The organism is Mucilaginibacter sp. McL0603 (assembly GCF_049992945.1).
Classification (GTDB): Bacteria; Bacteroidota; Bacteroidia; order Sphingobacteriales; family Sphingobacteriaceae; genus Mucilaginibacter.
The window spans coordinates 2,533,356-2,591,026 of the sequence record NZ_CP188251.1; the positions used below are offsets into that span (position 1 = coordinate 2,533,356).

Annotated in this window: 53 protein-coding genes and 3 pseudogenes (1 of these 56 only partly in view); 18 read left to right on the forward strand and 38 right to left on the reverse strand. The window is 41.1% G+C overall.

Annotated elements, in window-relative coordinates; genetic code table 11:
- The 17 genes from ACPPVU_RS11945 to ACPPVU_RS12025 form a co-directional block, all read right to left on the reverse strand.
- A protein-coding gene (locus ACPPVU_RS11945; RefSeq protein ID WP_426671940.1) for an acyltransferase family protein crosses the window boundary here: on the reverse strand, positions 1 to 462 show its 5' portion. The gene continues 564 nt to the left of window position 1, outside the view; 462 of the gene's 1,026 nt are visible here — the first part of the coding sequence; it begins with the start codon at positions 460 to 462; its stop codon lies beyond the left edge, outside the window.
- A 59-nt stretch (positions 463 to 521) separates the two neighbouring features.
- Complete coding sequence (locus tag ACPPVU_RS11950) at positions 522 to 1,733, reverse strand: glycosyltransferase (RefSeq protein ID WP_426671941.1); 1,212 nt, start codon at positions 1,731 to 1,733, stop codon at positions 522 to 524.
- 24 nt (positions 1,734 to 1,757) lie between these two features.
- Complete coding sequence (locus ACPPVU_RS11955) at positions 1,758 to 2,918, reverse strand: glycosyltransferase family protein (protein ID WP_426671942.1); 1,161 nt, start codon at positions 2,916 to 2,918, stop codon at positions 1,758 to 1,760.
- Positions 2,915 to 3,688 carry an FkbM family methyltransferase gene (locus ACPPVU_RS11960; RefSeq protein WP_426671943.1) on the reverse strand — a complete coding sequence of 258 codons (774 nt, stop codon included), beginning with the start codon at positions 3,686 to 3,688 and terminating at the stop codon, positions 2,915 to 2,917. The genes ACPPVU_RS11955 and ACPPVU_RS11960 overlap by 4 nt, the downstream gene beginning before the upstream one ends.
- Before the next feature lie 181 nt (positions 3,689 to 3,869).
- Positions 3,870 to 4,850, reverse strand: a complete 981-nt coding sequence (locus ACPPVU_RS11965) for a glycosyltransferase family 2 protein (RefSeq protein WP_426671944.1) — start codon at positions 4,848 to 4,850, stop codon at positions 3,870 to 3,872.
- The gene (locus ACPPVU_RS11970; protein WP_426671945.1) at positions 4,847 to 5,770 is read right to left on the reverse strand and encodes a hypothetical protein; all 924 of its coding nucleotides are present in this window, start codon (positions 5,768 to 5,770) and stop codon (positions 4,847 to 4,849) included. Before ACPPVU_RS11970 ends, ACPPVU_RS11965 begins: the two co-directional genes overlap by 4 nt.
- A gap of 99 nt (positions 5,771 to 5,869) precedes the next feature.
- Positions 5,870 to 6,802, reverse strand: coding sequence for a glycosyltransferase (locus ACPPVU_RS11975; protein ID WP_426671946.1), 933 nt, complete (start codon positions 6,800 to 6,802; stop codon positions 5,870 to 5,872).
- 171 nt (positions 6,803 to 6,973) lie between these two features.
- Positions 6,974 to 8,164 (reverse strand): glycosyltransferase family 4 protein, encoded by a 1,191-nt coding sequence (locus tag ACPPVU_RS11980; RefSeq protein WP_426671947.1) that lies wholly within the window; start codon positions 8,162 to 8,164, stop codon positions 6,974 to 6,976.
- Positions 8,165 to 9,085 carry an FkbM family methyltransferase gene (locus tag ACPPVU_RS11985; RefSeq protein ID WP_426671948.1) on the reverse strand — a complete coding sequence of 307 codons (921 nt, stop codon included), beginning with the start codon at positions 9,083 to 9,085 and terminating at the stop codon, positions 8,165 to 8,167. It lies immediately after the preceding gene.
- Entirely contained in the window at positions 9,066 to 9,536 is a 471-nt protein-coding gene (locus ACPPVU_RS11990) for an acyltransferase (protein ID WP_426671949.1), read from the reverse strand. The genes ACPPVU_RS11985 and ACPPVU_RS11990 overlap by 20 nt, the downstream gene beginning before the upstream one ends.
- Complete coding sequence (locus tag ACPPVU_RS11995; RefSeq protein WP_426671950.1) at positions 9,526 to 10,782, reverse strand: polysaccharide ABC transporter ATP-binding protein; 1,257 nt, start codon at positions 10,780 to 10,782, stop codon at positions 9,526 to 9,528. Before ACPPVU_RS11995 ends, ACPPVU_RS11990 begins: the two co-directional genes overlap by 11 nt.
- Entirely contained in the window at positions 10,782 to 11,639 is an 858-nt protein-coding gene (locus ACPPVU_RS12000; RefSeq protein ID WP_426671951.1) for an ABC transporter permease, read from the reverse strand. The genes ACPPVU_RS11995 and ACPPVU_RS12000 overlap by 1 nt, the downstream gene beginning before the upstream one ends.
- The gene (locus ACPPVU_RS12005) at positions 11,620 to 12,753 is read right to left on the reverse strand and encodes a glycosyltransferase family 4 protein (RefSeq protein ID WP_426671952.1); all 1,134 of its coding nucleotides are present in this window, start codon (positions 12,751 to 12,753) and stop codon (positions 11,620 to 11,622) included. Before ACPPVU_RS12005 ends, ACPPVU_RS12000 begins: the two co-directional genes overlap by 20 nt.
- Positions 12,746 to 14,533 (reverse strand): asparagine synthase (glutamine-hydrolyzing), encoded by a 1,788-nt coding sequence (gene asnB / locus ACPPVU_RS12010; RefSeq protein WP_426671953.1) that lies wholly within the window; start codon positions 14,531 to 14,533, stop codon positions 12,746 to 12,748. Before asnB ends, ACPPVU_RS12005 begins: the two co-directional genes overlap by 8 nt.
- 175 nt (positions 14,534 to 14,708) lie before the next feature.
- Entirely contained in the window at positions 14,709 to 15,224 is a 516-nt protein-coding gene (locus tag ACPPVU_RS12015) for a UpxY family transcription antiterminator (RefSeq protein ID WP_426671954.1), read from the reverse strand.
- Between the two features lie 16 nt (positions 15,225 to 15,240).
- Positions 15,241 to 17,661, reverse strand: a complete 2,421-nt coding sequence (locus ACPPVU_RS12020; RefSeq protein WP_426671955.1) for a GumC family protein — start codon at positions 17,659 to 17,661, stop codon at positions 15,241 to 15,243.
- On the reverse strand, positions 17,661 to 18,464 hold the full coding sequence (locus ACPPVU_RS12025; protein WP_426671956.1) for a polysaccharide biosynthesis/export family protein: 804 nt from the start codon (positions 18,462 to 18,464) through the stop codon (positions 17,661 to 17,663). Before ACPPVU_RS12025 ends, ACPPVU_RS12020 begins: the two co-directional genes overlap by 1 nt.
- A 97-nt stretch (positions 18,465 to 18,561) precedes the next feature.
- On the opposite strand from ACPPVU_RS12025, the gene ACPPVU_RS12030 reads away from it, so the two are divergent.
- The 5 genes from ACPPVU_RS12030 (at position 18,562) to ACPPVU_RS12050 (ending at position 23,094) form a co-directional block, all read left to right on the forward strand.
- A complete protein-coding gene (locus ACPPVU_RS12030; RefSeq protein ID WP_426671957.1) occupies positions 18,562 to 19,299 on the forward strand; it encodes a glycosyltransferase family 2 protein in 738 nt (245 codons plus the stop codon).
- A gap of 75 nt (positions 19,300 to 19,374) precedes the next feature.
- Positions 19,375 to 20,481 carry an MraY family glycosyltransferase gene (locus ACPPVU_RS12035; RefSeq protein WP_426671958.1) on the forward strand — a complete coding sequence of 369 codons (1,107 nt, stop codon included), beginning with the start codon at positions 19,375 to 19,377 and terminating at the stop codon, positions 20,479 to 20,481.
- A 53-nt stretch (positions 20,482 to 20,534) separates the two neighbouring features.
- A complete protein-coding gene (locus ACPPVU_RS12040) occupies positions 20,535 to 21,626 on the forward strand; it encodes an acyltransferase family protein (protein WP_426671959.1) in 1,092 nt (363 codons plus the stop codon).
- Positions 21,627 to 21,817: 191 nt separating this feature from the next.
- Complete coding sequence (locus ACPPVU_RS12045) at positions 21,818 to 22,189, forward strand: hypothetical protein (RefSeq protein ID WP_426671960.1); 372 nt, start codon at positions 21,818 to 21,820, stop codon at positions 22,187 to 22,189.
- Positions 22,190 to 22,212: 23 nt separating this feature from the next.
- Positions 22,213 to 23,094, forward strand: coding sequence for an IS3 family transposase (locus ACPPVU_RS12050; protein ID WP_426671961.1), 882 nt, complete (start codon positions 22,213 to 22,215; stop codon positions 23,092 to 23,094).
- 564 nt (positions 23,095 to 23,658) lie between these two features.
- On the opposite strand, the gene ACPPVU_RS12055 is transcribed toward ACPPVU_RS12050, so the two are convergent.
- From ACPPVU_RS12055 to ACPPVU_RS12065, 3 genes and pseudogenes are all read right to left on the reverse strand, one after another.
- Positions 23,659 to 24,600 (reverse strand): acyltransferase family protein, encoded by a 942-nt coding sequence (locus tag ACPPVU_RS12055; RefSeq protein ID WP_426671962.1) that lies wholly within the window; start codon positions 24,598 to 24,600, stop codon positions 23,659 to 23,661.
- A gap of 275 nt (positions 24,601 to 24,875) precedes the next feature.
- Positions 24,876 to 25,334 (reverse strand): Lrp/AsnC family transcriptional regulator, encoded by a 459-nt coding sequence (locus tag ACPPVU_RS12060; protein ID WP_426671963.1) that lies wholly within the window; start codon positions 25,332 to 25,334, stop codon positions 24,876 to 24,878.
- A 26-nt stretch (positions 25,335 to 25,360) separates the two neighbouring features.
- Positions 25,361 to 25,498 (reverse strand): annotated as a pseudogene (locus ACPPVU_RS12065) (class 1 fructose-bisphosphatase); the annotation flags it as partial.
- Between the two features lie 341 nt (positions 25,499 to 25,839).
- Between ACPPVU_RS12065 and pckA the strand changes: the two are divergent.
- Positions 25,840 to 27,444 (forward strand): phosphoenolpyruvate carboxykinase (ATP), encoded by a 1,605-nt coding sequence (pckA, locus tag ACPPVU_RS12070; RefSeq protein WP_426671964.1) that lies wholly within the window; start codon positions 25,840 to 25,842, stop codon positions 27,442 to 27,444.
- A gap of 164 nt (positions 27,445 to 27,608) precedes the next feature.
- Here the strand turns inward: pckA and ACPPVU_RS12075 are convergent, their stop codons facing one another.
- The 3 genes and pseudogenes from ACPPVU_RS12075 to ACPPVU_RS12085 form a co-directional block, all read right to left on the reverse strand.
- Entirely contained in the window at positions 27,609 to 27,785 is a 177-nt protein-coding gene (locus ACPPVU_RS12075) for a histone H1 (RefSeq protein WP_426671965.1), read from the reverse strand.
- A 133-nt stretch (positions 27,786 to 27,918) separates the two neighbouring features.
- A pseudogene (locus ACPPVU_RS12080) lies at positions 27,919 to 28,143 on the reverse strand (hypothetical protein); the annotation flags it as partial.
- 400 nt (positions 28,144 to 28,543) lie between these two features.
- On the reverse strand, positions 28,544 to 28,840 hold the full coding sequence (locus tag ACPPVU_RS12085) for a CHC2 zinc finger domain-containing protein (RefSeq protein WP_426671966.1): 297 nt from the start codon (positions 28,838 to 28,840) through the stop codon (positions 28,544 to 28,546).
- A 374-nt stretch (positions 28,841 to 29,214) separates the two neighbouring features.
- Here ACPPVU_RS12085 and ACPPVU_RS12090 point away from each other — a divergent pair, with 374 nt between their 5' ends.
- Positions 29,215 to 31,239 (forward strand): zinc metalloprotease, encoded by a 2,025-nt coding sequence (locus tag ACPPVU_RS12090; protein WP_426671967.1) that lies wholly within the window; start codon positions 29,215 to 29,217, stop codon positions 31,237 to 31,239.
- Positions 31,240 to 31,547: 308 nt separating this feature from the next.
- Here ACPPVU_RS12090 and ACPPVU_RS12095 read toward each other — a convergent pair whose 3' ends face one another.
- The 7 genes from ACPPVU_RS12095 to ACPPVU_RS12125 all read right to left on the reverse strand — a co-directional run bounded on the left by ACPPVU_RS12095 (position 31,548) and on the right by ACPPVU_RS12125 (position 37,886).
- Positions 31,548 to 32,504 carry a HipA domain-containing protein gene (locus ACPPVU_RS12095; RefSeq protein WP_426671968.1) on the reverse strand — a complete coding sequence of 319 codons (957 nt, stop codon included), beginning with the start codon at positions 32,502 to 32,504 and terminating at the stop codon, positions 31,548 to 31,550.
- Positions 32,497 to 32,829 carry a HipA N-terminal domain-containing protein gene (locus tag ACPPVU_RS12100; RefSeq protein ID WP_426671969.1) on the reverse strand — a complete coding sequence of 111 codons (333 nt, stop codon included), beginning with the start codon at positions 32,827 to 32,829 and terminating at the stop codon, positions 32,497 to 32,499. Before ACPPVU_RS12100 ends, ACPPVU_RS12095 begins: the two co-directional genes overlap by 8 nt.
- A complete protein-coding gene (locus tag ACPPVU_RS12105) occupies positions 32,826 to 33,056 on the reverse strand; it encodes a helix-turn-helix domain-containing protein (RefSeq protein WP_426671970.1) in 231 nt (76 codons plus the stop codon). Before ACPPVU_RS12105 ends, ACPPVU_RS12100 begins: the two co-directional genes overlap by 4 nt.
- Before the next feature lie 1,052 nt (positions 33,057 to 34,108).
- Positions 34,109 to 35,389 carry an MBL fold metallo-hydrolase gene (locus ACPPVU_RS12110; RefSeq protein ID WP_426671971.1) on the reverse strand — a complete coding sequence of 427 codons (1,281 nt, stop codon included), beginning with the start codon at positions 35,387 to 35,389 and terminating at the stop codon, positions 34,109 to 34,111.
- Positions 35,390 to 35,855: 466 nt separating this feature from the next.
- Positions 35,856 to 36,080: a helix-turn-helix domain-containing protein gene (locus ACPPVU_RS12115; RefSeq protein WP_426671972.1), complete on the reverse strand. Its 225-nt coding sequence runs from the start codon at positions 36,078 to 36,080 to the stop codon at positions 35,856 to 35,858.
- 355 nt (positions 36,081 to 36,435) lie between these two features.
- Positions 36,436 to 37,674 (reverse strand): hypothetical protein, encoded by a 1,239-nt coding sequence (locus ACPPVU_RS12120; protein ID WP_426671973.1) that lies wholly within the window; start codon positions 37,672 to 37,674, stop codon positions 36,436 to 36,438.
- Positions 37,675 to 37,715: 41 nt separating this feature from the next.
- On the reverse strand, positions 37,716 to 37,886 hold the full coding sequence (locus ACPPVU_RS12125; RefSeq protein ID WP_426671974.1) for a hypothetical protein: 171 nt from the start codon (positions 37,884 to 37,886) through the stop codon (positions 37,716 to 37,718).
- 113 nt (positions 37,887 to 37,999) lie between these two features.
- Between ACPPVU_RS12125 and ACPPVU_RS12130 the strand changes: the two genes are divergently transcribed.
- A complete protein-coding gene (locus ACPPVU_RS12130; RefSeq protein WP_426671975.1) occupies positions 38,000 to 39,070 on the forward strand; it encodes a sensor histidine kinase in 1,071 nt (356 codons plus the stop codon).
- A complete protein-coding gene (locus tag ACPPVU_RS12135; protein ID WP_426671976.1) occupies positions 39,067 to 39,798 on the forward strand; it encodes a LytR/AlgR family response regulator transcription factor in 732 nt (243 codons plus the stop codon). The genes ACPPVU_RS12130 and ACPPVU_RS12135 overlap by 4 nt, the downstream gene beginning before the upstream one ends.
- On the opposite strand, the gene ACPPVU_RS12140 is transcribed toward ACPPVU_RS12135, so the two are convergent.
- A complete protein-coding gene (locus tag ACPPVU_RS12140) occupies positions 39,795 to 40,160 on the reverse strand; it encodes a lantibiotic dehydratase C-terminal domain-containing protein (protein ID WP_426672198.1) in 366 nt (121 codons plus the stop codon). The genes ACPPVU_RS12135 and ACPPVU_RS12140 overlap by 4 nt on opposite strands.
- Before the next feature lie 188 nt (positions 40,161 to 40,348).
- Between ACPPVU_RS12140 and ACPPVU_RS12145 the strand changes: the two are divergent.
- The 3 genes and pseudogenes from ACPPVU_RS12145 to ACPPVU_RS12155 form a co-directional block, all read left to right on the forward strand.
- Positions 40,349 to 40,678, forward strand: a pseudogene (locus ACPPVU_RS12145) (sensor histidine kinase); the annotation flags it as partial.
- 276 nt (positions 40,679 to 40,954) lie between these two features.
- Positions 40,955 to 41,260 carry a hypothetical protein gene (locus ACPPVU_RS12150; RefSeq protein WP_426671977.1) on the forward strand — a complete coding sequence of 102 codons (306 nt, stop codon included), beginning with the start codon at positions 40,955 to 40,957 and terminating at the stop codon, positions 41,258 to 41,260.
- Between the two features lie 15 nt (positions 41,261 to 41,275).
- Complete coding sequence (locus tag ACPPVU_RS12155; RefSeq protein WP_426671978.1) at positions 41,276 to 41,416, forward strand: hypothetical protein; 141 nt, start codon at positions 41,276 to 41,278, stop codon at positions 41,414 to 41,416.
- 14 nt (positions 41,417 to 41,430) lie between these two features.
- Here ACPPVU_RS12155 and ACPPVU_RS12160 read toward each other — a convergent pair whose 3' ends face one another.
- From ACPPVU_RS12160 to ACPPVU_RS12175, 4 genes are all read right to left on the reverse strand, one after another.
- Positions 41,431 to 42,822: a RagB/SusD family nutrient uptake outer membrane protein gene (locus ACPPVU_RS12160; protein ID WP_426671979.1), complete on the reverse strand. Its 1,392-nt coding sequence runs from the start codon at positions 42,820 to 42,822 to the stop codon at positions 41,431 to 41,433.
- A 10-nt stretch (positions 42,823 to 42,832) separates the two neighbouring features.
- The gene (locus ACPPVU_RS12165; protein ID WP_426671980.1) at positions 42,833 to 46,033 is read right to left on the reverse strand and encodes a SusC/RagA family TonB-linked outer membrane protein; all 3,201 of its coding nucleotides are present in this window, start codon (positions 46,031 to 46,033) and stop codon (positions 42,833 to 42,835) included.
- A 20-nt stretch (positions 46,034 to 46,053) separates the two neighbouring features.
- The gene (locus ACPPVU_RS12170) at positions 46,054 to 47,511 is read right to left on the reverse strand and encodes a TlpA family protein disulfide reductase (RefSeq protein ID WP_426671981.1); all 1,458 of its coding nucleotides are present in this window, start codon (positions 47,509 to 47,511) and stop codon (positions 46,054 to 46,056) included.
- Positions 47,512 to 47,640: 129 nt separating this feature from the next.
- Complete coding sequence (locus ACPPVU_RS12175; protein ID WP_426671982.1) at positions 47,641 to 47,922, reverse strand: hypothetical protein; 282 nt, start codon at positions 47,920 to 47,922, stop codon at positions 47,641 to 47,643.
- Positions 47,923 to 48,274: 352 nt separating this feature from the next.
- Here ACPPVU_RS12175 and ACPPVU_RS12180 point away from each other — a divergent pair, with 352 nt between their 5' ends.
- Positions 48,275 to 48,499, forward strand: coding sequence for a helix-turn-helix domain-containing protein (locus tag ACPPVU_RS12180; RefSeq protein ID WP_426671983.1), 225 nt, complete (start codon positions 48,275 to 48,277; stop codon positions 48,497 to 48,499).
- Positions 48,500 to 48,557: 58 nt separating this feature from the next.
- Here the strand turns inward: ACPPVU_RS12180 and ACPPVU_RS12185 are convergent, their stop codons facing one another.
- Both ACPPVU_RS12185 and ACPPVU_RS12190 read right to left on the reverse strand, forming a co-directional pair.
- The gene (locus tag ACPPVU_RS12185; RefSeq protein ID WP_426671984.1) at positions 48,558 to 50,054 is read right to left on the reverse strand and encodes a recombinase family protein; all 1,497 of its coding nucleotides are present in this window, start codon (positions 50,052 to 50,054) and stop codon (positions 48,558 to 48,560) included.
- A gap of 14 nt (positions 50,055 to 50,068) precedes the next feature.
- Complete coding sequence (locus tag ACPPVU_RS12190) at positions 50,069 to 50,224, reverse strand: hypothetical protein (protein ID WP_426671985.1); 156 nt, start codon at positions 50,222 to 50,224, stop codon at positions 50,069 to 50,071.
- A gap of 140 nt (positions 50,225 to 50,364) precedes the next feature.
- Between ACPPVU_RS12190 and ACPPVU_RS12195 the strand changes: the two genes are divergently transcribed.
- The 4 genes from ACPPVU_RS12195 (at position 50,365) to mobC (ending at position 55,479) form a co-directional block, all read left to right on the forward strand.
- A complete protein-coding gene (locus ACPPVU_RS12195; RefSeq protein ID WP_426671986.1) occupies positions 50,365 to 51,402 on the forward strand; it encodes a DUF3644 domain-containing protein in 1,038 nt (345 codons plus the stop codon).
- Positions 51,403 to 51,861: 459 nt separating this feature from the next.
- The gene (locus ACPPVU_RS12200) at positions 51,862 to 52,401 is read left to right on the forward strand and encodes a BfmA/BtgA family mobilization protein (protein WP_426671987.1); all 540 of its coding nucleotides are present in this window, start codon (positions 51,862 to 51,864) and stop codon (positions 52,399 to 52,401) included.
- Between the two features lie 38 nt (positions 52,402 to 52,439).
- A complete protein-coding gene (locus tag ACPPVU_RS12205) occupies positions 52,440 to 53,381 on the forward strand; it encodes a DUF5712 family protein (RefSeq protein WP_426671988.1) in 942 nt (313 codons plus the stop codon).
- 55 nt (positions 53,382 to 53,436) lie between these two features.
- On the forward strand, positions 53,437 to 55,479 hold the full coding sequence (gene mobC / locus ACPPVU_RS12210; RefSeq protein WP_426671989.1) for a conjugal transfer protein MobC: 2,043 nt from the start codon (positions 53,437 to 53,439) through the stop codon (positions 55,477 to 55,479).
- A 196-nt stretch (positions 55,480 to 55,675) separates the two neighbouring features.
- Here mobC and ACPPVU_RS12215 read toward each other — a convergent pair whose 3' ends face one another.
- Positions 55,676 to 56,419, reverse strand: a complete 744-nt coding sequence (locus ACPPVU_RS12215; protein WP_426671990.1) for a LytR/AlgR family response regulator transcription factor — start codon at positions 56,417 to 56,419, stop codon at positions 55,676 to 55,678.
- 421 nt (positions 56,420 to 56,840) lie between these two features.
- On the opposite strand from ACPPVU_RS12215, the gene ACPPVU_RS12220 reads away from it, so the two are divergent.
- Positions 56,841 to 57,584: a LytR/AlgR family response regulator transcription factor gene (locus tag ACPPVU_RS12220; RefSeq protein ID WP_426671991.1), complete on the forward strand. Its 744-nt coding sequence runs from the start codon at positions 56,841 to 56,843 to the stop codon at positions 57,582 to 57,584.
- Positions 57,585 to 57,671: the final 87 nt, after the last annotated feature.

Here is a 57,671-nt window from a genome sequence, read left to right on the forward strand (position 1 = left end):
TACTACTGTGGAAATAAGGTAGGCTATGATTACCTTATTTGTCCAGCTTAAATTTACTTTATAGATGAAAGGATAAATAGCGTAGTAGATCAGTTCACATATCAGGCTCCAAATTACGGCATTTTCGGGATGATTGTACCTGATACCGGCAACCCAGATAATGGATAGCGGGATGATGATCCGGACAAACCTTTTCATCCAGAAATCTTTTAAACTGATAATGCCATTTTTATTTGGATAATGAATAACAAAGCCGGAAATGATAAAGAACGCGATTACTGCGGCTGTACCATCAAACGCGTTTGCCAGGAAAAAGCCAAGGGCATGAAACAGTAAATGTGGTGACTGCTTCAGCATATCAGCATAAACATTATCAAAATGGGATAGTAATACTGTAATAGCTAAAATAATTCTTAGGCTGTCGAGCCCGTTGAACCACTTTTTATTTGAGATATAGCTCATTTATTTATAGCGCTTTGAAAAGGTTAATTCAATTGTAAAGGGTGGCTTTAATTTGAAGACTACAGTGTTTCATTGCTTTTTATTAATTGGATTAGCTTTAGTGACTCTTTTTCCCATGAATATTTTTGTGCAAATTTCATCGCATTACTTCGGGCAGTTTGTAAGGAATCTATATCATTCAACCAATTCTCGAGCGCTTTTGCTGTAGACACAGACTCAATATCTTCGATTAAAAAACCGAAAGAATTTTCCCTTAAAAGTTCCTTTTGGCCGGATGTATTAGTAGCAATAACAGGCAATCCGGACAATACATATTGGAAAAATTTATTGGTTACGGTTAAATCTCTGCTTAGTGGCTCTGTTAACTCCAGCGCCAGTCCGATATCGAATTCTGATATTTTTTCTTGCAATTCATTATAGTGCACCAGAGGGTGAAACACAATTTGATAAGGTTGATTCACCAAATTAGTAAGCAAATCCTTGTAATTATCGTTAATATTACCTAGCAAGTGTATTTCCAGTCTAATATTGATCTGGTTCATTAGTTTGATGAAAGACTCCAGACCCCGCCCTGGACCTATGGTTTGGGAAAACCAGAATAATTTGATAGGATTCTCAAAAGTCTTTTTATGTTCAAATAGATTTTCTTTGTAATTGAAGGTATTGTAAATAGGCGTTGGCAAATTTTCTACTTTATATCTTTTACTTAGCGAAATTGCCATCGATTTTGATGTAGTTATGGAAAAAAGCCCCCTGGTTAGGCCTTGCTCCTCGAGCTTCTGCAATAAAGAAATCGGACGGTACTTTCGGGCTTCCGTCAACAAATCTTCTGAATACCAATCTTCAAAATCAAATGCTACCGCTCTGCCGGATTTGATCAATTGCACGCCACAAAAAAGCCCAATTTCCTGATGTCCGATATAAAGATATGCGTCTTCCTTTAAAGCGGCCGCCTTATATTTCCAATGGCCATATCCGATTGCTAAGGGCGTCTGGATATTCAGCTTACTTACAAAAAACACACCCAGTTTTCTAATGATCCGAAAAATGAAAGAGGATATGCTGCTTTTTTCCAAACTCGCTATCGCTATAATTTTTATTCCGGTACCTTTCAATAAATCCGTGTCAATATCCAATAATCTCCGATCGTAGGTGCTATGGATAATCGTGACATCATAACCTGAAGACCAGAGGGCTTTCGCCTCCTTATACACACGCGGATTGTGGCAAAGGTGTGATTGTGTTATAATGCAGATTTTCTTATTGAACATATTTCGGCTATTGTGTATTATACCTTATCGAAATAAGGCCATTTTTATTTTTTGCAAGGACGCTGGAATAGAAAGTTCTTTTAATGCCTTATTTTGCCCGTTTATCCTAAGGCTTTCTCTGACCGAAGCATGGTTTAACAAAAAACTCGCTTTGTCAACTAGTTCTTCCGAAGTATTATAAGACATAATGTCTTTACCTAGTTCATACATCGAAGATAAGCCATGACAATGTTCCGTCAAATAACATGCGCCCAACATCGGCGCTTCTATGTCTCTCAGTCTTGAATATTTAATAGGATGAGAATGCAATCTCTTATGTGTGGGTACTCGATTAATGCCCAGTATCACGCTGCTATTTCTTGTAATTGCGATATATTCACTAAAATCAATGTCCGGATGTAGAAACGCGGGATCAATTTCCTTTTTTGAATTTGCACCTAAAGTATTAACCCTCCGTAGCAAATATTCTTTTATTCCGTTCGCTTTGATAAAGTCCCACTGATTCAAAGCCACATTTATCAATGATTTGTTGGAGTTGCTAAAGGTATTCTCTTGTTTTCTTACCCAGTCCCGGCCGTAAATTTCTATAGGCAGTCCTTTATTTATTACTTCGCTCAATAGCCGCTCCCTTAAAATATCCTTCGATCCAATGAATGAAACCAAATTCGTTTCGGTAATTTTTTCAAGCGATCGAGCCTGCCGGTCCACCCACATCGGCATCGGCAAATGTATATTCTGGACATTTTGCTTATTATACATCTCCAATGATTCAAATTCAGGCACCCAATTTAAATCAAACACCTTAAACTCGTCCGGTACCACGTGGAATTCGCGGATATTATCGCAAAAGAAGTTGACGCAGGGAATCCCCATTTTCTTTATCTCCGAGATGGCGTGTATGTCTATTTGTTTTGGATATAAGTAAGTTAAAAATAAATCGATGTTCTTTTGGTTCTTTCTTATAAATGCCAACTGATCTTCCCAAATTTGGCTTTTCCACTCTTGCAATTCCGGCGATTTTTCGGAAAAAGTAAGCCCCTTTGCCCAATCCGCATCTTGCAGTTCGGTCCATTCCATTCCCGCTTCTTCAATACCATTCTTAATATAATAAGTCCAAAAACGGTAAGACGGAATTGGATAAGGTACGCCCCCAGTATCTTGCAAAAAAGATAAAAGTATTTTCAATCGATCCGTTTAAATAACACGTCTACCTGATTTAATTTTTTACCTATGGGCGTATTATAGCCCATGGCAAACAGTCGGAAATTGAATTGCCCCAGATATGTTATTATTTCTAAAAATTGTGGTTGATCGTGATAATATTCTTTGAAGGACACTTCACATATGAGATATCTTACAGACTTAATATAGTCGCCCATTCCCTTTAATGCTTCTAGTTCGAACCCTTGAATATCGAGTTTTATAATGTCAGGTATATCTATTGTGTTTTCTTTTATTAAATCGTAAAGCCTCTTGATTGTAACATCTTTTTGTCCGATTGTTCGAATACCAAAATCTTCAAATTCCATTTTGGTTGGAACCAACAAAGTCGATGCGTCAGAATAACTGGATATATTTAGTATACCCGTTCCTGTTGTGTTCCCTAAACAGAAATCATTTAAGTGTATCCCAGACAGTGATTCGCAATTTTTTTTGAAAATGGTATTGTGATTTTCCAAAGGTTCAAAGGCATAGACTATCGCATTTGGCAGGAATGACTTTACTAGTAGGGTCCAAGTTCCTATGTTGCTGCCGATGTCATATATTGTTGCCTTTTCTTTCAACTGGGGAGAGTCCATAATCATCGCCTCGATAAGTTCGAGGGAATCGATGTGTCCAATTTGTAGTTGATATGCGACAGTATTCTTCAGTTTCTTCAATCGCTTTTCTTGCTTTAATTTATGAGCAAGTTTTTCGATGATCAAACCAGGTTGGAAAATATCTATAACTTTCATACATCGTTTTGATTTAAAATAAAAATATTATTAAGATAAGTATTATTAGAGTTCCGTGGATCATTAGTTCCAATATCAAAATATTGTATATTGTTTGTCCCCAATGATTTGATCAAAAACAGCATGAAAATATCCTCGCCACATTGTGAATAAGTGATTTTTAAATTTGCCCCCCGGGAGTTTATTGTAAACTTTGGTCGCGAGCATCAATAGATTCATGATTTAATATAGATTTAACAATTTTTGTAAATTTCCATCCAAACAACAACTTCATTACTTTGGTTAGTCCGCCGCAGGCAAACGGCAAATCAGAGCCGTTTAAGTCCTTTACCCTTTCCGCAGCAGCTTTTACTAAAGCAGCCTGTCGTGGATAAAAACTATAAATAAAGTTTTGCCAGACATTAGCGCATGCCCGCATCGTGCGGGCACTAGAATCCGACGCCAATAAATTATTCGTTGCTTTATCGATTGAAAAAAAAGCAGATTTTATGGCCTTATCGGACTGATGTCCTGAAAGGCTGCCGTTTAATCCTGATCGATAATAAAGTATAGCCTGGTCTTCAAAAATTACTTGAAAACTTGACAATAGCACGCGCGTGAAAAAATCCAAGTCATCGATCAACGATAATGTCTCATCCCATGGACCAGACTTTTCTATTATGTTTCTGGGAATCAGAAACATTCCCGCTTGTGTCATCGATCCACCTTTTTCCCAGGAAATACAAAGCCAATCAACTGGCGGCATATTCTTCCAACATTTCTCCGGACGAAGCCGAAATGAGTTCAAATCGTGCCCATAAAATCTTCCCCATCTGCTGGAAATTGTACAATTTTCAAACTCCAGAGCCTTTTTAACTTGACATTCAATCATTTCTGGATTTATCAAATCATCCCCATCCAGGAATTTAATAAATTCACCATTGGAATAGGAGTAAGCTTTATTTCTTGCAGCGCTCGCACCGCTATTTTTTTGTGAATATATTTTAATTTGATCATTTTCATATCTTTTTGCGACCGCTAATGAACGATCCTTTGAACCGTCATCAACAATGATCACCTCAATATTTCTATAGGTTTGGTTTAAAACTGATTGAATAGTATCTGCGAGGTAATTTTCGACGTTGTATGCAGGTATGCAAATTGAAACAAGCGGATTATTCATATAATAAGTTTCCAGGCTTTTTTATAATAGACTTCTTTAGAAAGATCTACATAATGGTGCAAGATGTTGGATTTTGTTTCTAAATCAGTTAGGATAGGATTGACCTTATAATCGTTTTTATTCAAAACCACTGGTTGTGTACCGGAGACAATCATTGCGGTAAGTGCTTGTTCCAGATAATAGCTTGTACCTTCTTTTTCTTCTAATAATTGTATCCACTCTTCTAATTTCTCCCATTTTAGATCAGTACTGTTCAATCCTATGACGCCAACATTCAACAATGATGGAATTTCCCCCCCGCATATTTCCTGCATTAAGTCAGTGTTATATCCATAGCTTTCTTCGCAATCTACCATATGGATTGGCTGATTCGGCAGTTTTAGCCAATTATTCATCGCTGCCGGCTCCTTCCAGAATAACATGTCGGAATCCAAAACAAGCTTCCAGCCCAAAGGGGAAATCGTATGAACATCCGTGAGTTTTTTTATATGCGGATACGTTTTACGCTTATAATTTAAAATTGGAAATTTATCGCCCGGCAAATATTTACCAAGATTAATACTGATTTGATCAGCAGTAACGATTGTTGCGCCCGGTAGCTTTTCAGCAATTAAATTGATGATTGCATTATTAAATGAACCATCGTCAACAAGAAAGAAATTATATTTTTCTTCGCTCACTTTTAAAAGTGAATTTATACAGAATAGGGTTTGATGGATATATTTTTCTCCGGTAAGAAAGTAAACAGGCAAGCCGTCAGGGTATGCCATGGAGACTGGTAAATCATAGACAGCAGACTTCATTTTTTTGCTTCCGTCTGTCATTTTGCGGTAATTACCGTAACCGCCAAATCGCTTATAGGTTTTCAGCTTTGACTTTGGAAACCGATATAAAATGTTTATTAATTGCTGTATTAACATAAATGATTTAGACACCTAAAATAAATTGATATCCCCTAAGTTTCCATCCCCTGATTGCCTGAACCTGATAACTTTCGTTATATGTATGTTTTGATTCATTTAATCTAATTCCGATAAACCTTGAAACATTCCACAAGCTCCCGAAAATTTTACAGATTTCGCCGGGCTTTCCCAGGGCTTATATTTGAAAAATGCTTTGAGTTTTCGTAATGGCACACTGAATTTAGAAATTGGCTTCCATGGACATATGTTATGTTTGTGTAACAATTTTATCCATGATTTTGAAGAATGATAATTTAACCTTTTTAAATATTCAACTTCTAATCTTCCTTTATTTATAATATGCTTTAACACAAGTTCGGGAAAACATCCGACAGCGTACCCCGATTTTAAAGCAATGATATTAATTTCATTATCACCCCCTGAACTTAAGTTCTTACCCGTACGATCCTGTATGACACTGGTGTCTGATTTGATGTAATTATAATAGTCACTAAAACAAATTCTTCTAATCACCATTCCGGCGCCGATAGGTGCAATTTCAGGATATCCCTTTGAAAGATTCGTGGTTATTGTTATTGGATGAAGTTGAGGTCTAACCGCAATGAGACTGTAAAATTCACTTACCCATTCTTTATGAGATACTTCAAATTGCCCTATACTTGATCCGCCTGCTACTCCCAAATTCTGATTCAAATCAAACAATGACCAACTTTTAGAAAGATATTCCTGGTTTAAAATGTTGTCATCGTCAACAAGTATTATAAGTTCTCCCTTGCATTGTTCATATCCTTTCATCCTCGCAAAAGTCAGCCCAGGCTTTGGCTCTTTGACAATTTTTGAATTTATGTGCCAAGTTATATCAATTGTCTCTGAGAAATTATTTGTTGAAGCATTATCTACGATTATTAATTCCCATTCTGTTAACGGTAAATCCTGATTTCTTAAGCCATTTAATGTTTGTTCAAGAACATCTGGATTTGGATTGTAAGTTGGTAAAACAACTGAGATCTTAAAGGAGCTATTCGTCATTTTATGAATTTTAATTTATTATGGCCGTATTGTTTATTGAGGATTTTTGGAATCGAGTGGTTAATGTATTTTATGCAAGAAACCGATATTATCCAGTTCGAAGAATTGTTCTTATTAACTGGGGTAATGTTTTAACATTTGATAATTGTAGCTGAAGATCAATTTACTACATTATCTTGCCAGAATGCCTTGGTAATAATTCAGGCTGGTATTCACCATAATTTCGATATCGTACTTTTCCTCTACGGAGTTCCTTGCCTGTTTACCCATAGATTCTCTTAGGTCTTTATCTCTTATCAAAGTCAATATTTTTTCAGCCAAATCATTTTCGTTCTTCTCGGAAAACAATCCATTGTGATAGTCAACGATGATATCGGCCACTCCGCCTACGCTGAATCCGATTACCGGCTTACCATAACTCATCGCCTCGATATAAATTAGCCCGAATGATTCATATCTGGAGGGTGCAACAAAGACATCACATTCTGAGTACAACGTATCCAGCTCGGAAGGACTAACCATGCCTAAAAAAAGCACATCATCCATATGATTATTAATTGCAAAATATTCCTTTTGATATTGTTCATAATTATCTCCGACCAAATAAAATTTTATATTTTTTTGAGTCTTTAAGACAATTGGTATGGCCTTTAATAATATATCAATTCCTTTTCTGCTTTCCATTCGTCCGACAAACAATATTTTTACCAGAGCTGATGATTCAGTTTTGTCTTTTAAAGCCGGCAGTGGTACTCCATGTGGAATTATCTGACATTTTTTCAAACTGCACTTTAATATTTTTTCAAGCTCCAGTAAATGATTTCGGCTATGCGTTATCAGCAGGTTGCTTTTTTTTATCATTAACATTTCAATACTGGCTATCAAATTATTTAACCTTGATTTATAAGGATAATGATCATTTAGCATTTGTCTGAAAGTTGTACTTACTCTGGTTACAATCGGAATTGTATTTACTTTGAACAGATATAAATAACATAAGGAGAAATAGCTGCTGGTTTCCACAATTTGTATTTTGTATTTTCTGGCTATTTTTGACAATTTAATACGGGTAATAATCATGGCCTTTACCTTTTGGTAAAAGTCCTGTACCGTCCAGCTATTTTTGGAAATCAATTTGATGAACTTAGGAACCGACACCTTACATAATATGTAAGTTATACCATCCTTGTCAAGGATTTCATCTTGTTTATCTTCCGTTTCATTCAGAGGTCGTACGTGCAACACTACCACTTTATGACCTGATTTATTTAAAGTATTAGCTAGTAAATAAAAGTGATTAGCTATGCCGCTACTACGTGAATTGCTTTCCGGATAATAAGGTGTGACGATGCCAATATTCATTTAGTTATTATCGAGACTTGACCGGTAAATCTCTTCATTTTTGATAAATTCATTGGCTTTATCAGAGAAATCGGCGTGAAATACTATAAGATCCAGATAATATATTTTTGAATTTTTTCCGTCAACGTAGTTAAAAATCTGCTTTATAAATTGTGCGTCAGAAAGATCTGAAGAAAACATAAACCTCCCATCACTTTCGTAGAATAGGATTTTTCTGTAATTTTTTTCAAGCAACCAATGGAAAATTTGAGCAGGATCTTTTTCCAATTGGTCAAGGTTATTGCGGTTAAATTCAAATAATATAGTTGGCTTTACTTCGGCCAGGAATTTTTCACTTCCCCTTAATATTTTGAGGTCATGTCCTTCTGTGTCAATTTTAAGTAATTTGCATCTTTGATTTAATACGGATTCTTCTAATAAAGTATCAATACTGCTAAAATATAGTTTTTCAGTTCCATTCCTACTTGAGGAAGGCGTGATCGTTAAATTGTGTCCCTTATTTGTAATTTCACAATCTTGCTCGTGTTTTTTATCAGAAAGGAAAGTGGGTATTAGTTTTACATTTTTGAAATTTGAAGTGTTTAACTTAAACCGGTCTAAGATATCTTTATCACCTTCAATACAAATTACAGGCACGTCGGCACCCGATTTAATTAATGCAACCGAATCTCCCAAATTTGCCCCTACGTCGATAACTTCCAAATCCGAATAATTCCTGGCTAAAAAAGAAGTAATCCTTAATAACTGCCTGCCGTAATCTTTATAATATAGGTAACAATTTTTAATTCCATTATTATTATTAATCGACACATCAAAGTTGCCTACTTTTACGATTGACATACCTGTGGGTGCTTCCCTGATTTCTTTTATTAGCGTGTAACCTGACTTTTTCAGGATCTGTTTAATTGCCTTTTTGATCATTTTCTATAAATTTTACAATTTGACTTGGATTACCAGTTACGATAGCATAATTTGGAACGTTTTCTCTGACGACAGCCCCCGCACCAACGACCGCATGTTCGCCTATCGTACAAGGACCGATTATAATTGACCCTGAACCTATAAATGCACCTTTTTTAATTTTTATATCTCTATTAATACTAATTGCTGTTTCTCTTTCTTTTTCAAATACATTGAAATTATGACTACCAGTTAGAATCATAGCATTATGCGCTATTCCAACATGATCTTCTATAATTATAGTCCCTGAATTACAATTAAAAAAAGCGTTATTTACGATTGCAGTTTTTGCTACAATTAATCTTGATGGATCGCCAAATATATGCGGGGAATTGATATACTCGTCATTTAACACTTGCCTGATAAGTCTTTTAAGGTATTCCTTAACTTTGATCTTTATCTTATCCTTCATAAGATTGCCAATTTAATTTAGGTCTTAAAAAACCATCCAGGTTTCCGGAATAATCTGATTTAATTTTATCATTCAAATTTTCTTCAACGGTAAAGGCAAATTCGAATGTGGAATGGACAATCGTTGGTTTTAGAGTTGAGAGGGCAACTGTTAATAAATAAGTTTGATTATTAAAAAAGTTTTCGGGGAACCAAATAACACATTTATTGACGCCTTTCTTACGTTTGTGATCGGGCATAATGGATTGAAAGATTTTGTAACCATCATTTGTTGACAGCAGGATGTTTGGTACAGGGTCTGAAACGTCATTAAATATTTCATAATTTATTTCTACCCCGATTGACACTCCGGTTTCTATATAATTAATTTGATTTAACAAGTGATCAACAATCCTGATTGTATTTATAAAAGCATTTGAATCGCCGGTTTTTACGATAAAGTTGCTTTGATTGTTTTTTGCTGCCCCATGATAATGATTAATTACAGTATTAGTTGAATCAAATAAAACCTTTTGACCATTACTTAACAGTAACGAGTTTTTTGTTAAGGATTTAACCGCTCCTATGTTATGACTCACAAATAGAACTGTCCTTCCTTCGCCTTTACTTATATCGCCCATTTTGCCCAGGCATTTCTTTTGGAATTCAGCATCACCGACAGCCAGAACTTCATCTATAATCAAAATTTCCGATTCAAGATGGGCAGCCACAGCAAATGCCAGCCGTACATACATGCCTGATGAGTACCTTTTAACGGGGGTGTCTATGTATCGTTCCACGCCAGAGAAGCTGACAATTTCATCAAACTTGCGTTTAATTTCTGTTTTACGCATACCGAGGATAGCACCATTTAGAAAAATGTTTTCTTTGCCCGTTAGTTCCGGATGGAACCCGGTACCTACTTCCAGTAAGCTTGCCACGCGTCCCTTTATTTTGACAGACCCCTTGGTAGGATTGGTTACACGACTTAGTATTTTTAATAGGGTGCTTTTTCCTGCTCCATTCCGGCCGATTATGCCGACGGCATCACCATTATCAATTTCAAAGTCCAGATCTTTCAAACTCCAAACTACATTACTCTCACTTTTAACCGTGCGGTCATTTACTTCACCAATTTTTAAGAAGGGATCTTCTTTGCCCCGCAGGCTCGCCCAAAGGCGTTCCAGGTCGCGTGAGATGGTACCCGTACCGAAATCGCCCAATTGATATGCCTTAGACAGGCTTTCTACTTTAATCACTTTAGCCATTATACGGTATCGACAAATGTTCGTTCAACTTTATTAAATATAATAATCCCAATCAGCAGAATGACCGCGGTTACACCGGCGCTGTAACCTAACAGGCCCCAGCTGAAACTGCCCTGTCCTAAAAATCCATATCTTAATGTTTCAATTACCGCAGTTATCGGGTTGAATTTGATCAGCCAGCTATAGGCCGGATATTTCGCTATAGCAGTAGATAAAGGAAAGATAACGGTAGTCGTGTACATTAATAGTGGCACGCCAAAAGTTACCACGAAGGCCAGGTCCCGATATTTGGTCGTAACAGATGATATGATCATGCCCAATCCCAGGCCCAGCGCGGCAATAATAAGGATCAGCAAAGGGAACAAAAATAGTATAGCATTTGGGGTAATTTTATCGTGATCAATTGCCATCATTACCAAAAACAATAAAAACTGTACGCCAAACCTAATCAAGTTTGACAATACAATACTCAGCGGCATGATCAGGCGGGGAAAGTAAACCTTGCCTAACATCGCTGCATTGTCCTTAAAGACCGTCGAAGTTTTTGTAAGGCAATCGGCAAAATAATTCCAGAGAATCGTTCCTGCCAGGTAAAATAATGGTGCAGGAACATGATCTGTTGATATTTTAGCAAGGTTATTAAATACAAGCGTATATATCAGCACAGTGATAATTGGCTGCACAAAAAACCAAACCGGGCCAAGAATGGTTTGCTTATAAAAAGAGACGAAATCCCGCCTTACCAGCAGCAACAGCAGATCGCGGTAATGCCAGGTATCTTTAAGCCTCAGGTCAAACAGGCTATTTTTAGGAGTGATCTCGATATCCCAATGTTCGTCAGGAAACTGGTTCATCATTTAATAATTTTTGTAAGTTATTTCTATAAACATCCTCTTTAAAATAATGGAGGCATTGGTTTTGCAGGCTTTTCCTGCTTTCTATGGTCAGTGGTGTTTTTAATGCATCACCAATAGTTTTTTCAAGTTCATCCAGGTCGCCCACATTAATAGCGGTGCCTAGTTCGCCATTCCTTATGGCGTCCACGCTTCCGTCTTCATTGCCGCAAATTACGGGTAATCCACAAGCCAGGGCTTCAACAAATACAATCCCAAAACCTTCTTTTTTACTTGGGAGAACAAAAAGGTCCGAAAGCAGGAAATGATCGGTAAGTTCTGTTTCATTTAAAAAGCCAGTTAATATCACCTGATCGTCCGCCTCATACATATTGATCAAATGCCTGATCCGGACTTCTTCTACTGAATCATACTGCCCGGAAAGTACATATTTTATATGGGGGAAAGTATGTTTTAAAAGGCTAACTGCTTTAATAGCCTGCTCATATCCTTTATATTTTTCTGACGAGGCAAGACGTGTTAATGTGAAGATTACCTCGTTTGAAGTGGTAAGGCAATACCTGTTTAATAAATATTCAGGTTTTTCAAAGGTCTCGGGCAGCTTTATAAAGGGATCTACTGCATTATTTAAAACAATGCATTTCTCAGGGGCTGATTGATGCCACTTGATCATTTGATCTTTAGTAAACTTGCTGACACATATTATTTTATCGCAATACTTTTTTAAAAATGTCCTTTTAATAAAATTTATCGGCCGCCAAACCTCTATTCCATGAGCAATAAGCCAAACCTGGCATTTGGGATTCAAGAGCTTTACTATGATACCAACCAGCGAGAAGTTAATATGGCTTAATATTACGATATCTGATTTTGATGCAGTATTTATTGTTTTTAGAATAAGTTTAATACGATTATTGGCAAAACCGGTATAGTTTTCAGCCGGCACATACTTATTCATCAAGTCATATCTGGAATCGTAAAGTGAGAAAAGCTTGAAGTCCCAGTTTTCTGATTTTGCAATATGAAATAAAGAATATGCAAGCGTACGGGTCATTTTTTGAATGCCCCCTGTAGTACTAAATGTCTGTAGTGTAAACAGGATTATTTTTTTAGGCATGCATCCGGATTTGATAGAGTGAAAATACTTTTGACCAGTGCAGACTATTGTTTTTAAAAGACTTTACAATACTTTGTGCCTTCTTCCCTCTAAATAAGTCTTCGTTATTCATTTCCGGATAAGCTTTCATCCATTCCTGTAACGGAAATGTGAAGCCCATTTTTGACCTGTTCCATATAGCTTCAGGTAAAATATCTTTAAAACTGTCTATTAACAGTTTTTTAGGTTGCCGGCTGTCAAATCTTATTTCAGATGAAATATTATCTGTCAACTTTTTAAAATCTTCATCCAAAAAAGGGACTCTTATTTCTAATGCCTGGCTCATGCCCATTACATCTGTATCGCGCAATAATTGATTTTGCATATATAGGTTAGTCTCAAACCAGGCTGCATCCAACTCATTATAATTACGGATATTGGGCAATGGTTTCTCGTTGAATAAAACATCCTCGATATGATGAATATCTGTATCTAAAATTTTAGCGATGTCAGAAGGATTGTAGAGCCCTCTCAGCATCAGGTAATCCGCCAGGGGGTGATCGTAATTTAAGAAGGAGATCTTTTTGTAACGATCAGATGTAAAATAGTTAGTTAGTTGAAATAAGGAAACTGGATATTTCCTCAATCTTTTAAGATACTTTATACGATTAAATGAAGGATATCCGCCAAATAGCTCATCAGCTCCAATTCCGGATAACACCGCCTTTAATCCATCCTCATGAGCGTATTTGCTGATAAACCAGGTATTAATGCCATCAGTAGTCGGCATATCCATATCGGCAATTATCCTGGGCAAAAACTCTTCAAAATCCTGCTGTTTTACAATGTGCGCAAATTTTTCACCATCAATTTCCTTTAATACCAAGCTTTGATACATACGTTCATCGTATGCTTTTTCATTAAAATATATAGAAATAGTTTTTAACTGCGCTTTTTTCTCTTCATTGGCTAATAACGTTAGCAGGCTGGAGTCGATACCGCCGCTAAGGAATACGCCAATAGGGGCATCAGCTATAAGCTGTCGGTTTACAGCTAGTTTTAAAGCAGTTCGTATAGATTCTTTGGCCTCCTCAAAATCAGTAATTCGTGTATTTGGCGTTATAACGTGATAAGAATGTATCTCGTAAGTATTTTTATGATGGTGCCAGCACAAAAACTCTCCTTTAGGCAGACTATAAACATTTTTTAAAGTGGTATAAGGCTCTGGTATATGGCCGTAAGCTAAAAATCTGATCTGCCAGTTTGGGTCCGTTTCATTTGCTATTCCTGCTTTTTTTAATGCTTTTACTTCGGATGAAAAGCTTAGCTGGCCGTTTTCAATATGATAGTACAGCGGTTTTACACCCGAGCTATCACGAACCAAATAGGTTAAAGCTTTTTCGGTATCATATAAAGCAAATGCAAATATTCCCCGTAGTTTAGAAAAGCAAGCCATTCCCCAATAAATGTACGCAGCGATAATTACCTCGGTATCCGTATTGGAGTGAAACCGGGCACCCAATGCTATTAATTGATCCTTAAGCTCCAAATAATTATAGATCTCGCCATTAAAAGTTATCCATACTTTTTGCCGCACGTCAGCCATAGGCTGATGACCGTTTTGGCTCAAATCAATTATAGACAGCCTTCTATGCCCGAAAACGAGATTTACCTTATCATCGCTGAAAATTCCTTCATCGTCAGGCCCACCATGCTGCAAGGTATTGCACATGACCATTACTTTTTCGCGAATCTCGTCTGGCTGCAAACGATGTGAGATCATTCCTGTAATACGGCACATAGTAGGGGTATGTTCATAGCTTCGCCGCGTAAGTCACATGCGGCATGTATAACTTATTAATTTTCAGTAATATATTTTTTTACTCGTATAGCCTATATTAAAATATAGCGATATTAGATTAAAATCAAAAAATACTATCTAAACACTTATATATATAGTACTTAAATATAAAGTGCTAAAGCCTGTTTATCAGTGAAGCAGCAACATGTATAATTACCGAACAACCAAGACTTTCCAACCGCAGTGCTAACTGCTTTTGTGAACGGTAGGATATGATCTCGCCGGTCATGCCTTTTAAAGGCCCTGCCTTCAACATGATTTTTTCTCCAGGCAGCAAATCCTCTTCTGTAATTTCTAATTCGAGAGAACTGCTCATCAATAATTTCAAATCATCGATCTGCCGGTCGGGCATTGCAGCAATTTTGCTTCCAAAGTAAATAAAGCGTGCAACCCCCCTGGTCATTAGCACATCTGCCTGTTCGCGCTCAGCGATACGGACAAATAAATAAGATTTAAGAAGGGGCTCTTCGACCCACTTCTTCCTGTCGCTCCACTGTTTAAGCTGATGCCGTAATGGCAGGTATGCTTCAATACCTTTATTTAAAAGAGCCTCCTGAGCTTTTTTTTCAGCCCTGGGGTTTGTGTAAACCGGATACCACTTATGCGTACCTGTCTTTAACCTTGTATCCATTCAGCACTTAAGTGTATTATTTAAACCATCTGCTTATATCCCACCACTTAAACACTTTTTTGTCGATATAATAATCAGATCCCTCATAGCCGCTATAATCCGAATAGTAATAATAGTGCGTTCCGTGGCTTTCGCTGGTAAACTTGGTTGTATAATATCGTGAATGAAGAAGGTCTTCTGCAAAGGCGTTCAATATGATCACCGTATTATCCAGGTGATATTCATTTGCAATGCGCTGCGGCACAGTTGCCGCGTAAAATTTTGATTTACCCGAGCGGATAACGAAAATATTGATATCGCTCATTCGTATCAGTGGTATGGCGTCCGACACCAGCCCGATAGGGGCCGTATCGATCATGATAATATCGTATCTTTTCTTTAACTCAGCTATTAATGTTTTTGTCCGCTCGCTGTGCAGTAGTTCTGATGGGTTAGGGGGCACGGGGCCGGAAACTATAATATCAAGATTGGGCTGTGACGAATGGAGAATGATATCATCAATGTCACATTGATTGGCCAGGTAGTTACTCAATCCCTTGTCATTAGGCACATTGAAGGTTTTATGTAAACGAGAACGGCGCAAATCGGCAGCTATCAGTATCACTTTCTTGTCAATAAGAGATAACGTGCTCGATAAATTGACCGTGACAAATGATTTTCCCTCCCCGGCAACTTCAGATGTGATGCAAATTATCTTGCTTTTTTTCTCAGATGCAATAAAACTTATATTGGTACGTACAGAACGTACCGACTCCGCAAATAAAGATTTTGGCCGGCTAATGGCCAGTATCTGAGTGCTGTTTTCATCAAGTGCTGCGGGGAATTTACGTACGACACCAATAATTGGTACAGTAGTCAGGCTTTCAACAGTTTCCTTATCATAAATATATGGATTAAGTATCCGGATCAAAATAATGAGCCCCAGACCGATGGTTAAACCCACAATTAATGCCGTACGGTGAATCGTATGCTCGTCAGGGGAAACTGGGTTAAGGTTAACCTGAGCTTCTTCAATAATTGTAGCTCCGGGTAAAATTGCCGAACGGCTGATCTGCGCGTCAAGACGTTTTTCGGACAGGAAAGAATAGACTTTATCATTGATCTCGAAATTTCGTTTCAGGCTGATCAGGTCGCGTTCAGCAGCAGGTAAAGCCGACAGTTTCTCGTTTGCCGCCGCAAGCTGATTATCCAGGTAGCTGATATTCTTATTAATGCGCGCACTCGATGAATTGATATTATTTAAAGCAGAATTTTTTATCTGGAGTATTTGCCCATTGATGTCATTTATGGTTTGAGATCCGCTGTTGTAAGTTTTTAATAACGTCGATCTTTCAACCAGCAGATTATTCAAACTCCCGATCAGTTCTGCCAAAAGCGGGTCTATAACTCCTTCGAGGTTGAGATTTAGATTTATATTGTCTTTTTCTTTGGTTATTTGTTCCTTTAACTGATCTATTGCAATTAATTGAAGTTTCAAAAGGGTCTTTTGGGTTCCAAACTCTTTTATCCTTCCAAGTTGCAGCTCGGACGACGAGGAAACGTCCATCATTTTATTATTCTGTTTGAATTCCTCGATCGACTTTTCCGAACCTTTTACGTCATCAGCCAGGGATTCCAGCTGCGCATCTATAAAATGGATCATCTGGGTCGCCGACTGGGTTTTTTGATTACGGTCATAATTCAAATATTCCCGTATAATGGCGTTCAGGATATCTGCCACAAATTGCGGGTCCGAATCGGTTTCCTGTAAGGTAATAATGTTAGAATTCTTAATGAGTTCGTTCGTGCGAAGGCCTGCTTTTACCCTGCCAACAAAATCTTCCGGAGTATTGAACTTGAATTGAAAAGTGGTCTTATTTGACAGTTCGCCAGGGTATTTGATACTGAATGCCATATTGCCAATGCTGACTGGCTGATCGTATTGGAAAGTCTTTTGGATATTTCTTCCACCCCAATTATAGCTTAGCTTAAAAGCACTTTTGCTGACAGGCTGAAAATTAATCAGATCATGAAAAAAATTTAAACTATCAAATTTTAACAATTGAATGTTCAATGGTTTTTGTGGGTAAATATCGCTTGTCCTGGCGCGTCCGGCAATATAAAAACTTACCCGATAGTCCAGGTCTTTTATTGCACTTAAAATAACCGTACGGCTTTGAAGTACAAACGTTTCACTTTGTATTTTGGAAGGTCCCCGGTCATTATTACTGATGATACCGACCAAATCGGAAAATTCGGATTTTTTCTCTTCGATTTTCAATGTGGCCGTTGTCGAATAAATTTTTGGAGTATACCATAGATAGGTATAGGAAATGAGCATACAAATAATTATAGATGCAACAATCCAATACCAGCGGCTTAATAATATTTTGCCGATTTTAAAATAGTCAATTTCCTGGTTGGGCAATTTTCTCGCGGGCTTCTCGGTCTCTTCCATTAGTGGTGAATAAGCGTGTAAATGAGCAATGCAGAATTTAAAATAAGTAAAGCAGGTGCCAGTGTGGTTGTTACATTTTGCAATTGATCGTTTTTGACTGCACGTTTATTTTGGGCAATATATATGATGTCATTGTTTTGAAGGATTATTCTTGGATCGGCTAATGTTTGTGTCTTGCTAAGATCTACTAAAGTGATTTGAGGATTTTTAGGATCACCGCGAATGATTTTTATGGTTTTTTCATCCGCCCTGTCTGTAAGCCCACCTGCTTCTCCTAACAACTCCACCAGGTTGGTTTGATCTTTTATTAATGGGAAATTCCCCTGGAGTTTGACCTCTCCCAAAAGAGTTATCTTAAGATTTACGATCTTTAAGTCAATTATCGGGTCTTTAAGCAAGTCTTTCCGGTAGATATCCTCGATCTTTTTGGCTGCTTCGGCCCTGGTAAGGCCCATAACCGGTATGTGGCCAATTACTGGCAGTGCAACAGTGCCATCATCCTGCACCTGGTAAGTTTGTCCCTGGGAAGCGGTGCCGCCTGCTCCACTTGTCACCGAGCCGGTTACCGGGGCATCATCAACAATATATTTGGTGCTTTGTAAATTCCGTATCTGTAAGATATCCTGCGAATGGATGCGGTAATTGATCGTGCCGCTACCGCTATTGGCCTGTTTAAATTGAGCACTGTCTGAAACAGTACCTGGTTGCTGGAATAATAATTGTCTTTGTTTGGTCGCACAGGAAGTACAGCACACTACTAAAAAAAATAGGGCTGAACTAATTAGGGTAGAATAAAAACGCATATACAAATAAAATGCATATTTGTTTAATATTATGCATCGGTTCCAAAATTACCATAATTTGCGTATTTTAAAAGTGTATTTTTTTTAAATTCAAGATTTGAAAATTTCAGTAATAACAGTGGCATTTAATGCCGAAAAAACTATCGAACACTCAATTGCTTCAGTACTTGGGCAGAAATTCAACAATGTACAATACATTGTTATTGATGGAGGGTCAACCGACGATACCATTAAAATTATAAATAAGTATAAAGACAAAGTCGATATTTTTGTATCTGAACCCGACCGCGGCATTTATGATGCGATGAATAAAGGAATCGCCCTGGCTACAGGCGATATTATCGGCACACTTAACGCAGATGATTTTTACTCAGACGATCATGTTTTGAGTGAAGTAGCCGCAGGTTTTACTGACCCGCACACTGATATTTTATATGGCGATCTTGATTATATAGAACCAAGCGGCAAAATTAACCGTAAGTGGCGCTCCGGTAAATATAAAAGTGGGGCTTTCAACTGGGGCTGGATGCCTCCGCATCCTACGTTCTATTGCAGGAAAAAATTATTTGACGAACTGGGTGCTTATAAATTGGATTATGGAAGTGCCGCTGATTACGAGCTAATGCTCAGGTTCATACATTCTAATAAGACAAACGTATACTATCTAAATAAAGTAATGGTTAAAATGGTGATTGGAGGAATAAGTAACAAAAGCTTTGGGAATCGCGTAAACGCATTGCGTTTTGATTTAAAAGCAATGAGGAATAATAATATTTTTTTACCAGGTGTCACTATATTATTTAAGCCTCTACGTAAAATAGCGCAATTTTTTTAAGGGTTAATAGCTAATAAATTTTGTTAATTTGAACACCTGTTACGAATACAAAGATTCCCTAATTAATTTTATTCCATGACAGAATATTTACATCTTTACCACTCAGTGTATTACATAATCATCGTCTTCGTATCAACTATAATTACACTAATTGCAATACCATCTATTCTATATGTAGCGCGTACCAGGCATTTATATGATGACCTCGGGCATTTCAGGAAACAGCACGATCATGGTATCCCGCGCCTGGGCGGTGTAGCCATATTTGTCAGCTTTACTATTACTTCCTTGTTATTTAGTATGACAGAGAAGTCATTGCCGATAAATTACCTGCTTGCGGCCTGCCTGATTTTATTTGTGATGGGTCTTAAAGATGACCTTACGGGGGTAAACCCGCGCACTAAGTTTACGATGCAGTTTATTGTGGCCTCAATCCTGGTATTATTGGGTAATATCCGTCTTAGCAGTATGTATGGTGTATTTGGTATTTATGACCTGCATTACTGGCCCAGCGTTACACTATCTATTCTAACTATTATACTTATTGTAAATGCGTTTAACCTGATTGATGGCATCGATGGCTTGGCTGGATTAACTGGTATTATGGCAAATAGTTGTTTTGCAGGACTGTTTATTTACATGCACCAATATGAATTAGCTGCAGTTTCATTAGCTATGGCTGGCGCTATATTCGGATTTTTGAAATTTAACATTACACCGGCCAAAATATTTATGGGTGATACCGGTTCAATGCTTATCGGCTTAATATCAGTTGTGCTGGCAATTAAATGTATCGAACTGAATAAATTCACTACTATGAAATCGCCTGAAATTTACTCAGCTCCCGCATTAGCAATAGCTATTTTAATAGGCCCTATATTTGATACATTAAGAGTTTTTATACTGCGCATTTCAAATGGCGTATCTCCTTTTATGGCAGATCGTAAGCATATTCACCATCGAATGTTAAAGCTGGGTTTTACTCACTTACAGACTACATTGATATTGGTATCGTTGAATATGCTTTGTGTAATTATGGCATTATTGTTCAGGTCTTATGGCAACTCTATATTAATTGCCCTGATCTTATGTGTATGTATGTTATTCAACGGGATCATTACTTTGATCCTCCGTTCGAAGGAACGCGAAAGTGTGGCAATTGGAAATGTGTTTGTTAAATAAAATGGGATTCTATTACAGCCCTGCCGCTAATTCATTTAAAATGCCGAATCTTGATGCACAGATTTAAATACATTGATTCTTTACGTGGTATTGCTATCATACTTGTAATATTTCATCATTCCCATCCATATTTTGCAGGTATTGAAAACTACCGATTGCCCGCATTCTTTGAATCCTTCTTACAAAACGGAGATAAAGGTGTAATACTTTTTTTCTTAATGAGCGCCTTCACACTCTGCTTGTCGCTAAGTAAAAAGATAAATACCGAACAATATCCTATCCGAAATTATTTTTTAAGGAGGGCCTTCAGGATAGTGCCGCTATATTATTTTATGATAATATTGATATTGCTTACTAGAATATCAAATCCAACGAATTACTCTTTATTGGCTAATTTTCTTTTTTTACATGGCTTAAGTCCATATTGGGTTAATTCTACCATACCAGGTGGGTGGTCGGTAGGCATCGAAGTGCTTTTTTACCTTATATTTCCCTTGTTATTTTTTTGGATCAAGTCAGTTTGGAGTGCGGTGAATTTAATACTTATCTGTATGCTTTTTGCAAAGTTAATTACCAGTATTATGTCTGTGCATCCACTTGTTAATGATCAATTATTATGGGGTATTTTCACCTACGAAAATATCATTTCGCAACTGCCTGTATTTTTAATCGGCATATGCCTTTATCGTATATCAACAAATAAAAATAGCTTTGAAGAACAACCTTGGAAATATAAAACTTATTGCTTTATCGCAGTTATAATATTTTTACATTTATTAGGAGGTAATGTGTTTAAAGAACATTACCTGTTTGCTATCGCTTTTGCTTTTTTATCATTCGGCTTATCAAACTATCCCTTTATCTTATTAGTAAATAGGTTTACAGTTTGGGTAGGAAAATTGAGCTATAGCATTTACTTGGTGCATCTATTAGTAGCTGGTTTACTGGTAAAATATCATTTAAATCACTATAGTAGCAACGCTTCAATAGAGGTAGTTATTAGATTCTCTATCATTTTATCAATAAGCATAGCCGTTTCAATGTTTACTTATCACTTAATTGAGGTACCCTTTCAAAATTTAGGAAAGCGTGTCATTGAAAAACTAGAATTAAAGGCTATATCTACGTCAGATGCAGCAATATAAACCGAATGCTTAATATGGGGAAAAATAAAAGATTATTAGAAATAGACTCACTACGGGGAATTGCTGCATTAAGCGTATTGCTTTTTCATTTTAATTTAGTTGATACAAATAGTGGTGTAAACTTTAAGTTTCTTAAATATGGAGGTCTTATCCGTCTCTAGGTTTACAGTTTTGGAATAATCGTATTCCAAATGAAAGAAACAATGCTGGAGCAGTTTAGCTTCTCCGAAGAGTTTAAAGAAAAACTTGTGTTATTAGTAATGTACAGGAATCAGTCTGTACAAGAGGTTACAAAAAGCTATCGATTGCCAAATTCTTATATCTTAGTAAATTGGATTACTCAATATAAAAAGAAGTTGGAAAAAGGAGCAGTAACCGTAGTTGCCATTGATCCTAAAAAGAAAAAGGACAAAGCAGCACTCAACCAGCAGATCAAGCAACTGGAGAAGGCACTGGAAAAGGCCAACGTTCTTATCTATGGGCTGAACGCCATGATAGATTATGCTGAGAAGGAGCTCAAAGTTCCAGTGCGAAAAAAGCGTGGTTCCAAACAGTCAAGCTAATCAAAGAAAAGCGTATTACAAGGATGGGTGTAGGCCCTCTTTGCAGACTGTTTGGGAAATCCCGACAAGCATATTATAAAAAAGAATGGCACCTCAGTGATGTAGAACAAGTGGAACTCATTGTATTAGAGCTAATAGCCATTGTTCGCAGAGAATTACCGGGTCTTGGCCTGCATAAACTTTATAAGTGTATCTATCAGCCACTTAGGACGAATAATATTAAGATGGGCAGGGATAAGCTGAATACTTTAATGCGCAGTCATGGCCTGTTAATAGTAATAAAGAGGCGTGGTCCCCGTACAACAAATTCTAATCATGTATTTCGCAGGTACCCAGACCTAGCTAAAAACCTTGAGGTAGTCAGATCTGAACAATTATGGGTTTCAGACATAACGTATATCAGTATTAGCTATGATTTCAATTATCTAAGCTTGATCACAGATGCCTATTCTAAGAAAATAATGGGTTACTGCCTGCATCCCTATCTTACTAATGAGGGAACAATTAATGCACTGACTATGGCTATAAACAGCCGTATTGTAAGTGAGTTTCCATTAATGCATCATTCAGACCGTGGAGTCCAATATTGCAGTTATGATTATGTGAAGATGTTAAATAAAGAAAAGATCAGTATAAGTATGACCCAGAATGGAGAAGCTTATGAAAATCCAATAGCAGAAAGAATTAATGGCATCCTTAAAACTGAATTTGATCTGGGCCGGGTATTCAAATCCAGAACAGAGGCGGTACTGGCTGTAAAGATGGCAATTGAAGCATATAATAATATTAGACCACACATGAGTTGCGGATACCTGACACCGGCTGTTGCTCATTTAACTATGGAACCATTGCAAAAATGCTGGAAGAATACCAGGAAGAAAAAGCCTGTTGTTCTATCGGTATAGAAAAACTTGTTAACAATAAATGTATCGAATATAAAAGAAGAAAAGTAGCAAAAGAAGAAAAAGCATTGAAATGTGATAAACTCCTTCAGTTTATCACATTTCAACTCTACAAATAAACAATAATAAGTATTTTACAGGCATTAAAAAAACTACATTTTTAACCCTCCAAAACTGTAAACCAAAAAGCGGACGAGACCTGTTGTAAACCTATTTCAGGACTAGACAGTTCAAAGCATTAGCGATCAGATAACTAGTTGAAAAAAAGGTCGTCTTATCCTTGCCGACCAGTGGTTTTTCAGGGCTATTGATCTTCAGGTAAATCTGTAATTTTCTGGCGAAATAATGTTCCACTCCTTCGATCGCTTTAAAACCAATCACGTATTGCCGGTTCAGCCAAAAAAAAGCCACAGACATCTATTTGCCAACTGTCTCAACAAGCACTGAAAACCATGAATTATTGCCAACTATTCACTATCTAGTTAGTACATCCTTGCAAAAAAAATACCTGACTAAGATGCTAGCTGCAAGATTTGCTTTCGATCGTCATTAGTCTAAGCTTATTTCTTAGCGATACTTTATCTTTTTGGAGAGCAAAAAAAACGGCTTCTCGATCATTAAATAGAAAAGATAGGCAAAAAGCACGCTTATAATACAACCAGAGCTGAATTCGAAAGCTTTCCATAAAAATGTCTTGGGTAACAGGGAACCCACGTGCACCACAAAAGTGCTTCCAATGATATCATGCGTTAAATAAAGCGAAAATGAGATTTTCGAGAAAAAGCGAATAAAGGAATTTGATTTTATTGGCAGAATCAAAATTAAAAATGCTATCAATGTGGCCGATGTTTGCAAAGGACCTTCTATAAGGAAAGTTAATACAATCAGAATGAGTAATGTTAAAGAATACTTTAGTGTAAGTGAATTGACCCTGATCAAAAAGAGACAAATCCCGATAGCAAACCCAGGAAATACATTGATTAATCCCAGAGCAGGAATATTTACAAAAAGTGGGATTATGGATATGGCTATTAATATCAGGAACCCGAATTTTTTATTTATCAACGGAAAGATAACGGCAATGAGCAGGTAAAACTGAAATTCTACCCCCAGTGTCCAATAAACCGGATTCAGATAGGGTTGATTGAAAAAACTATTCAAATATGCGAAGTGGAATAGAACATTTATCCAATCAGGCTTATAATTGGGCACTAAAATATATTGAACTGCGAGTAACAGGATGACTGAAATTATAAATGGTGGCTCTATCCTTGTTATTCGCTTTAAAATAAATGTCCTGGCCATGCTCCAGTCATAATTGTTCGGTATCGACCAGCAAATTATAAATCCGGATAAAAGGAAAAACATTTGAACACCCAGCCAGCCAAACTTTAATCCCGGTAAAACCTTCCCCCCTAAATGGAATAATGCGACCGAAACAGAAGCTATGGCCCTGATATAATCAACTTGTTCGATATAAATTTTGGAAGGCGCATCGGTTCTAGGCATGTGCGCAATTTACATCTTTTTGCGTTTTTATAAATAAAAATTGGATTCGGCCTAGCGTATTACAATAATGCAGAAGGCTCGGGATAAGTTCCGCCGCATATGAAGTCTGATGTTTTGTCGGGCATGAAAGACATATACCTGGAAAAGTTGGAGGGTAACAACATTCATGATTGCAAGACCAATTCCACATGCTGCAGGTCAGCAATAAATTGATATGCGGGGAATAACTTATGACCAATGCTTTCAATTTCTCAGTGCCTGGTACCTTAACGGCCTTACGTGCACCGTTTCAATGTTTCTGACATCATAAATAAACTTTGCATTTTACCAACCTGCGGTATTTTGGATAGCCTGTTCATTAAAAGGTCCTGGTATTCCCCAATGTCCCCAATAACGATCTTTAGCAGGAAATCAAATGATCCTGTCAAATGGGAACACTCCGTTACCCCATCTAATTTTACTACTTCCGACTGGAAATCCCGCAGGCTTTCATGGGTATGCTGCCGGATCTCTACCAACGTATATGCGACCAGGCCCTTGCCCATTTTTTTATGGTCTACGGTCACCGTGTAGTTTTTAATGTAACCATCGGCGATCAGCCGTTTAATGCGCACCTGGATCGCGGTACCGGATCTGTGTAACTGGTTACCAATCTGTTTATGTGTCAACCTTGAGTCCTGCTGCAGCAAGTCAATAATTTTCAGGTCTATCTGGTCAAGTTGATTATTGATCATAAGTCGATTTTAGCATTGAATAATATTGCCTTATTTACTTCCCGGTTAACGATTTTTGCGGCAATCCCAATATCTCTCAGCAGACGAGAAAGCCCTCCCTTGGAATATAGAAAGTCTGCTTGTTTTTCAATAATAAATTGTCCTGAAGTTTTGACTTGAGACATGGCCTTAGTGTAATAAATACAATTTAATTTCGGTATAATTGGCAGGCAAATCTAAAATAAAAAAGCATATCATCCTTAAATATAGATGTAATTTAACTATTTTATTATGCCCGCATAGAATGTTCTGTAATTGGCTAAGTGTATTAAATACTTATTTTATCCAGGTTTTTATCTTGCCATAGTTAAAATTAAAACGAAGACGGAATTTCAATGGAATCAACTATTAAAATACCAGCCAAAAGCGCTTTTCATAGTTTTATTAACTAAAGATTGGGCGGTATATAGCTTTAAATACCGAAACGCTGAAACTTTGCATTAATTTCAAACCAGTATCAGCAGCCATGACCGAATTATTGCCACATGTTAAAGTCCACTACCAGCTATCAGCTGCAGAATTAATTGAACAAACCCTCCTCAGAAATGAAGGGGTATTAAATGACACCGGCGCGCTGGTCATCAGCACAGGAAAATTTACCGGCAGAAGCCCCCTGGACAAGTTCATTGTAAGAGACGCACAAACAGAAACTACAGTAGACTGGAACAAATTCAACAACGCAATTGAAGAAAGTTCATTTTATAAACTGCGGGAGGACATGCTCGCTTACCTCGATAAACGGGAAGAGGTTTGGGTCCGGAATGCCTATCTCTGCGCCGATCCATCATTTCATCTGTCAATCCGCATGATCAATGAAAACCCCTGGGCAAATCATTTTGGCGCGAATATGTTTCTTACGCCGGAGCCCGGAGAACAGGAATGCCCCGAGCCTGAATGGATGATTATTCATGCGCCCGGCTTCCAGGCAGAGCCAGTGTCACACGGGACAAGACAGGAAAATTTTACGGTGATTTCATTCATGCATAAAACGATTCTGATCGGAGGTACAGGCTATACCGGCGAGATCAAAAAGGCAGTTTTTACCGTGTTGAATTATATCTTACCATTACAGCGGGGCGTATTGAGCATGCATTGCAGCGCCAACGAGGGCGCTGCCGGAGATACCGCGTTGTTTTTTGGATTAAGCGGAACCGGTAAAACGACATTAAGCTCCGATCCGGGACGGAGATTGATCGGCGACGACGAACACGGCTGGGGCAATGAAGGTATTTTTAACTTCGAAGGAGGATGTTACGCCAAAATCGCTAACCTGTCGGCACAGCACGAGCCTGATATTTTTCGGGCTATCCGTTTCGGAGCATTGGTGGAGAACACAGAATTTAAAAGCGGCACCGGCCAAATTGATTTTGGAAGCACCTCAATTACTGAAAATACAAGGGTTAGTTACCCCTTGTCTTTTATAGACCGCGCGAAAATCCCCTCAATAAGCGCCAGCCCGGAAAATATTTTTTTGCTCACTTGTGATGCCTACGGCGTATTACCGCTGGTCAGCAGGCTAACACATGCACAAGCGATGTTCTATTTTATTAGTGGCTACACCGCAAAAATTGCAGGTACCGAACAAGGAGTAAAAGAACCCCGGGCTACCTTCAGCTCCTGTTTTGGCGCCCCGTTTTTACCCTTATCCCCCGCAGTTTATGCCAGCCTTTTTCTGGAAAAACTGCAGGCGAGCGGTGCAAGGGTATGGATGATCAACACCGGCTGGACCTGCGGCCCATACGGGGTAGGGAAGAGGATCGGCATAGCCTATTCAAGAGCGATGGTAGCTGCGGCCCTGGAAGGTAAGCTGGAAGATGTTGAATATTTGGTGCACCCCGTATTTGGCATGCTGATCCCACAATATTGTCCAATGGTCCCCAGGGAGATTTTGAACCCCTGGGAAACCTGGAAGAACCAGGCAGCCTATCAGCGTGCTGCCAAAGAACTGGCGAGGAAATTCAGTGAAAATTTTAAGCAATTTGAAAACGACTTTAATGGGTTTTCCGTGTTCCCTCCTTCCCTGGATCTGGCCATGGATCACAAAGCCGGGCACAATAAAAGCAAAATTTAGAGTCACCACTTGTGCTTTCTGACAGCAATGGCCGCCTGACGGCTGATGGACTTACTTAACCGATCAACGGATATGTAATTTATATACAGGTATTTTAAAGAAAAATTAAAACAAACAAGCCCGGCGTATGGCTAGGCTTGTTCCCAAAACAGGTTTACTGTTGTTTATTTTGTATTTTTCTTTTCTGTAACTTCCTTGCGGATATCCGATGCGCTTACTTTAAGTTGTTGCATGGCACCGCGCAAACGCGTTCCCGCAGCTTTGTTGCCATTCTTGTAAAATGCTTCCGCGTCTTTTTCTGCTGACGCGATTAATGTTTTCAGGGCTGTGAATTTTTCCATTTGTGTTGTTGTATTTAAAATTTATTGCGAAAATAGGAATATTGAAGGGCTAATTCCAACGCTTAGATAGCGGGTCATACCCGCTGTTTCCGATGGATCAGAGATTTAAACGAATAAGAAGTCAGGATGGTTTCTATGAAACCTTAGGGAGCCCGGAAAGTTTAGCGCATCCCATAAGGCTTTGATAAGTAAGATTGCAAGCCCGTTGACGTCTGCGGTCAATACCCCGCTCATGTAAATCAAAAAAGAGCCGCATGTTTTTGCAGGCATCGTTTACCCGCTGCACGAAATCTTTACTCATCACCTCATCGGCCGAAAAGGGTTGAACGAGCAAAAACTGCTTGTAGCGTAGCAGGTCATTCGCGGGTGTCCGGGGTTACCCCCCTGGGGCTAGTCTTTAATTGCTCCCCCGGAGTGTCTGTATAGACCGAATAGAAAGGTAACAGTGTCACGGTAGATCCGCCAAAGGCCCTTTTTGCCGGATTTCGTTTCGATCACATCGTGGGAATTCAGTGCCCCGGTCATCGCTTCGGCAAAACATTCAACATGTCAGGCCTCCTGCAAGGTAATCACTTTTATGCTGATCAAACCATTCACGGTGATTGTTTTTTTCAGTTCGCTCAAAAATGTAAATCCGGATGCCGGCAGCTGGGGTAGTTCCATGCTGCAAAACTAAACGCCGTTGACAATGAAGCTATGCGCATTACGCAGCCATTACTTAATGTCGTTAATTAAAATGACCTTGCGGAATGCCATGGTTAAAGTTCTATGGTCATTGCCGCAATCTCGGCGGCCTCGTCAAATTTTTTGTTTTGTATGGCCATAATGAATTCAACCGGCCCGCCTTCTTTGCCGCAGCCGAAACACTTAAAAATGTTTTTAGCAGGGGAGACCATGAAAGAATGAGCACTGTCAGGATGGAACGGGCAGTTCCCTTTCATGGCCAGCCGGCTTTTCGTCAATGGCAGGTAGGCGGATACTATCTTTACCAGATTTGCTTTGGATTGGATGGTTTGGATGTTTTGCTCTTGCGACATATCTTTCTCGTCCGGCAAATATATCAAACAGGCGCAGCCTGAAAAGGGCAGTCACCGGATTGTGGAAATTTTATGAAATTGTGCACGTCTCCGTGTACTGGCCTGGCCTTTTGAATTTCGTGGGCTAATTAAAACCTTAAGATTTTCAGAAGATGCCAGTTTTTGTCCGTAGCTACTTAATAACATTCTGATAGTCAACTAAAAATAGGTGTTTTAAACAAAAAAATACCGTGAAAACACCCGTTGCGCAGACCCTGATAAACGCATAAATTTACAGCAGATTATCTTTACTGTTAAGTCATATCCAGGCAATTTACTACAGCCTTTTGTCAAGCTCATTCCAGATCCAATTATTAATATTTTTTCATAATTTTTAAAAAAAGGAGGCTATTGTGGACAAAAGTAAATCAGACAATACACATCACAAGCAAATTCGCAGATGTGTAGCGGTGGAACAACATTTAAGATTAATTCGACTGGATCCCGAGTATCGCTGGAGGAGCCGAATGCTGGAGCAGGAAGTCCAGGACTGGGTAAAAAATTATGCACCAGGCGGATTACGAACCGGCTTAATACGAATCCCGATTGTTGTTCACGTTCTGTTTAATACCGTAGCACAAAATATTTCAGATGATCAGATTTTTAGCCAGATCGAGGTGTTAAATGCAGATTACAGAAGACTCAACGCTGATGCCGGCTCTACACCGGCTGCGTTTGCCGCAGTGGCAGCTGACGCCAGAATCGAATTTGCATTAGCTGTACGCGATCCTAATTGTAACCCGACAACTGGTATTACAAGAACCTCAACTCCTATAACCGGCTGGACATTTCCGAGTGATAATATGAAGTCATCTGCTACCGGAGGTGTCGATCCCTGGGACGTTACCAAATACCTGAATGTCTGGGTTGTTAATTACACAGATGGCACATTGGGTTACGGTACATTCCCCGCTATGCCCGCCGCCATCCAGGGCGTCGTTTGCTATTATCAATCATTCGGGTCTAGAGGAACCTTAATAGCCCACGCGGCATTAGGCAGAACCATGACCCACGAGATCGGGCATTGGCTGGATCTTCATCATATCTGGGGAGATGACCGTGGCGCATGTTCAGGATCGGACCTTGTTGACGATACGCCAAACCAGGCCGGCGCAAGCCCCTTCGGACCCTGCAGAACTTTTCCCTCCATCTCCTGTTCTAACGGACCTAATGGCGACATGTTTCAGAATTATATGGACTATTCGGCCGACGAATGCATGAATATATTTACAGCAGGCCAGGTCGTACGGATGAATGCGGCGCTGATGACAGCAAGGACCTCGATCCTGGCCTCAGATGCACTGGTTCCTCTTACCGGTGTTCCCGGGCCCGATCTGTGGATGAAAGACGTTTCCGACGACTTCGGCGATGAACCGGACCTGTCGGGCCAGCCAATGTGGATAAGCGACGATATTTGGGTGCGTAATACCAATGACGGAATCATGAACCAGGATCATCAAAACGCCGAATACAGGCCCGCCGGATCCCCTCCAAATTTTGTTTATGTCCGGGTTCGTAACCGGGGATGCAGCGGAATATCGACAGGTACATTAAAGCTCTATTGGGCAAAAGCTTCATCAGGTCTCGCATGGCCCTCTCCCTGGGACGGAAGTGTTACTTCGCCGGCTTTGATGGGCGGATTTATCGGAAGCCAGAGCGTATCTGTCGCCGCGGGAAGTGATGAAATTCTGGCTTTTCCCTGGATGCCACCAAATCCGGCTGATTACGCCGTCTTTGGTGCCGACCAGAGTCATTTTTGTCTCCTTGCAAGGATTGAAACAGCCGCCGCGGCGCCTTTTGGTATGACATTTTCCGAGACCGCTGATCTGTACACCAATGTACAGCAGAATAACAACATCGTATGGAAGAACATCACGATTGTCGACGATATTCCAGGTTCCGGACGGTTAACAACTGTCCTGGTAGCCAATTTTCGTAAAGAAAGAGAAGAGGCCAGTATTTCATTTTTTATACCGAAAGAAGAGAAAATATCCATATTTGATTGGGGTAAAGTCTTTGTCGAGATTCCGCCTGAACTGGTGAAGAAAGTCAGGGTTTTGGAAAAGGAAAAAAATGTCGTTCAAATCGATAAAAACACCTTCGAAATTCTCAGCCCGGGGACATTTGGATCATTTGAACTTAATCCCAAAGAAATTTTCGGGGTGAAAGTCTACTTTTTGCCGAAGCACAAACCCACCATAGGCGTCCGGGTTTTCGCCCTAGACATGATTCAAAGAAATGGGAACCGGGTTGTCGGCGGGCAGCGACTTGTTTTAAAAACCATGCCAGACACCAGATATATTGCAAAAAAATGCCAGGATACCAGGTTTGATGGCGTTTCGTGGATAAAAACCAGTTGTTCATGCGGATGCCATTGATATCAGAGATCATTAACAATCTGCAGCGATAGTCTCCCATGAAAAGGGGAGACTATCTGCAATGGTGCACAGGCGACCGTTGTCCGGACCGAGTACTTTGAACGCTTACCCCAAAATTAACAGGAAAATTGGTATCATGATGCAATTATTGCGGTACAGCAAATGCTCCTTCCCAAAGAAGAGAATCCGGGGAATGTGGAAATCTGGTCATCAGTTTTATCATTTGAAGCTAAAATTGCCCGGTTAACAAATTAACCTATTGTTTTTGCAGTTAGTCACCGGCCGGGCATCCTTTTCATAATAGGGTTCTACTCCAGCCCCAAAATCTGATAGCGGGTATTCATTAAATCCTTATAGGACGCAATAAGCTCTTCAGACAGGAACGATGATTCCAGCCAGTCAAAGGCGGCATCCTTTTTCAGGCGGAAACGTTTAAAGGTATTACTCACCTGCTTATCAGTCAGGCCCAGTCCTTTTGCCAACTCTTTAAAATGTTCCGGTTTTAACTTACGCTTTTTGCCATCGAGTGTCAGGGCAAGCTCCTCGGCATCCTGTGGATTGACAATAGTCACATTTAACAAATCATAGGCAGGGGCGAGCACCCAATCATTTTTTTTGCTGATCATAGAGAAATTCTTAAGATGCATGTCGTTATTGCCCGATAGAAAACTGAAAATAGCCAGTTCAAAATAATAGGATTGGTCAAGCAGCGTCTGGCTGGAATAGATTGCTATTGCTTTGCCCACCCTTTCCATCGAGCTCCGGTATTTGTCAAAAGCCTCCAGTATTTGTAACATGTCCAGCATATGTATTTTCGTGCCTTCGGCTGTCCGGTCAATCCGCCTGGTGATATAAGCCAGTTCACCGGACTTTAAGCGGATAAGGCTTGACGGCACTGTTTGCAGTCCGAAAGAAAATTCTGCTATACGCATAGTGACGTGCTCATTTTGCGGCATCTCGGCAAAGTCTGTAGATGGCGGTTTAAAGATATAGTTGCCGCCAGGTGCGCCGACCACTGTCAAGCGTACGCGCGGTCCGTTTGCCAGAGCGTCTCTAAGCAGGGTTAAGGATAATTTTGGCTGAACGCCCGGCACAGCGATACTGCGCTCGACCACATTTTTGGCCAATTCGGTCATCTGGTCAAGCGTATAGTCAAAATCAGGTGGTATTTTGGTGCCAAAAAAATCCAGGCTGCAGTGCTCATGGAAATCCCCTGATGATTTCCCGTTTAAGGGCCGGTAACAATACAGGCATTTTTTACTCATGATTTTCAGCAATAGGGATTACACTAACGGCGCCTATACAATTCTTGCAGCATGCCAGCAGCAAGCCCATCCGGTCATTGGGGTTGAGCTTCCAAGTCCTGGCGGCAATATCCAGCAGCCAGCCTTCCGGTATTAATCCGTCAAAGAAGGGGAACAGCCGTTTGTCTGTATAAGCCTTTGAGGTAACGGGCATGCTGAAAGTGATAAAACAATCCGGACGGACCTGTATATAGGCTTCCAAATATTGGAAAATGAATAAGCCCTCGTCAGTTTCGGTCAATAGCCCGGCTTCGTCATCCTGATAAAAAATTTTTCCCTGCCTCATGGTGCGATAGTTTCATTTTTAGGGGCCAGTTCCTTTAAATTCACCGGGGCGAGTTGGTGGCCAAACATTTTTAGTACCTGATTGGCTTTTTCAAGATTTAAATTCCCTTTGCCCTGCTCTATTTTCCGGATCACGGTTAAAGCAACGCCGGTTCTGAGCGCAAAGTCCTCCTGCGTCAATCCTGCCTGTTTACGTTTTTCCTTTACAAATTCTGTTAGTGTTTTCATTTATATGTAATTGCATATAATTAATCAAATATAATTAATATTATATGTAATTGCATATAATTAGTATAAATTATTAAAAATTATATGTAATTACATATAATAGCTAGTTTTAATTGTAAGGAAATGGTTTGAATATAATTTCTTGCAGAGCCCGCGAGAAAAAGGCAATTCAGACTGGGAACAAAAACCCGCTTCAGCTCGTCAAATTGTACACGCATAATGACTTAGCGGTTTTAGCAGTTTTTTCCAAAAAGCTTTTCATGCTGGCATTGAGGTTAAAGGTTACCGTATTCCAGTAAAGGATATTATTTAGAATTGCGACGCATTACCGGGAGACTGTTGCCTGTAATTTCCGGGGTGGTGATCGGTCGTTTTATGCAGTCCTGTTTATGAAACTTTTGAACACCAGAAGCAAACCAATCGGTATATTTTCGGGAGTGTAAGTTATGAGTGCAAGAAAGGTATTGAGGAAATCCTACTTGAAAGGCCGAAAGCAATCGAAGAATTAAAACATGGGAAATAAATTGAATATTTACCTGACAAACCGTCATTGTCTATTTTATATATATTTTAAAATCAGATAAATGACAAGCTCTTCTTTATAGATCACTTTAAGTAAGAAAAGCCATTTGACTCCCCCTTTGACGGCAGAAAAGCACCTCAGTAAGGGTCATTTCAGGATATTTTAAGGGATGCATTGATGGATTTAAATCGTTAACCCATTAGCGTCAGCAGTCAATATTTCACTCATATAGTTGAAGAACGGGCGCATGTTCTTATACGCATGGCTCATTTGCTGCACGAAATCTTTGCTCATCACGTCATCCGTCGAAAATCTTTGAACTGGCAAAAACTGCCTTTAACTGTATTGCTATTGAAGTGCTAATGATTATTGAATTGCAATTTGCCAGCTGTAAATAATTACTGGAAACTATTCCCGGCCTGTAAAACCACCCGCTAATATCTTTTGAGTCTTACCTGGTAATCTCTGGTTCGCCAAACTGAAAAATCATCCGCGATCAAATCATTGCTATAGTATGCGACGATTTCGTTCATTTTTTATGGCATTGAAATACCGACAGGCTGGTATAAGGGTCAGCCTGCGTGATATCTACCCGGGCGACCTCGAAATCACTTTCCGTATCAAGGTGTTCGGGTTTGACCCGGATCATATAGCTGTAGGCGTGACCCTGCGGGTTCCCGTAATCAAAACTGATGCCCGGCTTGTTTTTAAATAAAGATTGCGCTGTGGTCAGGGAATTTTTACCGGTCCCCCAGTCGTGCAAATTGGTAAAGTAGACCCCCTTTTGGCCGGAAAGCGGTTGCAGGGCCGAAAGCAGACCCAGGTACTTTTCCCGTGGCAGGTGCCAGCCGGATTTATCCCCGGCAGAAGTCACTGTAACGGTAGGGGACATAGCGCCCATGAACGCGGCGCTGTTGGCATAGCTGCTGCCGTGGTGATCAGCTTTAAACCCGCAGATATGGCCTCCGCCATGGAGCTGGCCGTTCAGGGTATGCACAGCCGGAAGATCGATCGCCAGGTAGCGGATCAACGGGTCTTCCTGGTTGATATACACATCCTGCGAAGAACCGCCGAGATCGCCGCCGATAAAATAGCGGAATTCGCCGCAGCGCAGGACGAAGGCCAGTGAAAAGTTGTTAGCATTGTTCTTGTCCGGCAGCGGGTCGGCGACCGTAGGGCCGTTGTTCAGGGTATTGCCCCAGCCGGCCACGCATTCGAGCGTGACGGGCAAACCGCCCAGTTGCCCGATGAGGAGTTTCCGGCCGAGGCCGGAACTGTTGCCTGTGCCGTAGGAGATGAATACTTCGCTTCTGCCATTTAAGAAATGGTGGCTGGTGGCTTTAGAGACCATGCTGAGCCATTGGCTGGCGACAGTCATGCTGGCGGGTTTAGGTTCAGCCAGCAGTTTCAGCCGGGGCTGGGCCGGGAAATAGGTTTTGAAGTCATAGCCGCCGGGATCGACCAGGCTGTCCGCGGTCAGCTGACCGCTGCCCAATGCATTCAGGCCGGTATAATGGTCATTGTGGTAGTGGGTCAGGATGATATACTTGAAATGGGTATCAGCTGCGATCTTTTGAATATAGGGCAACAGGCTGGCGCCGGCAGTGGACAGCCCCCCGTCGATGAGGATCTTGGCCGTATACTTTTGCGTGCTGTGGTCATAGATCCCGATCATGGTGGCATCCCCGTTATTGACGTTGATATGATGGATTTGGAGCTCCTGCTGGGCAAAAGCCTGGCCCATGCTGAAGCAGGCAGCGAAAAGGGCCAGCAGGAGCCCGGTTAGCCGGTGGTTATAGGTTGGTTTCATGGTTGGTTCGAGATATGCTTAAATGTAGAGATAAATCCTTGTAAGTCAATGGCTATCTGAAAAATGGGTGTTTTCACGGGTTGACAGGCCCGTGCTATTCATTTAGCTTTAAAATATCATCAGGTATATCAGCGTTTTTCATTTGGCCGGTATAGAATCCGCCATGGCCAACAGCCTGAAATTCAAAATTTGCTTCGGGGTACATGGGACCTTAATGCAGTGAAGTTCCCCGATTGCCCGACGTGCCGTCCAGGTGACCAGAAAACGATCGATGGTTAAGGCGAGCCGGGGATCGCGGGAATTGACCCGCGCAGCCGGTTTAACAACCCGAGGATATCGATTTCGTTACCAAAGCCGAAGTCAGATCAAAAACAATACTGCGTGCAACATTCCCGAAGCCAGGAGCGCAGGCGATAAAAAAAGCCGGGCCAATGAAATTACCCTACCCCTGAAATATAAATGTTTTTTAATAATCCATGAGCTCCTTAACAGGAATATCAAGCCCCCTGGACAGTTCGATGATCGTCAGAAACGTCAGGTTGATCTCCCCGTTTTCATAACGTTTGATATCACTGTGCTCAATATTACAATTCAGTGCAAGTTTCCGGAGAGAGAGATTTTTACTTTTGCGAAGCACTTGCAGATGCTGACCAAACTTTACTAAGGCGTCTTTTTGTACTTCGCTAATCATCACAGTTATAACTGTGCGAAAATTCCCTGTTTTATGAATAAATTATGTTGTGTTTTAACACACCATTTAGTACTTTTGATTAGAGATGAGCAAAAGTTTTAAAGTCCATAAAAACCTTTGAATTTTATTTCTAATTTTATCTGATAATTAACCGGTTAAAGGAAAAATATCATGACCGAAAGCACCAGCGAACAAGCCATACTGACCTCAAATCTTAAAGATCTGGCCGTTAGTGAGAATTTTTACCTGAGAAGTAAGCTGATGGGTTATACGTCTATATCGGATATTGTTGAGACGCCCGTCAATGTTTTGCTGGGTAAGGAAGATTTTAATTACAATTATCTTGGAGAGCTTGTCAAGCTCTTAAAGTTCCATAACATATTGCACAAATTGCAGCCACTACCGGGAAGTAGTTCTTATTGATCCGGACGATCATCCTGCTCAAATAATCCCGCAACACCGCCGCAGTAACCTGGCTGATGCTGTAGTATTCTTTGCTCAGGCTGCCATAAGATATCTGCTGCTGCCTTTTTGAGCGATAATGCAGGACGACAAATTTCAGGACCTCTGAAATGCTGGCGTTGCCAAAAACGCCTTCGTCATAACATAATTTTACCAGGCAGGCAATCTGCGCAACAGAAAGATTCAGGATCTGTTTTTCCATTATGCGTTCAACGGCAATCGAAGTATGCGGGCCTGTAACCGAGTTCGGGATCACTGCCAGGGCAATTTCATCATTAAGCCAGGACTCCAGCATCTGCTTCACCGTCGGCCAGGAAGGATGGTAGCTAAAAGAAGGTTTGGTCTGCCGGCTTTTGACAGATGACAGCGATCGCGTTAAAACCTTCAGGTAATCATCCCTCGTGTCGGCCAGGTCCAGTTCCGCTTTGATACCGGCCTGGTAGTATGCGAAGAAATCAAGGTTGTTAAAGTTGAGATAGATCAGCATCATCGCTATTTTTTGTTCCCAGTCCTTTACATCGGGCGAACCAAAAACATCAAGCAATTCACTGACAAATTCTTTCAGGTAGATCAGGCTCCTGAAATTCAGATGGGCGGGAAACTTTTGAACTGAAAAAGACCGCAGGTAAACGGACAGGCATTCTTTTAAATTCCCGGACCCGATATGGTCGTCGACTTTCAAAAGGAGCGATTCGATCGGTTCGCTCATTTCTGAAAAGGCAATCAGACGGTAGGCATCCGGTATCCTTGCCTCCAGGCTGAAGTATTTGGAAAAGAAACGCTCGATATAGTTTAACAAGCGGAATACATAAGATATAAATAGCCTCACTATCGCAGTGTTTTCAGAAGACCATTCTTTTTCTGGAGGCCCATCCGGCGGCAAATAGGATTGCAGTTGGTCGGCCAGCTCGATCAGGCCGGTCTGGTGGTATTGTATGTACCTTTCCACCAGGTTTTCTTTCGGGGTCGTAAAAATAGCTTTCGTCAAAGCTTCACTAATGCGGCCGCATTCCTTTTCGATGACCTGCCCTTTCTCCGTGACCGGATTTATCGCGTTAAATTCCTTGCCCGCAACGCCCGGAGCCAGCTGAGCGGCTAATTCCTCTAACTTTTTAAGTTCATATTCAAGCAAGGCATAAGGGATTAAAGGTAAAAAGCACCGGGAACGGATCCTTACTTCCCGCTACCCCTGAAAATATGGGTCGTCGTGATAATGGTGATCGTTGTGTTGGTAGGATCAGTGCCCGTTGTTTGGGTCGTATCACTACCGGTAAATTCCTCTCCCTTGTACAGGTACAGGGTTTTCGTTTCTTTTTTTAGATTTTTAGTTGATAAACTTTTCATAACTTGAATTTTTATGAAAAATTAGTCCCCTGAATTTTCGATCTGAACTTTAGTACACGAAACGGGATTTGCGATAGATAGAAACTTGTTCCTGACAATTAGTACACTATAGAATGAATACTTATCCGGCAAGGCTGCGGCCTTTGATTTCCCATGCCGGTGCATGGGGCCTCTTCATCCTTTACGAGCTGGGGGCGGTGTATTGCGTAACCGGTAAAATTGCCAACCTGAAAGACGGTCTCGTCTATTACCTGCTGAATATTTTGCTTTTTTATGTGAACGCCTGCGTGGTCTTTGATTTTTCATTCAGCCGGTTCAAACGCCATTACCTGGCCCTGGCGTTGTTATTAACGCTGGAGCTCGTTGTTTATCTATTGTTGAAGTATGGCATCGATTACCTGATCGGCCCGTTCCGGTTGCCAGCTTACAACTTTTCCTATATCAGCCGGTATGTCTATGTCAATATTTGGCGGGGCCTTTATTTTGTCGGCTTAAGCACCACTTACTGGCTGATCCGGCGGACAATTGCCTACAGGCGAACGATCAATGAAGCGGAAAAACAACAGCTGTTGCTTTCCAGGCAAAAAGCGGAGATAGAAAGGAACCTGGCAGAGATCAGGTACGCACATCTCCAGCAACAGATCAACCCTCATTTTTTGTTTAACACGCTGAACTTCCTTTACAATACCGTTTATAAGCATTCACCGGAAGCCTCCGGATGCATTCTGCAGCTTTCTGAGATACTCCGGTATTCACTGGAAGAGTACGACGAAACCGGGCAGGCCGAACTTTCAAAGGAAGTGGAGCAGATCAATAACTTTATTGCCATCAACCGCATGCGGTACGATTATGATCTGTTCGTAGACGTAAGCATGACCGGCGAATTCCATGGCGAGAAAATTATCCCGCTTGCCCTGCTCACCCTCGTCGAAAATATATTTAAACATGGTAACCTGAAAAGCACGGCTAACCCGGCGAAGATATCGCTGGACATTAATGATGAAAAGATGCTTAAATTTAATACCTGGAACCTTAAAAAGGCCCGGACATCCTTCAGGCGGACGAAAAGCATCGGTCTTCAGAATACGATTAAGCGCCTGCAGTATGCTTATGGAAGCAGGTACAAGCTAACCATCGATGATCAGGAAGAAAGTTATGGTATTGAATTAGTCATATCCTTATGAATTTAACCTGTTATATAGTAGATGATGAATTTCATGCAATTGAAATATTAAAGGCATTTGTAGAAAAAACGCCGGGCCTCGAATTGGTCGGGTACTCATCCGACCCTTTATATGCCCTTAACCAGGTGGCTAACGCCAATCCTCCGGACCTGACGTTCCTGGATGTAGATATGCCGGAGCTTTCAGGAATGGAATTCGCCGTTTTGGTCAACCTGTATACCAAGGTGATCTTCACGACCTCCTTTCCTGAATTCGCTATCGAAGCCTTTGAAAAGGAAGCGTTTGACTACCTGCTGAAACCTATCGGTTACGAACGTTTCCTGAAGACCATCATGAAATTGAAACGGAATAAGATAGAAAAAGAGGTGCTTACACATTCGCCACGGCAATTCTTTTTTATCCAAAGCGATGTGAAAGGAAGAATGATTAAGATCGTCAATAAGGATATCCTTTACATTGAATCCGCACAGAATTACATTAAGATCAACACAGTCCAGGGACATCACATGGCCTACCTGACCATGGGCGAAGTGGAAAATTACCTCCCCAAAGAACATTTTTCAAGGGTCCACCGCGGTTTTATTATTAATAATGACTTTGTTAAAACCGTCGAACAGGGACAGGTGATCATGGACGACGACAAAAGTATAGTCCTCGGCGGCCATTATAAGGAACCATTCCTGGAACTGATGAAGCAGCAGCTCATTCAAAGCAAACGCAGAACCTAATCGGTTTTCATCCTCGCCTTTTGTGACAGCTTATATTTGTAGAAACAATAATAGATCACCATTTCCTGCTTACGCTGCTGGTCAGTAAAAACCCGGTTCAGCTGCATGTGGATCATGTCGGCCATCAAAGATTGCTTGCGGTTATCAACCTGTTCAATCGTTTTTGCGACCAACTCAAGGGATTGGCGGAATGCCTTTTGGAAACGCATGAGTTTCAACTGCTGAAAGATGCGGTTCTGCTCACCTAAAACACCAAAGTCGTTTTTTAAGTGCCGGTAGCGTTCGTCCATCTCTATCTTTAGCGCCTTGTTACCGTGGAACTCCAAAAAAAAGGACTGGAAAATGCCGTCGATGAATTCGATTTGCTGGCTTGAATAAACCGAATGACCCCACTCTTATCAATTACCATTTGCCCTGATTCATCAAAAATTGTATAGTTCAGACAATATTCCCAAGTGGGCATGTAGTCTTACATTCCGGAACTGATCGATTATTTAAATGAATCCCTAAGTACATCGGCTAAGCACGTCATTATCAATCAGCAAATCGAACCTGTTTATTTGACGTATCGCAGGCTATTCCGGTAGGGATCATCTTAAACGAAACTATCACCAATGCGATCAAATACGCCTTCCCTTCAAAGAAAATGGGCGAAATTAATGTATCGATGAAATATGTCAACGGATTGGTTGACCTCGAGATTTCTGACAATGGTGTAGGCTTTCCGCCAGAATTTGATTTCCAGAAAGCAAATTCGCTGGGGATGAATTTAATGAAAGGATTAGTTAACCAGCTTACGGGAACTCTCAAATTCAATGTCTATAACGGGGCAAATATCCGAATCAAATTCTCATTGGATCATATTTCGGCATTGAACTAAACGAATTGCATTCTCCTATTCATATCCATCATCTTATTTTCTCGTAGTCCCCTTCCTAACCATAGGTATCGTAGTAATGAAATTTTTAACAAGTTTATGGAGTGTCCAAATATCGCTAATCGGCTAAATTTCGACGAACTGTCGAATTATTTTTTATTTAAATATAATACAACACACTATAAGTCAGCTATTTATGTTATGGCATTAGTTTTGGTTTCCATTACCCATGAAGCTGGAAGGCCCAGCCGGAGTATCGGATTCTTTATACATGATAAAATGAAAAATTATAATAATAAAAAACAGGCGATCATCGGTTTGCAACACCGGGGTTATGATCTGGATTTTGTCTTTAAAGACGAAAATTTGCTCTGCCTGCAGGAGCTTGAACTTATCGGGCCCGACGAATTTGAAATCGAGGAAACCTACAAGTTTGAGGAAAACCACAACATTGCACAAACCTTTGTTGTTTATGCCATCAAGTCTGTGCAGCGGGACCTGAAAGGGATATTGTTGACTTCCTACAGCGCCTTTACCAAGGGCCTTGGATTTCGTTTGTGGTGCAAACTATCGCAAACACTTTGAGAACCTTCTAACCAAATGAAGTATCAAGTGAATGGATGCGGTCGTGAGGAATCACGTATTTCTTTACGCAACGTTAATGGAATGCCCATTGGCAAAGGCATTTTCCTGACAGGAAGTGTTGTTTTTCAGCCGGCAAATGCAGGGCTTCGTGCCTGAAGCCCTGCTTCATACTACCTCGGATTTTGGGGTATACCGCTCATCTGAATCACTGTAGGCGGTAATATAAAAGCATAACGCTTGTCATTTGGCAGCAAAGTATAACCCTTGCCGTTTAAATTACGCCGCAGCGTTACCGCAAAGCGCGGGTCCTGGTTCAGCCGCCTCAGATCCGCCCACCGCAGTTCCCCCCGGAAAGCCAATTCCTTCCTTCGTTCCTTCAGGATCAGCGCCAGCGCATCGTCCGCAGCCATTTCAGACGAATAAGGCACATAGGTCCCGGCCGCAAACCGCGTGGCAAGCAAACTGTTAAGGTCCTTTATGCCCGCTGACACATTGCCCAGCCTGACAAATGTCTCCGCCCTGGTCAGCAAAACCTCGTCCGTCGCGATACCATTGAAAAGCGAACCATAACTTTGCCCCACATAGTCGCCCTTAAAAGCGTAATGCCCATTTTCCGCGTACACATAAAACAAATATTTCCTCAGGTCATTACCGCTGTACGTGCCGTAAAGGATAGTGTCCACCCTTGCATAATAAGGATCTACCACGTCATCATAGGCAATACTGGACGCATGAAAGATCACCTCATCATTAAATAAGGAAAACGGATTCAGCGAAGCCGTATCCAATGTATTATAATTAATCAGGCTGTGGTAAATCCCCAGGCAGGAATCGGCATATAAATTGGCATTGGCGTAATCCTGCATCGCCAGGTATACCCGCGCCAGCGCCCCAAATGCAGCCGGTCTGGAAGGCCTCGTCTTCACAGTTGGCACATCCGGCAGCAGCAACGCCGCCAATTTCAGATCACCAATGATCTGCTGATAGGTAGCCTCCAGCGATGACCTCGTCGTTTTTGCCGTAATATCCGCTTTCAGCTCCAGGGGAATTCCCAAATCCTGCCCGCTAACCGACCGGTTATAAGGCGCCGTATAAACATTCGCCAACTGGTAAAGATTATATCCCCTGAAAAATAAAGCAGCGCCTTTGACGCTGCCAGGCGCAGCGCTGCCCGACGGAACCTGGTCAATATTATCCAGCACCACGTTGGCTACCAGGATATTATGATAACCATACTGCCAGTCAAAGTTATTGACCGCCCCCGCGTCCCAGATGTAAGTGTTCCTCGCATTAACCGAAAACGACAGCCAGTCGTTATAACCCACAAAGTAATCGTCGCAGGCAATATCCCCCGAATCAGGGTAGGAGGTATTCAATGCATTGTTATCCAGCAGGGCCTGCAAGTCCCCGATAGAAGAGGGCGCAGCCAGCGCCTTGTCCGGTTTTGCGTCCAGGTACTTTTGACAGCCACACACTAAAAAGAAATATCCGGCCGCCATAAAATAGATCAGGAACCTTTTTCCGATAAAAAATAAGCCCCTTTTTTTCTGATTGATTTTCATATGAATGTGATTATAAGTCCAGTTTAAAGCCCAAAGAAATTGAACGCGGATCCGGCAAGCCCGATCCATAGTCCGGATCAAGCCCCAGTTTATTGGCCCGCCAGATAATGCCCAGGTTATTCGCGTAAGCAAATACCTCGAACGCCCGGATGGGAGACCCGGACAATTTTATGCCGGAAAAAACATAACTCAGCCTGATGTCCTGCAGCCGGATATTATCCCCCTTTTCTACCGTGGCCGTAGAATAATCATAAACCGCATCCCGGTTCTCATCCGCAGGGTAGACCAGCGATGGCACATTTGTATGCAGCTCGTCCCCCGGCTGCTGCCAGCGCTTTGCGTAGTCATTATAACCCACCCAGTTGCTGAACAAGCTGGAATAGGAAGTCGCATTACGCCGGAAATAATAATCAAAACGGTAGCTGATATTCAACGAAAGACTGACCCCCTTATAGCTCCAGTTATTGCGGAAAGAACCAAAAAGCTGCGGAACCGCAGAACCGCTTACCACCAGGTCATTCTTATCCAGCCCTGATACAATAGCCGAATAATCCTCGCTTTTCACGCCATTCAAATAGACAACAGGATTCCCATTGGCCGGGTCAAGGCCAGCCCAGCGATAGCTGACAATGCTCTCCGCAGGCGCGCCGACCAGCGGCGAGGTTATCGTGCCGCTGTTTATAAAGGAATTGAAGTTCGCCGGCGTAAAAAGATATTTGGAGACCCTGTTCCTGTTAACAGAAAACAATACATTGCTGTTCCATTCAAATGCACCCCGGATATTGATACTGTTCAGCACCACATCCCAGCCGTGCGTTTTCAGATCAGCGCTATTGGTATTCAAAAACCCGCCCGCACCAATCGTCGGGTCAGCCGGCACCTGACCGATCAGGTCCTCAGAATTTTTATAATAATACTCCACACTGCCCGAAACCCTATTGCCGGCCAGCGCAAAATCAACCCCAACGTTCGTCATCGCCGTTTTCTCCCATTGCAGATTGGGATTCGGGTAGTTACTGATCACCGCAAAAGGCAATCCCGTCAGGCTGTTGAAAGGCAGCACATTCTGGTACCTGATCGTCGCTATCGCCGGAATGCTGTTGTTAATATTTCCGCTGTAACCAAACGTTGCCCTCAGCTTGAGGTAGGGTATAAGCGCCCAGTGATAAAACGGCTCGCCCGACAATACCCATGATCCCCCCGCAGACCAAAGCGGAACCCATTTATGATTAGTTTCGACCCCAAAGAGGTTATTGGCATCCCTTCGCCCCGAGACGCTCAGCGTATACCGGCTCAAATAGGAGTAGGCCGCGTTTCCGTAAAGCGAGACCGTACGGTTCAGCAGCCCCGAGTAGCTGTTTGGAAAAGGTATCCTGGAGCTACCCGCCACGTTACCGTAACTCGGAAAGTCTGTCACCTGGTCCACCGGTTGCACGCTCAGGTTTTCCGCGTTATAACCGTAGGTCCTGATCAGGACTAAATCGTTCGAGCGCTGGCTGAGCTCCCCGCCGATCAGCGCATCGATCCCCGACCTCCCTAAATTCTGATTGTAATTGAGCTGCCCACGGATATCGTGGGAGACCAGCCGCCCCGTTTGCTGGTCAACAATACTGCCAATAGGGATAGGGTAGGTGATACCTCCGCTGCCAGCCTGGGTAAAAGTGTTCACCAGGTTCCGCGTAAAATAAGTCGCCGGACTATAATTATTACTGCCATCGGCAGACCCGTTTTCATACTGGTATTTCAATTCTGCGCTGAAGACCGAAAGGAACTTATAGTTCAGTCCCGTATTCAGCAATATATCCTCATTCTGCAGCCGGTTATCAGCCAGCTTTATCTCCGCAAGCGGGCTGTAACGCCAGTTCAGCAGCTTCCCCTGCCCCGCAGTATCCGCCCAGCTTGCCCGGTGGTCCCGTACAATAGGCAAAGGATTACCGTTCCCGTCTGCCAGTTGTGCATAAGGATAAAGACCAAAACCCCCGCCTGAGTTAATACTTCCATAGCCCCCCTGGCTGTCCGTTACCGTATTGCTTTTAGTATATTGAATCCCCGCCTGTATATCCAGGTTCCTGGAAAGCCTGAAGTGATGAACATCCCTTACCGTAAGCCGGTCATAGCTGTTTCCAACCAGCGACTGGAGATTGTTGTCATAGCCCACCGACACGTTATAATTGGTTTTGTCACTTCCCCCCGAAATACTGATGCTATGCTGCTGATTCACCGCATTCCGGTAAACATACCGTTCAAAGTCCGTCCGTACATCATGCTGCTTTAGTAAGCTGATCTGCAAATCTGCAGCCCCGCTGCTGATACTCCCGTTTCTTTCCCCGTTCAGAAGCTCCACCACCGGCGATAAGACCGGGTAAGTGAAATGGTTGCCAATCGGCGCATCATAAAACCCCTTGCTGAACAGGTACTGTTCAAGGTCTATAAAGTCAGCCGGACTGATTACCGGAACACTAAACAGGTCCGGTTTCGCCGAAACCGTCACGTTGCTGCTCACTGAAACCTGCAACCCCCGGTTGTACTTTCCCTTTTTTGTCGTGATCACAATCACCCCGTTCCCCGCCCTGGTGCCCCAGATCGAGGCCGCCGCCGCATCCTTCAGTACCGTGATGCTCTCCACATCATTCGGATTGATATTATTGATGTCCCCGTCGTACGGGAAATTATCCACGACAATCAGCGGCGTGCTGATCAGTGAAGTTAATGTACTCAGCCCCCTCACACTGATACTATTGACCCCGTTATTCCTTTTGTCAAAGAGCACACTGCTGGCAACCCCGTCCAGGTGGCTCAGCACATCCGTGCTGACCGACCGGTTAAAAAGACGATTATCGATCTGATCAAAAGAACCCGTCGCCCGTTCCTTCGGCAGCTGCTGGTAACCCGTCGAAACCACAATGGCGTCCAGGTTATGACTATAAGGCGAAAGCAATATCGTTACCAGCTTTCCATCATTTGAAACAGCAATACTAGCCGCCTGGTAACCGACAAAAGAGACGATCAAACTGTCCGCTACACCGGCCAGGGAAAGCTCGAACTTTCCATCCTTGTCCGTTGTCGTAACCATATGTGACCTCATTAGCCTGACCGTAGTGCCCGGCAAGGGCTCGCCCGATTTTATATCCGAGACCGTTCCCCGAAGCTTTTGCTGCGCCATCAAAAAACCGGGCAGCAAAATAAAGAGCATTAAATAAATTTTTTTCATTGGATTTGGTTTAGATTAATTCAATGTTGATTAAAGACCGCGGGCGAAAGCACAGGCCGGAGAATATCTTCCTTCAGAACAAACATTTCAATCGCTCTTTTACACCGCACCAGTTCCAGCCCGTTTGCTTTAAGCGTCTTTCGCCAGGATACTTCGTTCTCAGGCATTACCGGATAGTCCAGGTCAAAATATACCTGACCAAAAGTTGCTGTTTCATCGATCACCGGTATTAAGTTTTCTTTTTCATTCATCGCCTCCACAAGGGCTTTGACAGAAACATGATGGTAAGACATGGGCAATCCCGGATATAGAACATGCGTTTGTTTTTTGAATGTGCTTGCAGGCGGAAGACCATGCAGGAACCGGATAGCCAGCACCTCCGTATTTACTTTTTCTATGGCGCCAGTCACCCCCAGTTCGCCCTCGACCAGCGCCTTCATCTGCAACAATAGCTGATCCCTGCTCACGCCCTTAGGCGCGGTCGCCTCAAACGAGTAGCAATGTTTGGCGTCCCATACATCCTGGTACTGCTGACCCTCATTGATGTACCCGGAGCGATCTGTCACCTCAAGTATCCTCCGGTTGGCCGTAAGCGGCAGACCGCTCTGCAATATCTGCCCGTAAAAATTCAGCACCGGGTAATTCAAATAATCAAAACGCTGGTCCCCCGTCAAGCTATCGACTATTAATCTCCCCCCTGAACCCACCCCCGCTATATACCCGCCGAGGACCGCCCCGTAGACCCTCGTCGATGAAACCAAACCCGCAGTATGATCAATACGGTAAAGCGGCTGCACAAAATCCCAATCCTTCCGGTCAACTTTGGCAGTTAACCTGACAGCCCGCTTATTTAAGACCGAATCAATGTTTTTAGCCACCAGATAATCATCCGCAGTAGCCGCAATAAAAACACCGTGGTCAATCCAGATCACATGCGGACTATAGATATGAGGAAATAATTGTTTGAGCAAGGTATCATTACATGCAACCGGCAAACCCAGATCCTTCAGGCGCGGGTGATATCTGTAGAACTTCAGCACCTCCTCCGGCTTCTCAAAATCAATCTGTATGATCTTGATTTTATCCCCAAACCGCTTTTGCAGCGCAGCAACCCCCGGCATGTCCTCAATACACGTCCCGCAACGGGTAAACCAGAAATCAAGGATGAGCAGCTTATTTTTGTAATCCGAAATTTTAATTTCCGGCAAGGGGTTATTTAGAACATCTTTCAAATTGACTTCAGGCAACACATCGCCAACTTTTAGCGGCGTCTGCCTGCGCTCCTGCGCATAACTCAGGATATTTGTAACCAGGATGATCACTGCCGCAATAAAAATGATGATCGCCAGTTTAAACTCGTTCCATACACCGTCCAGCCGCGTGGGCGGGTTGTTGTAAGGACAATACGGACAATATTGTCGCTCTTTTTCCTTCCCTTTGGACAATAGCTTTCCAGGGAAGCCAAATTTTAGCTTCATTTATGTGTAGAATTAATTAAACAAGAAGGTTAATTGATAAAAAGAAATATGCAGCCCTGAGCCACATTGGAGTAATGCTTACATCATTCCGGAGGAGAAATGAGCAAAAACCAGGTATGTACGGCGTGATTAGCCATTTGCCTGATCTTTTTTTTCTTCACCGGAAACCCTGTTAGCCTGGTGCAGCGTATACGCCGCCGCAACCAGGTCAATTAACTGATCCAAAAACAGGGCAAGTTCTTCATTCGGGAGCTTTTCTTTCAACCCGCACGAATTCGTAGTCCAGCATTTAAACAAATAAAAGGTATTCACCCACATCGTTTCACTACTGTAATTCCTAAAAAACAAGTCAATTACCTCCTCAGGAGGCAAATCAGATGGACAATAAGATTTCATAATAACAGCTTCCATAATTGGTTTTCGGTCTGGTAAGCTGGAAACACAAAAGGCGTGGAACCCAACTTACCGCCTTAGAGGCCGTAGGAGGCCCGGAAACGAATAAGTCAGGCCCACGCCTTTAGCGTGAGCACTGTCACTTATCCTCCCGTTTCCTTTTGAAATTCCTACGTTTCTAAGACGAGATTCAAGTGCGAATGCCTCAATATTTTGAAGAATCGCAAATATATATTATAACATTATATTGAAATAGCTTTTGTTAGTTTATTGGTAAATTCAAAGGTAGCAAATATTCGATTTTGTTACAAGTACTTATAACAAAATATTTTTAAATTATTCTGTTCTTTCAACTTTATAAGGAAATGAAATGAATGAATCCCGTGATGGTGATCGTTTACGAAAGGTAGGGGATAAGATCCGAGAAATAAGAGAAGGTCTTAATCTAAGCCAGGATGAAGTCGTCCGTAGATGTGACGTCACTAAAGGCAATCTGAGTAATATTGAAAATGGTAATAAAGATTTTTATTTTACAACTTTACTTGAGATCGCAAAGGGTTTGGGAGTTGATGCGAAGGAGTTGTTGGATTTTTAAAATTTCGGTTCAAGAAATTTAATAGAACTAGGAGAGGTTAATTAAGGGTTCGATTCCCCTACGGGCTACTAAAGGGATTCTGTCCCGAAAACACTAAGGGTTGTTCTACAAAGAGCAGCCCTTTTTCTTTGGCTATCAGGGAGTTATAAGCAAACGCTTCGCTTATGGAGGGTGTTCTAAATGCCCCTTCAGAATAAACAAGATTATGTTTGAACACCCCTTTTACAAGATTAATTTTGGCCGAAATCTTGGCCTTTTCATAGATATCAAAAACATTGGTTAAAGCGGGCATAAAGCGTTCCAATTGTTGCCACTTATCTGGCCCGCTATTTTTTAATCTCGTAATATCTTTGATGGTCAAGGCCTTTTCTGAAGAATATTTTTGAAACCAATTTTTATAAGTTGAGGGTTCAATTTCGTCATTCATCAATCTCGCTTCGAGTTTCTCGATCTTTTTATTTATTTCTAAAAGTTCTTTCGATTTGGTCGCAAGCTCATTTTCTTTATCACCAATTATGGTTTTTAATTTGGTGGATACCATTTTTGTTATGGTTTTAAGTTGATCTTGGGAGAAACTTAATGAGCGTAACAGATCGTTAAACTGATTATGTAATGTTATACCTGAAATGTTGTTATTGGTATGTTTTATACAACGATAATACAAATAGTAATTACGTTTCCCTTTACTAAATCCAGCCGTCATGTGTAATCCGCACCAGCATTTAAGAATACCTCTTAAAGGAAACCTCTCTTCCGGTTGTGCTTTTGAAGGTCGTTTATTGCCAAGCATCTCTTGCACAATCCAAAAATCCGGTTCAGAAACAATAGGTAAATGAATGGCCTTAACGTATCGATCGGGCCGCTTCTTATCAGCTGGTACTTTAATTAAACCGGCATAGACACAATTACTTAGTACCTTTTGGATAGCGCTATTTCCTTTGATTGTAAACCCGATGGCCTTCACCTCTTTGTAAATCAGGTACATGGGTATACCAGATAAATAATCGTCGTATATTTTTTGAATGATCATCGCCCTGGGTTCATCAATAGCGAGGGTGCTTTTGTCAGAGACATCTTTTACATTAATATAGCCAAATGGCGCGCGATTAACATACCTGCCTGATTCCTGGGCATGACGCATTCCTTGTTTGGTCCGTTTACGTATCCGTAATAATTCTTCGTTGGCAATGAGGTAACGGAATGCACGCTGCATAAAAACGTTCGGGTCGTCCGGGTCGATATCAATCGGCTCATTTGTCGCGATGACTTTTATGCCAAACTTTACTTCCAACTCTGTAATTTTCGACAAAGCTTCAGAAAGATTACGGCTAAAACGGTCATGATCCATTATGATGAAATACTGGTTTTGACCTTTGTGCTTTTTTACGAAAGCCTCAACCGCTTTGTAGTCGGGCCGATCAAAGGTATAACTGCTTTCACCATTATCTTTAAACAGTGCGGTTAGCTCAATATTATTTCTTCTGCAATAATCTCTTATACTTTCTTCCTGATATTCTAACGAGTATCGTGATTGATCGCGAATACTTAATCTCATATAGCCAATGGCGTTCATTCTTCTGCCTCCATTATTATTTCCACTATGATTTCTGCTATTAAATTTAGCAATTTTTCTTCATTTTTCGAATGATTTGAAGCATTTTTTTCCAAAATGGCATCATTTTTTTCTATCGGTGTAGGGGTTGAATTATCACTTTTTTCTATCATCACATTGCCTATTTAATAAATAAAAAAGCAAAGCTGCAAAGTCAAAAATCAAGCTATTCGCAAGGTTATCGTGAGATACGAGAGATATAATTATATATTTATTAATTTTAACTTAATTGCTTAATTAATAACCATATCCGATGCCAAGAACAAGCGTACTTTTAGAAAAATCAATAGCAGCTTGCATTTCAGGGATTGAAATATATAATAAACCTGATTTTAAATATCGGGAAGAAACATTTACTATTCTGATGATTAATGCTTGGGAATTATTGTTGAAGTCGAAAATTCTAAAAGACAATAAAAATAACATACAAAGCATTTACATAAGAGAGCCTAAAAGATTAGCAAGCGGATTAAGGTCAAACAAGCACACTACAGTTAAAAAGTCCAGATCGGGCAATCCGATGAGTATAGAATTACTTAGAGCTTTGGATTTAGTGGCACAAGGCAACAATGGCGTAACCGCACCATTTAAAGAAAATATTATCGCTCTATGTGAAATCAGGGATAATGCCATACACTTCAAGAATGACGAAGTTGATCTTGGTAAGATAGTATTGGAATTAGGCACTGCCAGTTTAAAAAACTACTTAAATGCTGTAAAACGATGGTTTGATAAAGATTTGAGCAAGTATAATTTTTATCTGATGCCACTATCTTTTTTCCATGAATTTGAAAGTGTTTCGAGTTACTCCATCAGCAAACCTAACATACAACTTGATCGGCTTTTGAAGTATTTGGGTAAAAAGGCATTGGAAATCAAATCAGATCCTGATCAAGACTACAACTTACTTTTAAAGGTCGAAACCAAGTTTGTTAAATCTTCTGTGGAAGATAGTTTAATTGTAAAAACAGTAAGAAATAAACAGGAAGCTGAAAACCCAAATTTGGTTCAAGAAGTAATTTTGACAGAAGAAGATATAACCAAGAAATATACCTGGACACATAAAGACCTTTGCATAAAATTAAAAAAACGATATCCAACTTTTAAGCAGGACCAGAACTTTAATACACTAATTAAACAATTAAAATCTGATAAAGGCTTATGCCATATAAGGCTTCTTAATCCATCAAACCCTAAAGGAACTAAGACATTTTTTTATAGCCCAAATTGCATTCAAGGTTTCTTTGACTCGCATTATAAGACAAGTACCCCCGTCGAAATAGTTGCTTAAAAAATCTTTCGCACCTACCGCCTCAATTGCGAACCGCAACAAGTTAACCACCCCATCTTTGACTATCAATTCAGATGGTCATGAAAAATCAAAAGATAATATCCGATCTCAAGGGTCGAACATTTAACGGCCAATTCTATTCTAAAATCAAACGCATCCGAACGGAACCGCGACAGCGGATACGTCAGCTTTTACGATCTTTTATTCCAATTGACCCGCCGGGTCGGCAGCATGGTGCCGCTCGGAATTAGCATACGGGCGAAGCCGATATGCGGTTAAGAGCGTCCGATTTTTCTTTGAAAAATTGGAGCAAGCGGGAATTGGGCAGAGCCCTATTCTGCTTGCCGTTTGCCCAGCAAACGGGGTTTCATGTATACTCCGGGTATACATAGGGGCCGCAGGGCTACCGGCAAGCTGGAAAAATGTATACAGTGGTGTATACAATGATTAAAAAATACGATGAAAATAGCTAAAGACCTCAATGTAAAAACCATCCGGTTTCCTATTGCGCTCGACGATAAAATCAGTAAGCTGACTAAAAAGTTTGGGCGAGGTAAACTGCAATTGTTTAGCCAGATGGTCGAGTACTTTCACCGTACCGGCAAAGACCCGGCAGATATTAATGATGAGGTATTAAAAAATACGCTGGTTAAAAATCATGATACCTATATCCGTTTCATCCGGGCGCAGGAGGAAAAAATGCTTATTCCCATCAAGACCGAGGTTGACCGTATGGTCGCCTCACAGTTCAAGATTATCGACAGCTTTAATAACCAGGTCTTAAAAGCAAATAGGGATATACTGGCAGGCCAGGCACAGCAGGCAGCCGAAACAAATCGCGTACTTAAAACTATTGCAGATAAGTTGGACGACAAGGAAAGCCTGAAACTTAAATTCCTGTATATCCTGAATTATTATAGCAAAACCAGCTTTAATGCTTCGTCAAAAGACCGGGAGATATTACTTCAGGAGACACGGCAACATATTAATAAACTTTAAAATTAAGTTTTCCCCTACCTGGGGGCTAAGGAGGGCTTATGTATATCAATATCACAGACAGCGAAACCGCAGATAACAAAGGCAGCAGCAGCGGCCTGGTACATTATCTGGATAAGGAAAACCGGATGGATAAGGAAAGAAGACCGGAACTATGGTTTAACCAGGAACGTCATAGCATACAATCCTATGAAACCATGCAGGCCATAGATACTAATGTGGCTAAACTGGGCAGGGCCGATTCCAAGTTTTTCCTTATCAATATCAGCCCAAGCCAGAAAGAGATCGCCTTTCTCAAAGAAAAATACGGGGAACAGGGTGCAAAGGAACAACTGAAGGCCTATGCAGCTAAGGTCATGGACGAATATGCCATGAATTTCAAACGGCCGGGCATCAACAGCAATAATGACCTGCTTTGGTTCGGTAAACTGGAAAACTATCGTTATTACAGCCATAAAGACCTGGAAGTCAAACAGAGATTAAAAAATCGCGGCGAACGCAAGCCGGGTGAACAAATGCATGTTCAGGTCATCGTGAGCCGCAAGGACGTCACCAATAAGGTTAAGCTCAGCCCGATGAACAATTCACGGGGTAAAAACGCGGCCCATTCCCAGAAGCTGGGTCAATTTGACCGTTCAGCCTTCAAACAATCAGGTGAAACGCTGTTTGACCAGTATTTTAGTTTTGAACGTGGTTTTACAGATACATATCGTTACGCCAATGAGCAGAAGAAAGGCAACTTAGATCAAAGAATAGCCCTTCATGCGGAAAAGCGGAGCCAGGAAACCGGGCAGAAATTAAGGCCGGCCCAAAAGCAGCAACAAAATGCGCCAATCAAAAATTATGGCAAGACACAAGTTCCTGCCAATATACTACAGATCGCACTCGCCAAAGCGGGGACTGAGGTAGCGCCGATCATCCCGCGCAAAAAGAAGAAAAGAAAAAATAACGAGCAGCAACAAGATCAGGGGCTGAGTTTATAATCATTCAATTATCTATTTACCATAAAGATCGTCGGGGAGGATGTAGAAAGGACTTATGCAAACAGGAGAAGATACACAAGGATTACGCAAGATCATCGATTTTACCAGATTGATCAGCATATTCATATTGGCTATCCATTTTTATATCTGCTGTTACCAGGCATTTATAAGTTGGCATTGGACAGCAATGATAACTGACCGTATTATAGGCAACATTGCCCGTGTAGGTTTATTTAATGATCTGTGGAAACCGAAACTTGCGGCCCTGCTTTTTTTGATCATATCCTTAACCGGCGTAAAAGGTAAAAAGGATGAAAAGATCAATTACAAGAGCATTGTTGCCTATTTGCTTACCGGCCTGCTCATTTATTTTATAAGCACCTTAAGTTTTTACCTGCCGGTCAGTTTGCAGGTAATTGCTATTGTTTATATCGCGTTAACGGGGATAGGTTATTTGCTGATCTTAACAGGCGGAACCTGGTTGTCACGCTTATTGAAAGACAAACTGAATAAGGATATCTTCAATTCAGAAAATGAAACTTTTCCGCAACAAGAAGAATTATTGGAAAATGAGTACTCCATTAACCTGCCTGCCAAGTACCGGCTCAAAGGCCGGATTCGCGATTCATGGATCAATTTTATTAATCCGTTCCGGGGTATATTGGTTGCTGGTACCCCCGGCGCGGGTAAATCCTATTTCGTGATCAGGCATATTATTGACCAGCATATAAAAAAAGGGTTTTCCATGTTCGTTTATGACTTTAAATACGACGACCTCTCGAAGATAGCGTACAATAAACTGTTAATGTACAAGGGCAACTACAAGGTTAAGCCCGCCTTTTATGTGATCAATTTCGATGACCTGAACCATACCCATCGCTGCAACCCGCTGGAGCCGGAAGCCATGACCGACATTACAGATGCAACGGAAGCAAGCCGAACGATCATGTTGGGGCTGAACCGCGAATGGATCAAAAAGCAAGGCGAGTTTTTTGTAGAAAGCCCGATCAACTTTTTGACGGCCGTAATATGGTATCTGCGCAAATACCGGGATGGCAAATATTGTACCCTTCCCCATGTTATCGAACTGATGCAGACTGATTATGAACAGCTATTCTCAGTGTTGCAGGAAGAAGAACAGGTGCGTGTATTGATCAATCCTTTTATTTTAGCTTATAATAACAATGCCAAAGCGCAATTAGAGGGCCAGATCGCTTCCGCGAAAATAGGCCTGGCCCGGTTAGCTTCCCCACAGTTATATTATGTATTGAGCGGCAATGACTTTACGCTGGATGTCAATAATCCCGAAGAACCGAAGATCGTCTGTATGGGAAACAACCCTCAAAAACTGCAAATTTATGGAGCGGTGCTGTCCCTGTATATATCCCGCATGATCAAACTGGTAAACCGGAAAGGCCAGTTGAAAAGCAGCCTGGTCTTTGATGAATTTCCGACCATCTTTTTCAATAACATGGACAGCCTGATCGCTACGGCACGGAGCAATAAGGTGGCTACCACTTTAGCCGTACAGGATTTCAGCCAGTTACGAAAAGATTATGGCGCTGAACAGGCAGATGTCATTACAGGAATTGTAGGGAATATCATCAGTGGACAGGTGACCGGGGATACAGCCAAAACCTTAGCTGATAATTTTGGTAAGATCGTTCAGGATAAAAACAGCATGACCATTAACAGCAGTGACACCTCTACCACCAAAGCTACCCAACTGGATTACGCGATACCGGCCTCTAAAATTGCGGCGCTTTCCTCCGGCGAATTTGTCGGCATGGTGGCCGATAACCCTGAACAGAAAATACAGCTTAAATTATTTCACAGTGAGATACAGAACGACCATGAGGCTATTGCCAAAGAAGAAGCCGGGTATAAATCCATTCCTTTGGTAGAATATGTTTCACCGGAGGATGTGGAAGAAAATTACCAGAAAATCAAAACAGCAATAAGCATGCTCATTGCTGAGGAAATGGAAAAGATCGAAGCCAGGAAACCGAAAGAGTCAACTCAAACTGAGGACGACGAAAAGAAAGAAAAAACAAAAGGCGAGGTTGAAAATAACGAAGAAAAAGATATATCGATGTAAAGGCTAAGGCCAGCAAAGACGTAAAATAAAAGCCCCTAACACTCGCTGCCCGGGGCTTTCAACCTAAACCTTATCACAATAGGCAGGAAGTACCTGCCATAGATAAGCGAAGATATATAAAAAATTAACGCATCGTTAAGCAGCGATTCTTTTTATCTTCCAAAAAGGTTGCCAGTGAGCCTGCAACTAATAGAAATTAATGTTTTCTCGAAGTTTTCAGCAGTTTACCGGCCAGATAAGTACTGAAATTATCCCGGTAACTTTCTCCGACACTGAAAGTTAAGTTGTTATTCATCCTGATCATATTTCCTTCTATATAGTTTATGCAGTCGGTGGAAATGATAAACGCCCTGTGAAATTGCTTAAATAACTCACGGGGGCCTAACAGTTCGAGAATATCCTTGATCGTTAAATAAGCAATGACAGGTTTGCTATTCATCAAATGAATCTTGACATAGTTGTGCGAACTTTCAAAAGCGATCACCTCTTTGTATTTGACCTTGACGATCCGCAGGTCTTCCTCTTTGTTTTTGACCAGGAAATACTCATCCTCATGGCTTGCCACAGATGCCTTTGTTTCCGCTACGTTCGGGAATAAGCGGTTGATCGTCGTTGAGAATTTGCCAAAGCTGAAAGGTTTTAACAGATAAGCGTCACCTTCCACCTGATAGGCATCAAAGGCGTATTTAGAGTGCGAAGTCGTAAAGATCAGCTTTTCTGTCTTTGACCTTAGTGCCTTAGCCAGCTCTAATCCGTTTATCCGTGGCATATCGATATCCATGAAAAGCAGATCGACATCGCTCTCCGAACTTACTTTTTCCAATGCCAGCTGCGGATCAGTATATACACCTACAATGTTCAGCCTGGGCAACATATCAATGTATTTTGTTATCGCGTCAACGGAAAATTGTTCATCGTCTACTATGATACAGTTTAGCATATCATTTTATTATTAAGAAATCCCTAATGCTTAAATGTCCGGTAATCAGTGGTAAGTCTGAATAAAAACAAAGTAACTAATAATTTATATATCTAAAAACCAGCACATTCTAAAAACCAGAGTTACATTGTTCCGTTAAATATTACAAGTCATTTGGCCTGGCTTTTGGCTGTTTGGTCAAAACTAAACGTAATAAGAACAACATCTGGGGCGATTTACCCGGAAAGGCCATTTTTCTACATATAAAGGTGTATTTTCTTCACCCGTAGTCTGCAACAATGGTTACTCTCACCTTATTTAATATTTGCTGTTCGTTTGAATCTTACGGATTGGATTACTTTTAAATTAATTTAAAATTAATTCAAAAGTAATTTAAAAGTAATTCAATCCGTTTTTAAACCTCTGAGATAACTGCCTTAATATGAAAAAATATGAATGTATAATAATAGATGACGAGCCGTTCGCCATCGACTGGTTAACCAAATATATCAGTTCAATTCCCAATCTAAATTTAATTAAATGTTACGCCGATCCTTTAGAGGCTTTAATGGAAATAACTGCCGGCCCCATGGTGGATCTTATTTTTTTGGATATTGACATGCCACGGATAACCGGTATAGAATTGTCCGGAGAGATCAGGAAAAAAACAAGAAAACTGATATTTTCGACCGCGCATAAGCAGTATGGCTATGAAGCGTTCGAGGCCGAAGCAGATGCTTACCTGCTGAAGCCTTATACCTTTTCGAAGTTTGCCGGAACCATCGCCAAGCTGTTTCCCAGGCAGGATGAAGAAAAAACAGAGGTTCAAATAACCGAAACATTCTTTTTTGTCAAAAACAAAGAAGAACATTTAAAGATCATAAAGATCAGGTACGACGAGGTGGTGGCAGTGGAAAGCAAACAAAACTATGTACTGATCCATACTTCCTCCAAACAAGTACTAACTTACATGTCACTGACAGAAATCTCCAAAATATTCAGCCCATTTCAGAACTTTGTACAGTTCCAGCGCAGCTTTATTATCAGCAAGGATCATATTGATTCCATCGATGGCAATACGATCAAAATGGTTAATGGCCTCAAAATAACCGTTGGCGAATATTACCGTAAGGATTTTACGGAATTTCTGACCGGGAAACTGATCAAGACAGGGCGAAAAAAATAACGCCCTGTCTCTTTAGGCACCCTTACTACGGACGCCCGGCTCGGAAAATGCCGGTTTTCGTGAGGGTGACCATGGTTGTGGTCGGAT

Coding starts and splice junctions, on each gene's coding strand:
- ACPPVU_RS12195 (WP_426671986.1), top strand. CDS start 50,365: ATGCCAAGAACAAGCGTACTTTTAGAAAAATCAATAGCAGCTTGCATT.
- ACPPVU_RS12115 (WP_426671972.1), bottom strand. CDS start 36,080: ATGATTAGCGAAGTACAAAAAGACGCCTTAGTAAAGTTTGGTCAGCAT.
- ACPPVU_RS12190 (WP_426671985.1), bottom strand. CDS start 50,224: ATGATAGAAAAAAGTGATAATTCAACCCCTACACCGATAGAAAAAAAT.
- ACPPVU_RS11960 (WP_426671943.1), bottom strand. CDS start 3,688: ATGAAAGTTATAGATATTTTCCAACCTGGTTTGATCATCGAAAAACTT.
- ACPPVU_RS12155 (WP_426671978.1), top strand. CDS start 41,276: ATGAAGTATCAAGTGAATGGATGCGGTCGTGAGGAATCACGTATTTCT.
- ACPPVU_RS11980 (WP_426671947.1), bottom strand. CDS start 8,164: ATGAATATTGGCATCGTCACACCTTATTATCCGGAAAGCAATTCACGT.
- ACPPVU_RS12185 (WP_426671984.1), bottom strand. CDS start 50,054: ATGAGATTAAGTATTCGCGATCAATCACGATACTCGTTAGAATATCAG.
- ACPPVU_RS12175 (WP_426671982.1), bottom strand. CDS start 47,922: ATGGAAGCTGTTATTATGAAATCTTATTGTCCATCTGATTTGCCTCCT.
- ACPPVU_RS12095 (WP_426671968.1), bottom strand. CDS start 32,504: ATGAGTAAAAAATGCCTGTATTGTTACCGGCCCTTAAACGGGAAATCA.
- ACPPVU_RS11990 (WP_426671949.1), bottom strand. CDS start 9,536: ATGAAGGATAAGATAAAGATCAAAGTTAAGGAATACCTTAAAAGACTT.
- ACPPVU_RS12160 (WP_426671979.1), bottom strand. CDS start 42,822: ATGAAAATCAATCAGAAAAAAAGGGGCTTATTTTTTATCGGAAAAAGG.
- ACPPVU_RS12215 (WP_426671990.1), bottom strand. CDS start 56,419: ATGCTAAACTGTATCATAGTAGACGATGAACAATTTTCCGTTGACGCG.
- ACPPVU_RS12045 (WP_426671960.1), top strand. CDS start 21,818: ATGAAAGAAACAATGCTGGAGCAGTTTAGCTTCTCCGAAGAGTTTAAA.
- ACPPVU_RS12130 (WP_426671975.1), top strand. CDS start 38,000: ATGAATACTTATCCGGCAAGGCTGCGGCCTTTGATTTCCCATGCCGGT.
- ACPPVU_RS11965 (WP_426671944.1), bottom strand. CDS start 4,850: ATGAATAATCCGCTTGTTTCAATTTGCATACCTGCATACAACGTCGAA.
- ACPPVU_RS12125 (WP_426671974.1), bottom strand. CDS start 37,886: ATGAAAAGTTTATCAACTAAAAATCTAAAAAAAGAAACGAAAACCCTG.
- ACPPVU_RS12135 (WP_426671976.1), top strand. CDS start 39,067: ATGAATTTAACCTGTTATATAGTAGATGATGAATTTCATGCAATTGAA.
- ACPPVU_RS12015 (WP_426671954.1), bottom strand. CDS start 15,224: ATGGATACAAGGTTAAAGACAGGTACGCATAAGTGGTATCCGGTTTAC.
- ACPPVU_RS12060 (WP_426671963.1), bottom strand. CDS start 25,334: ATGATCAATAATCAACTTGACCAGATAGACCTGAAAATTATTGACTTG.
- ACPPVU_RS11970 (WP_426671945.1), bottom strand. CDS start 5,770: ATGTTAATACAGCAATTAATAAACATTTTATATCGGTTTCCAAAGTCA.
- ACPPVU_RS12055 (WP_426671962.1), bottom strand. CDS start 24,600: ATGCCTAGAACCGATGCGCCTTCCAAAATTTATATCGAACAAGTTGAT.
- ACPPVU_RS12050 (WP_426671961.1), top strand. CDS start 22,213: ATGGGTGTAGGCCCTCTTTGCAGACTGTTTGGGAAATCCCGACAAGCA.
- ACPPVU_RS12020 (WP_426671955.1), bottom strand. CDS start 17,661: ATGGAAGAGACCGAGAAGCCCGCGAGAAAATTGCCCAACCAGGAAATT.
- ACPPVU_RS12205 (WP_426671988.1), top strand. CDS start 52,440: ATGTATATCAATATCACAGACAGCGAAACCGCAGATAACAAAGGCAGC.
- ACPPVU_RS11995 (WP_426671950.1), bottom strand. CDS start 10,782: ATGGCTAAAGTGATTAAAGTAGAAAGCCTGTCTAAGGCATATCAATTG.
- asnB (WP_426671953.1), bottom strand. CDS start 14,533: ATGTGCCGTATTACAGGAATGATCTCACATCGTTTGCAGCCAGACGAG.
- ACPPVU_RS11975 (WP_426671946.1), bottom strand. CDS start 6,802: ATGACGAATAGCTCCTTTAAGATCTCAGTTGTTTTACCAACTTACAAT.
- ACPPVU_RS12170 (WP_426671981.1), bottom strand. CDS start 47,511: ATGAAGCTAAAATTTGGCTTCCCTGGAAAGCTATTGTCCAAAGGGAAG.
- ACPPVU_RS12165 (WP_426671980.1), bottom strand. CDS start 46,033: ATGAAAAAAATTTATTTAATGCTCTTTATTTTGCTGCCCGGTTTTTTG.
- ACPPVU_RS12150 (WP_426671977.1), top strand. CDS start 40,955: ATGAAAAATTATAATAATAAAAAACAGGCGATCATCGGTTTGCAACAC.
- mobC (WP_426671989.1), top strand. CDS start 53,437: ATGCAAACAGGAGAAGATACACAAGGATTACGCAAGATCATCGATTTT.
- ACPPVU_RS12075 (WP_426671965.1), bottom strand. CDS start 27,785: ATGGAAAAATTCACAGCCCTGAAAACATTAATCGCGTCAGCAGAAAAA.
- pckA (WP_426671964.1), top strand. CDS start 25,840: ATGACCGAATTATTGCCACATGTTAAAGTCCACTACCAGCTATCAGCT.
- ACPPVU_RS12025 (WP_426671956.1), bottom strand. CDS start 18,464: ATGCGTTTTTATTCTACCCTAATTAGTTCAGCCCTATTTTTTTTAGTA.
- ACPPVU_RS12220 (WP_426671991.1), top strand. CDS start 56,841: ATGAAAAAATATGAATGTATAATAATAGATGACGAGCCGTTCGCCATC.
- ACPPVU_RS12105 (WP_426671970.1), bottom strand. CDS start 33,056: ATGAAAACACTAACAGAATTTGTAAAGGAAAAACGTAAACAGGCAGGA.
- ACPPVU_RS11950 (WP_426671941.1), bottom strand. CDS start 1,733: ATGTTCAATAAGAAAATCTGCATTATAACACAATCACACCTTTGCCAC.
- ACPPVU_RS11985 (WP_426671948.1), bottom strand. CDS start 9,085: ATGATCAAAAAGGCAATTAAACAGATCCTGAAAAAGTCAGGTTACACG.
- ACPPVU_RS12180 (WP_426671983.1), top strand. CDS start 48,275: ATGAATGAATCCCGTGATGGTGATCGTTTACGAAAGGTAGGGGATAAG.
- ACPPVU_RS12100 (WP_426671969.1), bottom strand. CDS start 32,829: ATGAGGCAGGGAAAAATTTTTTATCAGGATGACGAAGCCGGGCTATTG.
- ACPPVU_RS12200 (WP_426671987.1), top strand. CDS start 51,862: ATGAAAATAGCTAAAGACCTCAATGTAAAAACCATCCGGTTTCCTATT.
- ACPPVU_RS12035 (WP_426671958.1), top strand. CDS start 19,375: ATGACAGAATATTTACATCTTTACCACTCAGTGTATTACATAATCATC.
- ACPPVU_RS12040 (WP_426671959.1), top strand. CDS start 20,535: ATGCACAGATTTAAATACATTGATTCTTTACGTGGTATTGCTATCATA.
- ACPPVU_RS12000 (WP_426671951.1), bottom strand. CDS start 11,639: ATGATGAACCAGTTTCCTGACGAACATTGGGATATCGAGATCACTCCT.
- ACPPVU_RS12005 (WP_426671952.1), bottom strand. CDS start 12,753: ATGCCTAAAAAAATAATCCTGTTTACACTACAGACATTTAGTACTACA.
- ACPPVU_RS12110 (WP_426671971.1), bottom strand. CDS start 35,389: ATGAAACCAACCTATAACCACCGGCTAACCGGGCTCCTGCTGGCCCTT.